Source organism: Streptomyces sp. NPDC127092, from assembly GCF_042722475.1.
Taxonomy (GTDB): domain Bacteria; phylum Actinomycetota; class Actinomycetes; order Streptomycetales; family Streptomycetaceae; genus Streptomyces.
This window is the reverse complement of sequence record NZ_JBHXFE010000002.1, coordinates 265,966-323,636: the sequence shown is the minus strand read 5'-3', so window position 1 is coordinate 323,636 and position 57,671 is coordinate 265,966. Positions and strand designations below refer to the sequence as shown.

Below are 57,671 nucleotides of genomic sequence, written 5' to 3'. Positions count from 1 at the left end.
GGCTCGTCACCCTGACCGGTCCCGGCGGCGTCGGCAAGACCCGCCTCGCCCTGGAAGCCGCCGCAGCGCGTACCGAGGAGGTCCGGATCGCCGAACTCGCGGCCGTACGCGAGGAGTCGGACGTTCCCGCCGCCGTCCTCACCGCCCTCGAAGCACGCGAGACCGCCGTCTGGAGCGGATCCGCCCTCCCGGACGCCGGTGCACGCGACCCGCTCACCTCCCTCGTGGAGCACTGCGCCCGCCGCCGGATGCTGCTCGTGCTCGACAACTGCGAGCACGTGGTGGCCGCCGCGGCCGGGCTGGCGGCGGCCCTGCTGGCCCGCTGCCCCGGCGTGACCGTGCTCGCGACGAGCCGGGAGCCGCTGGGCGTGCCGGGCGAGGTGCTGCACCCGGTGGGCCCGCTGGCCGACGCGGCGGCGGTGCGCCTGCTCGGCGAGCGCGGCGCCGCCGCGCGTCCCGGCTTCGACGTCGCCGAGGACCCGGAAGCGGCGACCGAGATCGTGCGCCGCCTCGACGGCCTGCCGCTGGCGATCGAACTCGCGGCGGCGCGGCTCCGGGTGCTGACGGCCCGCCAGATCGCCGACCGCCTCGACGACCGCTTCCGTCTCCTCACCTCCGGCGCCCGGACGGTCCTGCCGCGCCAGCAGACCCTGCGCGCGGTCGTCGACTGGTCCTGGGACCTCCTGAACGAAGGCGAGCGCGCCGTGCTCCGCCGCCTTTCGGTCTTCCGCGGCGGCTGCGACCTGGAGGCGGCGGAGGCGGTCTGCGGCGCGACGGACCATGAGGACGAAGGGCCAGGCCGCCCGGTCGCGCCGTCCGGAACGGCAGAGAGCCCCGGCCCGGCCGGCCCGGCCCCCGCCGACGTGCTCGATCTGCTCGGCTCCCTCGTCGACAAGTCGCTCGTCGTCGCCGCCCCCGGAGGCGGGCCCGGGCCGGGGACGGCGACGGGGGCGGGGGGCGGGGCCGAGGCCGGGGCCGGGACCGAGGTCCGGGCCGGGGCCGGGGACGGCGCCGGGATGCGCTACCGCCTCCTGGAGACCGTCGCGGAGTACGCCGCCCAGCGGCTCGACGAGGCCGGCGACCGTGACGCCACCGAGCGCCGCCACCTGACCCACTACCGGGAGCTCGCCCGCCTCACCGATCCCGAACTCCGCGGCCCCCGCCAGGAGTCCGCCATGCTCCGCCTGGAGACCGAGCACGACAACGTGCGGGGCGCGCTGCGGACCGCTGTACGGCTGCGGGCGGAGCAGGACGCGCTGTGCCTGGTGCACGCCATGAGCTGGTTCTGGCAGCTGCGCAACCACCAGTACGACGCCCTCACCTGGGCGCGGGAGGCGAGCGCGCTGGGGCCGGACCCGTTCGCGGAGCCCGTACGGGCCGCCGAGCCGTTCGAGGGCCGGTGCGGCGACGTGCCGCCGCCGTGGTCAGGGGAGCGGCTGTGGGAGGCGCGGCGCGGCGGCCGGCTGCTCGTGCTCGCGACGGAGGGCGGCGGCGGGGCCACCGCCCTGGAGCAGGCCTCGGCCCGGGCCCGGCTCGACGCCGTCGTCTCCGCGTACCGTCCGGGTCTCCCGCAGAACTGCCGCCACCCCGGGACCATGTGGTTCTTCGCCCAGCTCATGACGGGACGGTTCGCCGGCCTGGACGAGACGCTGGCCGCGCTGGTCGCGGCCGCGCGCGAGCACGGCGAGGGCTGGGACCTCGCCTTCGCGCTGCTGCTGCGCGCCAAGCTGCTCGGCGGCCAGGAGCGGGACGCGGAGGAGGCGCTCGCCCGCTTCGAGGCGACGCGGGACTCGTGGGGCATCGCCGAGTCGCTGGCGGCGCGCGGCGAGACCTACGAGAGGGCCGGCCGCACCGCCGAGGCCGCGGCGGACTTCGCGCGGGCCATGGACGCCGTCGCCCGCCTCGGGGCCCGCTCCCAGGTCCCGGTGTTCAAGGCCCTGCTGGCTGCGGTCCGGCTCCGTACCGCGGAGGTGGCGGAGGACCCGGTGGCGCGGGCGGCCACCGAGCGGATGCTCGTCGAGGCCGCCGAGGAGTCCGGCGCGTCGGGCGTCGAGGCCGTGAGCACCGCGCGCCTGCTGCTCGCCCAGCACTACGGAAACACCGGCAGGACCGCTCCCGCCCGCGAGCAACTGCGCCTCATGCGGGCCAACTTCAGTGAACTGACCCCGGGTCTCTTCCACGGCATGCTCGACGGCCTCGGCGGCTGGCTCGACTGCCTGGACGGCGCGTTCGAGGCAGCCAACACCCGACTGGCCGACGCGGTGAGGGAGATGGAAACCCTGGCCTTCCTGGTCGCGCCCTATCTCGTCGTCACCCAGTTCGCCACCGCCGCGTGGGCCCGCGCCGGCTCCGGCGCCGCCGAGGAGGGCGCGCGACTGCTCGGCGCGTACGACGCCCACCGCGGCGGCCCGGGCGGTGCGGGCATCCGTCCGCTCACCGCCCGCACCGAAGCGGCCGTACGCGCCCACGCCGAGGAAGCCCTCCGCGCCGTCCTCGCCCCGGAGGCCTTCACCGCCCCCTACGAGGAGGGCCGCGCCCTCACCCTGCACGAGGCGGCGGCGCTCGTACGGGACCACCCGGCCCGCGCGCCCCTCGGCCGGCCTACGCCTCCCGCGACGCGAGCCGCTCCCGGGCCTCCGCCAGGTCCTCCGGCGTCGGGGCGTCGTCCTGGGTGAGGCGGTGGCGCCAGTAGCCGGCGAAGTCGACCGACCGGCGGTCGACACCGCGCTCCTCGACCAGGTGGCGGCGCAGCTCCCGTACGGCTCCGGCCTCACCGGCCAGCCAGGCGTACGGCTCGCCGTCCGGAAGGCCCGTGGCCGCCCGTACCGCGTCCACGAGGGAGCGTCCGTCGGCCGTGTGCAGCCAGTGCACGGTCAGCGCGCCCGGGCTCGGCAGGGCCTGCTCCTCCGCCGCGTCGGCCACCTGAACGAAGGCGACGGCCCGGTGGCCCGGCGGCAGCGCCTCGACGACCGTCGCGAGCGCGGGGAGCGCGCAGGCGTCCGCGACCAGCAGGGCCCAGTCGCCCGCGCCGGGGTCGACGGGCGCGGCGAAGTACTCCGAGGGCCCGAACATGCCGAGCACGTCCCCGGGCCGGGCGCCCCGCGCCCACCGCGTCGCCGGCCCCTCCGCGCCGCCGCCCTCGCCGCCGTGCAGGTGGAAGTCGACGTCCACGGTCCCGGCGGCCCCGTCGTGCGCCCGGATCGTGTAGCTGCGCATCCAGGGCCGCCGCGCCTCCGGAATCGCGCCGTACGCCGCGTACCAGCGCATGACGTCGCCGTCCGGGTCCGGCGCGGGCAGCACGGGCTCGGACTGCCCGGGGCGCGGGAAGAACAGCTTCACCTGCGCGTCGGGGCGGGCGAGCGAGGCCCCGGTGAGCGACGGGTCGCCGAGCGTGACCCGGAGCATCCGTGGCGTGACCGGCCGGACGGCGGTGACGCGCACCCGGCGGAGGGGGAGGGCATCCGGGAGGCCTGGCGGGGGTGCCTCGGACGCCTGGGGCGTCTGGGATGTCCGGGACGGCTGGAAGGACATGAAGGGCTCCCTTTCTGAGCTGCTTCCGCGACGGCCGGGCCCCAGCCTCCCCGCCCCCGTCGACACGGCGCCGACGTGCCGCCGACACGGGCTCGCGGGGCGCCGGTGTCGCCCGGATGCGGGACCGGGAGCCGGACACGAGAATGGCGAGTGCCACCCGCAGAACACGAGGAGGCGGCATGAACGGTGACACCGACAAGACGTCCCGGGGGGCCCGGGGGGACACCCCGACGCCCGACAGGCTGCTGCACGCCGGGTCGGAGGGCGAATTCTCGGCCGAGGACGTGTGCCTCGCGTCGGGCCGCGACCTGAATCCCAAGAACCTGGCCTGGGCGGAGCGCCGCATGGCCGAGAAGGGGCGGGCCTCGCTCGACGAACTGCTCCCCTGACCGGCCGGGGAACACGGCGGGCGGCTCCCCGACCGGCGGCCGCTCGGCCGGGCGGCCGCCGGCCGGCAGGCCACGGCGCGCCCGCGCGGAACCGTCCGCCGCCCGTCCTTCTTGCGCGCCTGCCCCTACGTAGCACTGTCCCGGTGGGTGCCCTCGCGCCCCCCGCGCCTGCGCCGCCCCCCTGCGCCTGCCCGCCCCTCTACGCCTTGCCCCGCCCCTGCGCCTCCGCCGCGCACGGGCCTTCCGCATTTATGGAACACGTTCTACCGTGGCGCCCCACCGCGCGGAGCACCGAGCCACGGGAGACGTCATGCATCTCGAGTACACGCCCGCCCAGCACCGCCTGCGCGCCGAGCTGCGTGCCTACTTCGCCGAGCTGGTCCCCGAGGACGTCCACTCCCGCTACGCCGACCCGGCCGCCCAGAAGCGCTTCTACCGGGAGACGGTGCGCCGCCTCGGTGCCGACGGCTGGCTGGGCGTCGGCTGGCCGACGGAGTACGGCGGGCGCGGGCTGACGCCCATGGAGCAGTTCATCTTCTTCGACGAGGCCGCCCAGGCCGGTGTCCCGCTGCCGCTGATGGCGTTGAACACGGTCGGTCCGACGATCATGCAGTTCGGCACCGACGAGCAGAAGGCGTACTTCCTGCCGAAGATCCTCTCCGGCGAGATCGACTTCGCGATCGGCTACAGCGAGCCCGACGCCGGCACGGACCTCGCGGCCCTGAAGACCCGCGCCGTCCGCGAGGGCGACGAGACCACCGGCCACTACACCGTCAACGGCCAGAAGATCTGGACGACCAACGGCGACACGGCGGACTGGGTCTGGCTCGCCGTGCGCACCGACCCCGCCGCGCCGCCGCACAAGGGCATCACCATGCTCCTGGTGCCGACCACGGACCCCGGCTACTCCTGCACCGTCATCAACACCCTCGCGTCGCACGACACCACGGCGAGCTACTACGAGAACGTCCGCGTGCCCTGCTCGCGCCGGGTCGGTGAGGAGAACAAGGGCTGGCGGCTGATCACGAACCAGCTCAACCACGAGCGCGTCACCCTCGCCGCCCACGGCACCATGGCCATCCGCGCCCTCCACGACGTCCAGCGCTGGGCCGCGGACACGAAACTCGCCGACGGCCGCCGCGTCCTCGACCTCGCGTGGGTCCGCCGCTCGCTCGCCCGTACGCACACCCGCCTGGACGCGATGAAGCTCCTCAACTGGCAAATGGTGAACGCCGTCCAGAACGGCACCCTCACCCCCCAGGACGCCTCGGCCGTCAAGGTCTACGGCTCGGAGGCCCGCCGTGACGCCTACGCCTGGCTGATGGAGATCACCGGCTCCGCCGGCGCCCTCAAGGAGGGCTCCGCCGGCGCCGTCCTCCACGGCGAACTCGAACGCGGCTACCGCTCGGCCGTCATCTTCACCTTCGGCGGCGGCAACAACGAGATCCAGCGCGAGATCATCTCCTGGATCGGCCTGGGCATGCCACGCGTCCGCCGCTGACGCGCGTGACCGCCCCCGCCGGGAAGGTCCGTCGCCCTCGGCGAACTCCTCGCCGAAGGCCCGGTCGTGCTCACCGAGGCCGACGCACCACCGTCAGGTCCCCAGCGCCCGCGCCAGCAGCGTGCGGCGGCTGTGGGTGCCCGTCTTCGCGAACACCGACTTCAGGTGGTCCTGGACCGTGTGCTCCGACACGAACAGCGAGTCCGCCAGGGCGTGGCTGTCCGCGCCCTCCGAGAGCAGGGTGAGGACTTCGGTCTCGCGGGCGCTCAGGCCATAGGCACGGGCGAAGACGTCGAGGCGCTCGGCCGGGGTCGTCTCCTCGATGGTGACGGCGATCCGCCGCTCCCGCGCCGGTTCCTCGTCGCCGATGCGCGCAGCCCGGAGCGTCAGCCACAGGCCGTCGGCCAGCGCGACCCGGGCCCGCGGCGGATGGGCGTCCACGCCGGCCTCGCGGGCCAGGAGCTGGCCCGCCACGTTGTACGCGGCGGCCGGGACCGGTGCGTGGCCCTCTTCCGGAGGGATCAGGCGGGCCAGGTAGGCGTCCGAGTCCGGGGTCCGGCCGCGGACCCGGAGGTCCGGCGCGAGGAGCAGCACCAGCGGGCCCGGCCGTACCGCACCCGCCGGTCTCGCCGTGAACGTCGCCGCCTGGCCCGTGCGCAGCGCCGCCGTGACCGGCCCGGCGACGCGGTCCAGCAGGCCCAGCTCGGCGGGCCGGAACTCCGACCCGTACCGCCACAGGTCGAGGAAGCCCCAGCACCCGTGCCGGTCCCGGAACACCACCGACGCCAGGTCCCGTACGCCCAGCGGACGCAGCGCCTCCGCCCACATCGGACCCCGCGCCCCCGGCTCGTACCCGCTCAGCGCGGCGGCCCTGGACAGCGTCGTCCAGCGGTTGGCCGGCGTGAGGTACTTGAGCCGGACGATCCTCGGCAGATCGGACAGATCCGGGATCCGCGCCACCGGCGCGCAGCCCACCTCCGTCGCCGGATCCGTCAGCAGGAACGCGAAGGCGTCGAAGCCGATCACGTCACGCAACTCCCGCAGCACCCGCACCCGCAGCTCCCGGGTGTCGCCGCCGGACGCGGAGAGACGGGCGATCCGCTCGTACGAGCGGGCGTACACGCTGGGCGAGGACATGGAGCGGAGCGTACGGGCCGGAACCCCAGGGATCTGGGATGTCGCCGCCGCGCCGCCCCGCCCCACTCTGGGAGAACGGAACCACGAGAACCGAACAGCGGACGAGCCGCCCGCGCCACCCACCAGGAGGAGCCGTGATCACCCTCCACATCGAGCATCCCGTCACCGACTACGCCCTGTGGAAGCGCGCCTTCGACCGCTTCGCCACCGCCCGCGCCGAGGCCGGCGTCCTGCGGCACACCGTCCGCCGGCCCGTCGACGACCCCGCCTACGTGGTCGTCGACCTCGGCTTCGCCGAGCCCGGACAGGCCGAAGGCTTCCTGCGCTTCCTCACCACCACGGTCTGGGCCAAACCGGCCAATTCGCCCGCGCTCGCCGGGAGTCCGCTCACCCGGGTCCTCACCACCGAGGAGGAGGTTTGACAGACTGACGCGGTTCGATCATGAGCCTTCGCCATCTCCCGAGGAGCCGCGCCCTTGAGCGTCACCATCCCAGGACAGATAGACATCGCGGGGCCGGTGGGCAAACTGCTCCACCGGCGCCCGCTCCACAACGGCACCGTCATGCAGTCCTTCGCCGTCGACCCCGTCACCGGCGACGTCTACGTGCTCCAGATCATGGAGGGCGGCCTCCGGCTCGACGACGAGGCCGCCGCCGTCGACTACCCGACCCGCAAGGCGCACGGCGACCTGTGCCTGACCCGCCTCGACCCGGCCGGCGCGATCCGCGGCCACATGTACCTGCGCGGCTTCGGACACGGCGTCAACCTCGGCGTGGAGAACCGCGCCGGGGAGGTCTGGCTGTGGACCGAGGCCGCGTCCACGCCCAACAGCAAGAACGAGGGTTACGGCACCGCCGTCGTCAGCTTCTCCTACGCCGACGGCGACGTCGTCGACTCCGGCACCGCGCGCCACACCCCCGCCTACACCCCGGATCCCGCGGCCCGCTTCATCACGCCGACCGTCGACCACGGCGCGAACGAACTCGTCCTGCGCTACAACCTCGGCGGCGTGACGACCTTCGCGCGGTACGACCTGGCCAGGGCGACGGCGGGCGACTGGGAGGCCATCCAGCGGATCACCCCGGACATCCCCGCCGACGGCACCGACTTCCAGGGCTACGCGTCCCACGCCGGCGTGCTGTACACGCTGAAGGGCCAGAGCCTCGAAACCGTGCCGCTGCCGGGCAACACCTACATCACCGCCTTCGAGTGGGCCACCGGAGCCCGGCTCGACCACCAGCACGTCACCGCGGGACCCGGCCTGACATGGCGCGAGGCCGAGGGCATGGCCGTCTCCGTCCGCGACGGCGTCCCCCACCTCCACTTCGGCTTCGCCTGCGAGGACCCCGGTCCGCGCACCTGCACCATCCTGTCCCTGTCGGGCGCGCCCGAGACCGACGGCGTCAAGGTCCTCACCGACTGGCAGCCGCTCGCCCTGGCCGCCGGAGTGACGGCCTACCAGCACGCCCCGCAGGGACGGCTCGTCAGCCTGGCCGGCACCACCACCCTCCAGCTCGGCGGCGGCGTCGAGGGCCCCTTCACCGCCGACAGGATCATCGGCACCCTGCCCGACTCCCTCGTGCCGAGCGTCACCGCCCGCGCCACCGTGCCGGTCGGCGGCCCGCCCGGCGGCCCCGCCGTCGCCCGCGTCGAGGTCGGCACCGACCGCGCCGTCAGGCTCTACGGCGGACGCTCCACCGCGCCCCTCGCCTGGGCCCAGCTCGACAACTTCACCGCCGTCTGGCGCTAGGCCGTCTCTTCCGGATCCTGGCCGGAAGAAACGGCCTAGAGCCCACCCGGCCCTCCGGCCCTGTCCTGGCCTCAGGCCCGCGCCACCGGACAGGCCCCCGCCCCTCCCAAGGAGTCCCATGTCGTACGACCGCCGCGGCGTCCTCGGCGCCGCCCTCGCCCTGCCCGCCGCCCTCACCGTCGGCACCCTCGCCACCGCCAGCCCGGCCGCCGCCGATCCCGGCACGATCGACGCCGGGGCCTGGACCCCGCTCGTCCTGGAGTCCGGCATCACCCCGAACCCGGCCGCCGTCCCCGAGGTGCGGCTCGTCACCATCGCCGGCACCGCCTTCCTCCAGGCCCGCGGTCTGATCACCTGCAACCTCGTCACCGACACGAAGATCGGCCGACTCCCGGACGGGTTCGCCCTGCCCACGGCGCACGTGCGTGCCGCCGCGCCCCGCAACAACAGCCAGGGCATCAACGCCTGCCGCGTCGAAATCAACCCGACCGGCTCGGTGACGGTCTTCGGCGCCAACTCCGGCAACCCGATCACCTGGGTGCAGTTCGACTCGGTGCAGACGATCTGGCGCTAGGCCGCCGCCCAACCCGACGGAGAGGCCGACCGGGCCGGATGCATGGCCGGGGGCGCCCGCCCTGTTCCCGTGTCTGCGCGGCCGTCCTAGCCTGAGGCCATGGAACCCGGCCCGAGCACGCCGCCCGAACCCGACCCGGGGCTCTTCGGTCCCGGGTCCGTGACCTGGCAGCTCCACGGCGATCCCGTCATGTGGATCGGCGGGGTGCGCGCCCTGTACCTCCAGGCGCTGCACCCCGACGCCGTCCGCGGAGTCATGAGCAACAGCGACTTCCGCAGGGACGCCTGGGGCCGCCTCATGCGCACCGCGAGCTTCGTCGGCACCCTCAGCTACGACACCACCCCGGCGGCCGAGGCCGCCGGCGCGCGGGTGCGCAAGATCCACCGGCTGCTCGGCGTCGACGACCCCGAGCTCCTCCTCTGGGTGCACTGCGCCGAGATCGACTCGTACCTCCATGTCGTGCGCCGCTCCGGCATCCCGCTGACCGACGCCCTGGCCGACCGTTACGTCGACGAACAGCGCACCTCCGCCCGGCTCGTCGGCCTCGACCCCGACACGGCGCCGGGCGGCACCGCCGCCCTCGAGCGTTACTTCGCGGAGGTCCGCCCGAAGCTCGCCGCCGGGCAGGACGCCCGCACCGTGGACGACTTCCTGCGCAGGCCGCCCGTCCCGACGGTCCTGCTGCCCGCGCGCGAGGTGATCTGGCGGCGCGTGTCCGCCCTCGCGTACGACTCCTTGCCTCCGTACGCCCATGAGCTGTACGGCCGGCCCGCGCCGCCCGCCGAGACCGTCACCCGGCGGCTCACCGCCACGGCCAATCTGCTGCGCTGCGTCCCCGACCGGCTCCGCTGGCGGCTGCCCCCGCGCCACATCCTGCGGGCCATGGACCGGCTCGGCACGGAGACCCGACCCGCGCCGTACAGTCTGCGCGACAAGGCAGCCATACTGGACGGGCCGGGGAGGGAGCGGCACCACGACGGGGCAAACGGGGGCGACAGCACGCGATGGCGGACACGGACACCAGGCTGATCCAGGGCCGGTACCGGCTGCACGAGGTGATCGGCCGCGGCGGCATGGGCGAGGTGTGGCGTGCCACCGACGAGTCGCTCGGCCGGCGCGTCGCCGTCAAGTGCCTCCGGCCGCTCGGCCAGCAGCGCAGCCCCGACAACCTGGCCGTGCTCCGCGAGCGCTTCCGCCGCGAGGCCCGGGTCGCCGCCGCGCTCCAGCACCGCGGCATCACCGTCGTGCACGACTTCGGCGAGTCCGACGGCGTGCTCTTCCTCGTCATGGAGCTCCTCGAAGGGCGCAACCTCAGCCAGCTGCTCGGCGACAACCGCAAGCAGCCGCTCCCCGTGAACCAGGTCGTCGACATCGCCGAACAGGTCGCCGACGCCCTCGCCTACACCCACCGCCAGGGCGTGGTGCACCGCGACCTCAAGCCCGCGAACATCGTGCGGCTCGGCGAGGGCGGCACCGTGAAGATCTGCGACTTCGGGATAGCGCGACTCGGCGCCGACATCGGCTTCACCTCGCGACTCACCGGCACCGGCATCGCCATGGGCACCCCGCACTACATGAGCCCCGAGCAGATCGGCGGCGGCGAGGTCGACCACCGCAGCGACCTGTACTCGCTGGGCTGCGTCCTCTACGAGATCGCCACCGGTGTGCCGCCCTTCGACCTGGACGACACCTGGGCCATCCTCATCGGCCACCGCGACACGGTGCCCGCGCCGCTGCGCAGCCACCGTGCCGAACTCCCCGGCTATCTCGACGCGCTGGTCCTCGACCTGCTCGCCAAGACCCCCGACGGCCGGCCGAACGACGCGGCCGAGCTCCGCGACCGGCTCGCCGCCGGCCGCAGCAGCGGTGCCTGGACCCTGCCGCCACCGGCGCCGCCCGCGCTGCCCGCCTGGGCCGCGCGCGTGGGCCGGGGCCGCCCGGCCGCCACGACGCTCGCCGGGCGGGCCGCTCCCGCGCACGAGGCGACCGCCGCCCTCACCGAGGCGCTGACCGTCACGTGGACCTCCGCCGTGCCCGTCGGCCCGGCGGCCGGCGGCCCGCACCCGGACGGCCGGCCGTCCCCGGCCGTCGCCGGCCCGCTGGCGGAACTCGTCGCCGTCCTCGCCGGACGGCACCGCGCCGGTCTCGGTCTGGGCCGGCTCGAGCGCTGGCAGGAGGCCGCCGACCTGCTCCGTACCGTCGTACGGGACCGGGCCCACGTCCTCGGCGCCGACCACCCCGACACCCTCGCCAGCGGCTACGAGCTGAGCTTCGCCCTCGCCCGGCTCGGCCGTCCCGCCGAGGCCCTGCGCCAGTTCGGCGAGGTCGCCGAGGGCCGGGCCCGCGCGCTGGGCGCCGACCACCCCGACACCCTCGCCGCCCGCCAGGAAACCGCCTACGCCCTGGGCGGACTGGGCCGGCACGCCGAGGCCTGCGGCGTGTACGAGGCGGTGCTCGCCGCCCGGGAACGCACCATGGGCGCGGAGCACCCGGACACCCTGCGCTGCCGCCACAACCTGGCGTTCACCCTCGGCCGGATCGGCCGCGTGCCCGAGGCGTACGCGACCGCCCGCGAGGTCGCCGACGCCCGCGCCCGGGTGCTCGGCGCGCACCACCCCGACACCCTGGCGACCCGCCACGAGGTCGGCCACGCGCTCGGCGCGCTCGGACGCTGGTCCGACGCGCTCACCGAGTACCGCGAGGTCGCCGAGGCGCGCGCCGGCGTCCTCGGCCAGGACCATCCCGACACCCTCGCCGCCCGCTACGAGGCCGGGATCTGCCTCGGCCGCCTGGGCCGCGCCGAGGAGGCCGCCGCGCTCTACCGCGAGCTCGTCGCCGCCCGCACCCGGGCCGCGGGACCGGAGGACCCGGAGACCCTGCGGGCCCGCCACGGCCTGGGCGTGAACCTGGGCCGGCTCGGCCGCTGGGAGGAGGCCCTTTCCGAGGCCCGCGAGGTCTGCGCCGTACGGCTCCGCGTGCTGGGCCCCGACCACGCCGACACGCTCGCCAGCCGCCGCGAGACCGCCATCGCGCTCGGCTGGCTGGGCCGCTGGTCGGAGGCGCTCGCGGAACACCGCCACGTCACCGAGACCCGCACCCGCCTCCTCGGCCCCGACCACCCGGACACCCGCGCGGCCCGCAGCGACGAGGCCCACTGCCGGGAACGCTTGGCAGGCGGCGGCTAGGGCGCGTATCGAGGCGTGATCAGTTCGGTGTCGTCGTCGGTGTCGTCCGCGCCATCGGCGTCGTCGCCGTCATCGGTGTCGGCGGTGGCGACCGGGCCGCGGGGAAGCATCCGGTCCAGCCACTTCGGCAGCCACCAGTTGGTCCGGCCGAGGAGTGTCATGGTCGCCGGTACCAGCACCATGCGGACGACCGTGGCGTCGATGAAGATCGCGGTGGCCAGGCCGAGCCCGAACATCTTGGTGGACGGGTCATCGGCGACGGCGAAGGACAGGAAGACCGCCACCATGATGAGGGCGGCCGAGGTGATGATCCGTGCGGTGCGCGAGACGCCCTCGACGATCGCCGTGCGGTTGTCGCCGGTGCGCAGGTACTCCTCGCGTACGCGGGAGAGGAGGAACACCTCGTAGTCCATCGACAGGCCGAACAGGATGGCGAAGAGGAACATCGGGATGAACGACACGATCGGAACCGTCGCTTCCAGCCCGATGAGCGCGCCTCCCCAGCCCCACTGGAAGACCGCGACCATGATGCCGTAGGACGCGCCGATGCTCAGCAGATTCAGCAGTACCGCCTTGAGGGGGACGAGTACCGAGCGGAAGACCGGCATCAGCAGCAGGAACGACATCGCCAGCACGGCGGCGACGAACACCGGCAGGCGTCGGCTGGTGCGTTGGCCCACATCGGACAGGCTCGCGGCGGCGCCGCCCACGTGGGCCCTGGCCGGGCCGTGCCCGATCGCCGTCGGCAGCACGTCGGTGCGCAGCCGGGCGATGGTGTCGGCCGTGGCCCTGTCCTGGGGGCTGGTGGTCGGGAACACCACGAGGGTCGCGATGCCGGTGGCCCGGTCGATGTGCGTCGGCGCGACGGATGCGATGCCCGGATCCGCCGCGACCGCCCCGACGAGTCGGTCCAGCACTCCCGGATCACCGGCCGGGTCCGCGGCGATGACGAGGGGACCGTTGGTGCCCGGGCCGAACCCCTCGGCGACGAGGTCGTAGGCCCGGCGCTCGGTACGGCTGTGGGGCAGCGAGCCGTCGTCGGGCAGGCCGACGCGCAGGCCGAGCACGGGCAGCGTCGCGGTCAGCAGCAGCCCCGCCGCGCCGACCGCGTACGGCACCGGGTGCCGGCTGACGTGCCCGATCCAGCGACGCCACCCGGCGGGGGCGGCGCCCGTCGCCGGGTCCCGCCGCCGTGCGCGTCGGCCCGGCACCCTGGTTCGCAGAGCCCGGCCGATCCGGCCGGGCCGGCCCAGGCGCGGGCCCGCCGCGCCGAGGAAGGCCGGCAGCAGCGTCACCGACGCGACCACCATCGTCAGGACGACGATCGAGACGGCGAGCCCGCCCACCGTCATGAACGGCACGTTCGCGACCGCCAGGCCGAGGATCGACACGACGACGGTGCCGCCGGCGAAGACCACCGGCCGCCCCGCCGTGGCCACCGCCCGTCCGGCCGCCTCGTGCGGACGGAGCCCGCGCGCAAGGTACTCCCGGTGCCTGGCGAGCACGAACAGCGCGTAGTCGATGCCCACTCCGAGCCCGACCATGCTGCCCAGGACCGGTGCGAAGGTGGGAACCTCCGTCACCCCTGCCAGTACGGTCATGGTGGCGACCCCGATGGTCAGCCCGAAGACCGCCATGCCGATCGGCAGCGCGGCGGCGACGAGCGAACCGAACGCGAGGAACAGGATCGTGGCCGCGGCGAGGAGGCCGATCAACTCGCTCGCACCGCCGTCGGGGTCGGAGAAGACGTAGAAGAGGTGCCCGCCCATCTCGATGCGCAGCGGCAGCTCGGCGCGCAGCCGGTCGCCGAGACCGACGAGGGCGTCGAGGTCTTCGGCCGACAGCCGGCTCTGGTCGGGGTACTGCACCCGGACGACCGCGATCCGCCCGTCGGCCGAAACGAGGCCGTCGCGCACGGCCTTTCCCCCGCCCGCGTCGAGTGCCCCCGCCGGGTCGCTCGTGCCGAGCACGTGCGGCAGCCGCTTCACCTCGGTCTGCAGCCGCGTGAGAGCGGTGCGCGCGCCGTCGTCGTCGAAGAACGTCGCACCGTCGTCGAGGGGGGTGACGACCACCTGGGCGGTCATCCCCTCCTGGCCGGTGCCTGCCCGCTCGATCAGTTCCGCGGCCCGTCGGGAGTCCAGTCCCGGAGCGGTCATCGAGTCCGCGGTCCGCCCGCCGAAGGCGATCGCGGCGAGGACGGCGAGCGTGGCGGCGATCAGCCATGCCGCGATCACCCGCCAGGGATGGCGGGCGGCGCCTGTGCCCAGGCGCAACAGGGCTTTCGAAAGCATCGGGTCCTCCAACCACCTCGTCGGCCGTCCTTGTTCGGCCGCCGATGCCGAGGTTCGCCGCCACGCCGCTCCGCGGCATCGGCCCGCCGGCCGCGGATCCGTCGGCCCCAAGGCGGAGTGACGACCCGTCCTTTCGGCCGATGCGCGGCACGCCGCGGTCCCTAGGCTGAGAACCGTGCTCCGAGACGACCTGCGAACCCTGTGGACCGAACCCCGGCCGCCCGACGTGCCCGCCCGGGTGTGGCGGGACGGGGCGCTGCTCGCCGCGGGCCTTGCCGGTGTGGCGCTGGAGGCCACCCTGCGCGAGAACGTCGTGTGGCGGCCGGTGGCGGTGGTGTTCGCCGTGTGGCTGTGCCTGCTGCCCCTGTGGCGCCGGACCCGCCCGCTGGCGATGGTGACGCTGGCGTTCGGCTCGGTGATCCTGCTTCAGGTGGCCTCGCTCGTCGCCGCTCCGCGCGAGCCCGTCGGTCTGTACACCGGCGGGGTCGTGCTCGTGCTGGTGTACGCGCTGCCCCGGTGGGGATCGGGACGCGAGATCGTGCTGGGCGGCGCGGTGATCGTCGCGGCCGGCGCGCTGTGTTCCGTCACGGACGAGACCCCGGTCGTCGAGAACGTCGTGGGCTTCGCCTTCCTGCTGCTGCCCGGTGTGGTCGGGGCTGCCGTGCGGTTCCGGGTGACCGCTCGCGAGCGGCAGGTGGAGCAGGTGCGCTCCCGCGAACGCGAGCAGCTCGCCCGGGAACTGCACGACACGGTGGCCCACCACGTGTCGGCCATGGTGATCATCGCCCAGGCGGGCCGGGTGCTCGCGGGCACCGACCCGTCCGCCGCCGTCGAGGCGCTGGAGGGGGTCGAGGAGGAAGGGGCGCGCACGCTGGAGGAGATGCGCGCCATGGTCGCCGCGCTGCGCGACCGCGGGATCGGCGCGGAGCTGGCGCCCCCTGCCGGAGTCGCGGATCTGGAGCGCCTGGTGCGCACCCCGGGTGGTCGCCTCAGGGTCGACCTGGGGCTCGACGGCGAACTGGACGCGCTGCCCCCGGCCGTGGACGCGGCCGTCTACCGGATCGTGCAGGAGTCGGTGACCAACGCGCTGCGCCATGCGGTCGACGCGACCGAGCTCGTCGTCCGGGTCGCCGCGGAACGGCACGCGGTACGGGTGAGCGTGCGCGACGACGGCCGGCGCACCGGCCGGGGCCGCGACGGATACGGACTTACCGGACTTCGCGAGCGCGCGACCCTGCTCGGCGGCACACTACGAGCCGGCCCGGGTGCCGACCGGGGCTGGCACGTCGAAGCCGAACTGCCGAGAGCGAGGAGCGAGAGCCGTGTCCATTCGCGTCCTCGTCGCTGACGACCAGACGATCATCCGCACCGGGCTGCGGATCATGCTGAACGCCCAGCCCGGCATCGAGGTGGTCGGCGAGGCCGCCGACGGCCGGGAAGCGGTACGTCTGGCCCGCGAACTACGCCCCGACGTCTGCCTGTTCGACATCCGCATGCCCGTACTCGACGGGCTCGAGGCCACCCGGCTGGTCGCCGCCCCGGGCGTCGCCGACGCGCCGGCCGTGGTCGTCATCACCACGTTCGACCTCGACGAGTACGTCTACGGCGCGCTGCGTGCCGGCGCCCGCGGATTCCTGCTCAAGGACACGGGACCGGACCTTCTGGCGCAGGCCGTACGCTCGGCGTCCGACGGTGAGGCGCTCATCGCGCCCAGCGTCACCGTCCGTCTGCTCCAGGCGTTCGCGGACCTGCCCGCCGGCCGGCCCGTGGCCCAGCCGGTCTCTCCCGTCACCGCCCGCGAGGAGCAGGTGCTCCTCGCCGTCGCCCGCGGCCTGACCAACACCGAGATCGCCGACGCGCTGCACATCAGCCTCAGCACGGTGAAGACGCATCTGGCCAGCCTGATGGCCAAACTCGGCGCCCGCAACCGCGTCGAGATCGCGATGTGGGCCTACGAAACGCGCCGTATCCTCCCCGGAACCTGACCCGGGCGCCGGGCCGTGTCCCACGAGTCCCCGCGTACACCGGCCTGATCGACGCACGGCCGGGGCAGGGGAGGGACCGGCTCTCCCGCGGGCCTCGCGTGACGCCCGGTCAGAACTTGCCCCACACCCGGACGACCCGGCGGCCGCCGAGCGCCTCCGCGAAGTCCGTGAGGAAGTCCGTCCCGAACTCCGTCCAGTCCCAGAACTCGAACCCGAGGCAGGCCAGGGCGAACCGGTCGTCGTGCCACTGCCAGGCCGTCACCTCGGCGTCCCGGCCGCACGCACGGCACCCGACCCGCGCGGCCGTCGTGCCGCCGCCTGCCCAGACGCGTATGGCCGCGTCGAACCGCTGCCACGCGTCCTCCACCAGGGCGGTGCTGGTGGCGCAGCCCGGGCAGACCGCGAACTCCGGGGCGTCCTGGCCCGCGTGGAACACCTGCCGGCCCGTGTGCACGGCGAGGCCGCCGTCCGGTTCCCAGTCCGGCTCGGCCACCGCCCGCTCCCAGGCCGGGCCGGGCGGATGCCCCAGGGGCGCGCCGAGGACGCAGTCGGTGCGCTCCGCCCGTACGATGCCGGCCGCGACGAGCCAGTCGAGGCCGCGCCGGGCGAGCTGCGCCGCCTCCGCGTCCGTGGCGTCCGGTACCACCAGCGTCTGGAAGTGATTCCCCATGACACCGACGGTAGGGGAGGCCACTGACAACACCCCTGCGCACGGCGTCTGGTGGGACCGTCCGGGAGGTGTTAGCAAGAGACATGACCCCACCCGCACCCGCACCAGCACCCGGATCCGCACCCGCACCCGCATCCGGATCCGCATCGGGACCCGCAGCCGGGCCCGCGTCGGCGCCCGCTCCCGCCTCCGTCACGCGCGGCTCGTACGATGCCGTCGTCGTCGGGGGCGGGCACAACGGCCTCGTCGCCGCCGCCTATCTCGCCCGCGCCGGGCGCCGGGTCCTCGTCCTCGAACGGCTGGGGAACACCGGCGGTGCCGCCGTCTCCACGCGGCCGTTCCCCGGCGTCGACGTCCGGCTGTCCCGCTACTCCTACCTGGTGTCGCTGCTCCCCGAGAAGATCGTCCGCGAGCTCGGACTCCGCTTCGCGGTCCGGAAGCGCTCCGTCTCCTCGTACACCCCGTACGCCGACTCCGGCCTCCTCGTCGGCGGCGGCCAGGACCGCACCCGCGCGTCCTTCGCCGCGCTCACCGGCTCCGACCGCGAGTACGAGGCCTGGCAGGCCTTCTACGGGCGCACCGCCCGCGCCGCCCGCCGGATCTTCCCCACCCTCACCGAGCCGCTGCCGAGCCGCGAGGGCCTGCGCGCCCTGGTCGACGACGCCGAGACCTGGGAGATGCTCTTCGAGCAGCCCATCGGGGTCGCCGTCGAGAAGCACTTCGCCGACGACCTGGTGCGCGGCGTCGTCCTGACCGACGCCCTCATCGGCACCTTCGCCGAAGCCCACGACCCCTCGCTGCTCCAGAACCGCTGCTTCCTCTACCACGTGATCGGCGGCGGCACCGGCGACTGGGACGTGCCCGTGGGCGGCATGGGTGCCCTCACCGACGCCCTCGCGGACGCCGCACGCGCCGCAGGCGCGACCGTCCTCACCGGCCACGAGGTCACCCGGATCGAGACCGACGGCAGCCGCGCCGAGGTCGCCTACCGTACCGCCGACGGCGAAGGCGTCGTCGGCGCGGGACACGTCCTGGTCAACGCCTCGCCGCAGGCCCTCGCCGGCCTCCTCGGCGAGCCGGCTCCGGCCCCCGCCGAGGGCGCCCAGCTCAAGGTCAACATGGTCCTCACCAGGCTGCCCAGGCTCCGGGACCGCGCCGTCGACCCGCGCGAGGCCTTCTCCGGCACCTTCCACATCGCCGAGGGGTACGGGCAGCTGGCCACCGCCTACGCGGAGGCCGCCGCCGGACGGCTGCCCGCCGCACCGCCCTCGGAGATCTACTGCCACACCCTGACCGACCCGAGCATCCTCGGCCCGGAGGCCGCGGCCCGCGGCTACCAGACCCTCACCCTGTTCGGACTCCACGCGCCCGCCCGGCTGTTCGCCGCCGACCCCGACGGCGCCCGCGACGCGCTCCTGAAGGCGACGCTCGCGCAGCTCGACGCGTGCCTCGACGAGCCGGTCGCCGACTGCCTGGCCCTGGACGCCGACGGCCGGCCCTGCATCGAGGCCAAGTCCCCGCTGGACCTCGAACGCGACCTGCGGCTGCCCGGCGGCCACATCTTCCACCGGGACCTCTCCTTCCCCTACGGGGAGGAAGGAGGACCGGGAGGCCGCTGGGGCGTCGAGACCTCCCGGCCCAACGTCCTGCTGTGCGGTGCGGGCGCCGTGCGCGGCGGCGGAGTGAGCGGAGTGCCCGGTCACAACGCGGCCATGGCGGTGCTCGACCGGCTCGCGGGTTGACGCCCGCGGCGTCCCGGCCAGGGGCGTGAAGCTGATCTGCGAGTGCGGTTAAGAAAACCTCGATGGACCACGGCCCCCGACGCACGGAAGATTTCCTTCCAGGGATCTTGGGCGCGTCGACGTGCCCGGAACCGGTACATCACAGGACGCGCACGTCGGGAGCCGTGACATTGAAGGCACTGGTCAAGCACAAGGCGGAGCCGGGACTCTGGCTGACGGACGTCCCCGAGCCGGAGGCCGGTCCCGGTGACGTCCTGATCAAGGTGAAGCGGACCGGTATCTGCGGCACCGACCTGCACATCCGCTCCTGGGACGGCTGGGCGCAGAAGACCATCGCCACCCCGCTGACCCTCGGCCACGAGTTCGTCGGCGAGGTCGTCGAGACCGGCCGCGACGTCGCCGACATCCAGGTCGGCGACCTGGTCAGCGGCGAGGGCCACCTGGTCTGCGGCAAGTGCCGCAACTGTCTGGCCGGCCGCCGCCACCTGTGCCGCGCCACCGTCGGCCTCGGCGTCGGCCGCGACGGCGCCTTCGCCGAGTACGTCGTGCTGCCCGCCTCCAACGTCTGGGTGCACCGGGTGCCGGTCGACCTCGACGTCGCCGCGATCTTCGACCCCTTCGGCAACGCCGTGCACACCGCGCTGTCCTTCCCGCTGGTCGGCGAGGACGTCCTGGTCACCGGCGCGGGCCCGATCGGCATCATGGCCGCCGCCGTCGCCAAGCACGCCGGTGCCCGCAACGTCGTCGTCACCGACGTCAGCGAGGAGCGCCTGGCGCTCGCCCGCAAGATCGGCGTCTCGCTCGCGCTGAACGTCGCGGACAGCACCATCGCCGAGGGCCAGCGCACCCTCGGCCTCAAGGAGGGCTTCGACGTCGGCCTGGAGATGTCCGGCAACCCGCACGCGATGCGGGACATGGTCGCCAACATGACCAACGGCGGCAAGATCGCCATGCTCGGCCTGCCCAGCGAGGACTTCTCCGTCGACTGGGCGAAGATCGTCACCTCGATGATCACCATCAAGGGCATCTACGGCCGCGAGATGTTCGAGACCTGGTACGCCATGTCCGTGCTCCTGGAGGGCGGACTCGACCTGTCGCCGGTGATCACCGGCCGCTACGACTACCGGGACTTCGAGGCCGCCTTCGACGACGCCGCCTCCGGCAAGGGCGGCAAGGTCATCCTCGACTGGACCGCCTGACCCCCCTCCGGACCGTCCGAACCCCAGGAGCTTCCTTCATGTTCGATTCCGTACGCGACGACATCCGCGCCACCCTCGACGAGATCCGCGAGGCCGGGCTCCACAAGCCCGAGCGCGTCATCGGCACGCCCCAGTCGGCCACCGTCGCCGTCACCGCGGGGGGCCGCCCCGGCGAGGTGCTGAACTTCTGCGCCAACAACTACCTCGGCCTCGCCGACCACCCCGAGGTCGTCGCCGCCGCCCACGAGGCGCTCGACCGCTGGGGCTACGGCATGGCCTCGGTCCGCTTCATCTGCGGCACCCAGGAGGTCCACAAGGAGCTCGAGGCGCGCATCTCGCGCTTCCTCGGCCAGGAGGACACGATCCTCTACTCCTCCTGCTTCGACGCCAACGGCGGCGTGTTCGAGACCCTGCTCGGCGCCGAGGACGCGGTCATCTCCGACGCCCTCAACCACGCCTCCATCATCGACGGCATCCGCCTGTCCAAGGCCCGCCGCTTCCGCTACGCCAACCGCGACATGGCCGACCTGGAGCAGCAGCTGAAGGAGGCCACCGAGGGCGGCGCCCGGCGCAAGCTGATCGTCACCGACGGCGTCTTCTCCATGGACGGCTACGTCGCGCCGCTCGACGAGATCTGCGACCTGGCCGAGCGCTACGACGCCATGGTCATGGTCGACGACTCGCACGCCGTCGGCTTCGTCGGCCCCGGCGGCCGCGGCACCCCCGAGCTGCACGGCGTCATGGACCGCGTGGACATCATCACCGGCACCCTCGGCAAGGCCCTCGGCGGCGCTTCCGGCGGTTACGTCGCGGCCCGCGCCGAGATCGTCGCGCTGCTGCGCCAGCGCTCGCGCCCGTACCTGTTCTCCAACACCCTCGCCCCGGTGATCGCCGCCGCCTCCCTCAAGGTCCTCGACCTGCTCGAGTCGGCCGGTGACCTGCGCGAGCGGCTCAACGCCAACACCGAGCTGTTCCGCCGCCGGATGACCGAGGAGGGCTTCGACATCCTCCCCGGCGACCACGCGATCGCCCCCGTCATGATCGGGGACGCCGCCGAGGCCGGACGCATGGCCGAGCTGCTCCTGGAGCGCGGCGTGTACGTGATCGGCTTCTCGTACCCGGTCGTGCCGCAGGGCCAGGCCCGCATCCGCGTGCAGCTGTCCGCCGCCCACTCCACGGAGGACGTCAACCGGGCCGTGGACGCGTTCGTCGACGCGCGCGCCGCCCTGCGAGACTAGGGGCATGATCGAAGCGCGGCGGCTGCACATCCTCCGGGCGGTGGCCGACCACCGCACCGTCACGGCGGCTGCCGCCGCGCTCTACCTCACACCCTCCGCCGTCTCGCAGCAGCTCGCCGCCCTGGAGCAGGAGACCGGCCACCGCCTGGTGGAGCGGAGCGCGCGCGGTGCCAGGCTCACCCCGGCAGGGGAGATCCTGCTGAGCCACGCCAACGCCGTCCTCGCCCAGTTGGAACGGGCCGAGGCCGAGCTCGCCGCGTACGGCTCGGGCGAGGCCGGCACGGTGACGGTGGCGGCCTTCGCCACCGGCATCGGCCTCGTCGTGGCGCCCGCCATCGGCTCGCTCGCCCGTACCGCGCCGGGCATCCGCGTCCGCGTCCAGGACGCGGAGGGTGACGAGAGCCTGCTGATGGTCCTGGACCGGCAGGTCGACGTGGCCGTGGCCGTCGAGTACCGCGGGGCGCCCGGCGAGGACGACGCCCGCCTGACCCGGTTGCCGCTCTACGCGGAGCCGTTCGACGCGGTCCTGCCACCGGACCACGCGCTCGCCGGGCGGGAGCGGATCGCGCTCGCCGACCTCGCCAAGGACCCCTGGATCGGACAGTCCACGGGCAACCCCTGCCACGACGTGACGGTCCTCGCCTGCGAGTACGCGGGCTTCGCGCCCCGCATGGAGCACGTCTCCGACGACTTCCGGGCCGTCGTCGCCCTGGCCGGCGCCGGCGCGGGCGTGGCCCTCGTACCCCGCTCCGCCCTGCGCGGCACCGACCTCACCGGCGTGGTGGTCCGCCCGGTCGACGGCGTCGCCCCCACCCGCCGCGTCTTCGCCGCGGTACGGCGCGGCGGCGAGGACCACCCGCTGATCCAGCCGGTCCTCGCCGCACTGCGGGAGGCCGCCCAGCCGGCCGGCTGAGGCCACCGCGTGCCCGGGGCCACGGCCGGGGGCCGGGGCGGCACACGGCGGCGCTTCGCGGGACGCATGATGGAAGGGTGCCGCCGAGACGAGGAGGCGGGGTCATGTCCGTCACCGAAGGAACCGTGCCGTTCCGCGGTCACCGCACCTGGTACCGCGTCGTCGGCGCCCGGACGCCCGGCGGGCAGGTGCCGCTGCTCGTCGTCAACGGCGGCCCCGGCTGCCCGCACGACTACCTCGACGACCTCGCCGGCCTCACCAGGGAGACCGGCCGTCCGGTCGTCTTCTACGACCAGCTCGGCTGCGGCAGGTCCGACCACCCCGACGACCCGTCGCTGTGGACGCTCGACACCTTCGTCGACGAGCTCGCGGCCGTCCGCGAGGCGCTCCACCTCGATCCCGTGCATCTCCTCGGGCACTCCTGGGGCAGCCAGCTGGCCCTGGAGTACGTGCTCACCCGGCCGCCGGGTCTGCTGAGTCTGGTCCTCGCCGGTCCCGTCGCCGACGCCCCCGCCTACCAGGCCGAGACCCTGCGTCTGAAGGAGTCCCTGCCCGCCGCGGTACGCGAGGTCCTCGACCGCCACGAGGCCGCCGGCACCACCGACGACCCGGAGTACCAGGACGCCGCGCTCGCCTTCTACGCGCGCTACCTCTGCCGCCTCGACCCGTGGCCGCCGCACCTGGTGCGCTCCTTCACGAGCATCAACCGGGAGGTGTACGAGGCGCTGTGGGGCGGCGCCGAGTGGAACCTCACCGGCAGTCTGAAGGACTGGGACGTCACCGCCCGGCTCGGCGAGATCGACCTTCCCGTGCTCGTCACCTCGGGCCGCCACGACGTGGCGACGCCCGCCCTGGTCAGGGACCTGGTCGAGGCCGTTCCGGGGGCCGCCTGGGTGCTGTTCGAGGAGAGCTCCCACATGCCCTCGGCGGAGGAGCCCGAACACTATCGCCGAGTGGTCGGGGCCTTCCTCGCCGAAGTGGAGGCGGACGCGGGCAGCCGGTCACGGGCGGCGGCGTGACCGGCGCCGGGTGAGCTCGACCCGAGCCGACGAGCCGCCACCACGCCACTCACGGAGCGTGATGATAGGCTACGCACCGTGACAACGGAGCACGGGGGCGTCCCCCGAAACCGCACGAGCGCACCCAATCACGTCTACTACTTCGACATCGGGGCCGGCACCTGGCAGGGGAAGGCCACGTTCCGCATCACCTCCTGGCGTCGTCTCCTCCGCAGCGGCGTCGGGGTGACGCACAAACTTCTCGCGATCGCCATGCACCTCGTCGAGCTGCTCGTGGGCCCGGCGCGACAGCACTCGGTGATCGTGGCGAAGCCGGACGAGGGCGAGTTCGGCCAGGCCGACAACGTGCTCACGATCTCCAAGTTCGGCGTGACGCTGTACCTCCTGGACGAGCAGTACGTACTGGAGAGCAACGGCACCGGAGTCACCGTGCGCGCCAAGGAGCGGCTCGGCCCCGTGCCCGGCCTGCTCACGCGGAACTTCACCTACTCCGCGGAGATCAGTGACGGAGGCGTGGCCGCGACCTACCGCATGCCGCTGCTCGGAGCCCTCTGGATCGCGAACTACCGGGTCGCACCCGACCGCCAGACCCTCTTCGCGGAACTGCTGTGCGACTGGGGCAGGGCGACCGAGGAGACCCGCCGCGTCGGCGGGCCGGCGTAGCGGGCGACAGGACCACGCTCCCGTGACCGCCGAGCCCATGCTGCCCGCCGAGAAGGTCGCCCTGGTCGCCGGACTGCTCGCCGACCGGGTCCGGCAGTACGACGCCGCCCAGGACCGCCGGGCCGCGTTCGCCTACACCTACTTCCGCCTCACGACGACGCTCGCCACGGCCCTGGACACGGGCACGCCCGGGTTCAAGGACCCGCCGTGGGTGGCCGAGCTGTGCGAGACGCTCGCATCGGCCTACTTCGGCGCGATGGACGGCATCGACGCCTGGCTGGCGGGACGGCCCGGTGGCTCGGTGGGCGAGGTCCGGCCCGGTGATCTGCCGGACTCGATCCCCCCGCCGTGGCGGGACGTCTTCGCCGCGTCGTGCGTCCGGCGCTCCTACACGCTGGAAGACGTGCTCTTCTCGATGATGGCGCACATCTCCTACGACCTGCCGGGTGCGTTGCGCCGCATGGCGGAGGCCACGGGCGACCGCGGCCGCATCGCCGATTTCCACCGCATGAACGACGTGCTCGGGTCCTGCATCGACAAGGTCCAGGACGACCTGGCCGACCGCTACATCCACGGACTCCGGTCCCTGGACCAGCTGTTCACCCGGAGCGACGAACTGCTGACCAACTACGGGATCCGGGTCGCCCGGGGCCTGGCCTGGTTCAACTGCGACCGGCTCCTGGACCCGGACGCGGCCGAGGAGGCGGCCCGGTCGATCGGCAGGAGCACCGCCGCGCTCATCTCCGAGATCCGCACCCCCGGAGACTGGAAGTTGCGTGCCGGCCTGTGGATCCTGCGCCGGCTGATCCCCGAGCGCCGGCACTGGCCCGCGCCGAACACGCCCGTCGTGTAGTGGCCCGGTGTTCCGCGGGGGACGGTTCCTAGTCCGGCGAGGCCGTCCAGCCCACCGCCTCGATGCGGGCCCGGTCGGCTGGGCGGGCCTCGTCGAAGAGGGGCCGGCCCGCCGGGTCCAGGAGGCGGACGGCGTCCACGTACACCCCGCGGCCGACGTAGCGCCGGTCGGTGGTGTACCGCCAGCGCAGCCGTACGGGCGCGGCCGCCCCTACGGGCAGGTCGGCGCGGAGCCCGTACCACGCGCGGCCCGACCAGCCGCCGACCGCGCCGGTGGGGTGCTCCTGGCGGCTCGGCGGTCCGTCACCGCGCGCGGTGGTGGTGAACGGGACCGGTGCCCAGTGCGCGCCGCCGTCCGCCGAGGCCTCCAAAACCGCGCCGTCCGTTCCCGGCTCGGTGTCCCACCACAGGGCGCACTCGAGGCGGGCGGCCCCCGGGACCTCCGGCAGGGTGAGGGTCGCGGTCGTCGCGTTCGCCATGCCGGAGAACCACGCGGTGCGGCCCCGGGCCGGGCGGACCGGTACGGCGCGGGCCAGGGCGTCGGCGGCGGCGACCCGGGGCGCGGAGCCGGAGCGCCAGCTCCGTACCGGGTGGACGGAGTTGCCGAGCACGATCAGGAACGCGTCGGTGGTCGGGTCGAGCACCAGGCTGGTGCCGGTGAAACCGGTGTGGCCGGCCGTGCGCGGGGTGGCCATCGCGCCCATGTACCAGTGCTGGTAGAGCTCGAAGCCGAGGCCGTGCTCGTCGCCGGGGAAGGCGGTGTTGAAGTCGGTGAACATCAGCTCCACGGAGGCGGGGGAGAGGATGCGGGCGTCGCCGTAGGCCCCGCCGTTGAGCAGGGTGCGGGCCAGGACGGCGAGGTCCCAGGCGTCGGCGAAGACGCCGGCGTGACCGGCGACGCCGCCCATGGCGTACGCGTTCTCGTCGTGCACCTCGCCCCACACCATGCCGCGGTCGAGCCCGGACCAGGGCTTGCGGGCGTCCTCGGTGGCGGCGATGCCCCGGCGCCACGAGAGCGGGGGATTGAAACGCGTGCGGTGCATCCCGAGCGGAGCGGTGATCTCGGTCCGGAGCAGGTGATCCAGAGGGTGACCGGTGATCTCCTCCAGGATCAGCTGAAGCGTGATCAGGTTGAGGTCGGAGTAGAGGTAGACGGTGCCGGGCGGGTTCGCCGGCACCTCGTTCCACAGCAGTCGCAGCCGCCCCTCCCGCGTCGGCTCCTTGTAGAGCGGGATCCAGGCCCGGAACCCCGAGGTGTGGGTGAGCAGCTGACGGACCGTGACGTCCTGTTTCCCGCCGCCGCCGAACTCCGGCAGGTACGCCGTGACCTTCTCCTCCAGGACCAGCGTCCCGCGCTCGATCTGCTGCACCGCCAGGATCGAGGTGAACAGCTTGGAGACGGACGCCAGGTCGAAGACGGTGTCCTCGCGCATCGGGATCTGCTGGTCGGCCGGCAGCTCGACGCCCGTGTCGGTCTTCTCGTCGTACGCCGCGTAGCGCACGGCCGTGCCGATCGGCCGGTGCAGCGCCACGGTCCCGCCGCGCCCCGCGAGCAGCACCGCGCCCGCGTACCACGGGTGCGTGGGGGAGGGGCGCAGATACGCCTCGGCGTCCGCGACCAGCCGGTCCAGGTGTCCGGGCAGCAGCCCCGCCCGCTCGGCGGAGCCGCGGCGCAGCGTCGTCCGCCGCGCGGCGCCGAAGCCAGGCCCGGCCCCGTCCGCACCGCCGGAGCCGCCCGCACCGCCGCCGGGGCCCGGTTCGGGCGCGGCCGCGGCGCCCGGCACCGTACCGATCATCAGCGCACCTCCCAGGGCGAGGACACCGCCGCCGAACGCGCGGCGGCTCGGACCCCGGTTCCCCATCCTCGACTCGTCCGTCATGCCCACCCTCTCTCACCGCTCCTGAAAGAAAACTTCGGCCACTCCGGCAAGATCTGAAACTTTCCTACCGGAGCCGGAGCGGATCCGGGAAGCGCGCGGTACCGCAAAGAATCTGACACTGCATCAGAAAATCTCTTCCCTCGGCACACCGGCTGCGGCACCATGCCGCCCATGAAGACGGAGCTGAGTCGCACACTGGGGATCGAGCACGCCATCTTCGGCTTCACGCCCTTCCCCGCGGTGGCCGCGGCCATCACCAGAGCCGGCGGATTCGGCGTCCTCGGCGCGGTCCGCTACACCGCCCCCGACGACCTCGCCCGCGACCTCGACTGGATGCAGGACCACACCGACGGCCTGCCGTACGGCCTCGACGTCGTCATGCCCGCGAAGAAGGTCGAAGGCGTGAGCGAGGCCGACGTCGAGGCGATGATCCCCGCCGGGCACCGCGAGTTCGTCCGCGCCACCCTCGCCAAGCACGGCGTCCCCGAACTCGCCGAGGGCGAGGCCTCCGGCTGGCGGATCACCGGCTGGATGGAACAGGTCGCCCGCGGCCAGCTCGACGTCGCCTTCGACTACCCCATCAAGCTGCTCGCCAACGCCCTCGGCTCACCGCCCGCAGACGTCGTCGCCCGCGCCCACGCGCACGGCGTGCTCGTCGCCGCCCTCGCCGGCAGCGCCCGGCACGCACGCCACCACGCCGACGCGGGCATCGACATCGTCGTCGCCCAGGGCTACGAGGCCGGCGGCCACACCGGCGAGATCGCCTCCATGGTGCTCACCCCCGAGGTCGTCGACGCCGTCGCGCCGCTGCCCGTGCTCGCCGCCGGCGGCATCGGCAGCGGCGAGCAGATCGCCGCCGGGCTCGCGCTCGGCGCCCAGGGCGTGTGGCTCGGCTCCCTCTGGCTCACCACCACCGAGGCCGAGCTCCACTCCCGCGCGCTCACCGAGAAGCTGCTCGCCGCCGGCTCCGGCGACACCGTCCGCTCCCGCGCCCTCACCGGCAAACCCGCCCGGCAGCTGCGCACCGAGTGGACCGACGCCTGGGACGACCCGGCCGGCCCCGGCCCGCTGCCGATGCCGCTGCAGGGCCTCCTGGTCGCCGAAGCGGTCTCCCGGATCCAGAAGTACGAGGTCACGCCGCTGCTCGGCACCCCGGTCGGCCAGATCGTGGGCCGCATGAACACGGAGCGCAGCGTCCGGCAGGTCTTCGACGAGCTCACCCGCGGCTTCGAGAAGGCCGTCGACCGGATCAACCGCATCGCCGGAAGGAGCGAAGGATGAGCCAGGAGAGCCAGGGTCCCAACGGCTTCTGGGCGCAGGCCACCGCCGAGCCGGAGCGGACCGTGATCACCGCTCCGGACGGAGAGCAGTGGTCCGCCGGCCGCCTCCACGCGGCGGTCAACCAGCTCGTCCACGGACTGCGCGCGGCCGGCCTGGAGCGCGGAGACGCCTTCGCCGTCGTCCTTCCCAACGGGATCGAGTTCTTCACGGCCTATCTGGCCGCCAGCCAGGCCGGGTTCTACCTCGTCCCCGTCAACCACCACCTCGTCGGCCCCGAGATCGCCTGGATCGTCGCCGACTCCGGCGCGAAGGTCCTCGTCGCCCACGAGCGCTTCGCCGGGGCCGCCACCGCCGCCGCGGACGAGGCGGGCCTCCCGCCGAGCCACCGCTACGCCGTCGGCGAGATCGCCGGCTTCCGCCCGTACGCCGAACTCCTCGACGGGCAGCCCGCCACCCCGCCCGCCGACCGCACCCTCGGCTGGGTCATGAACTACACCTCGGGCACCACCGGAAGGCCCCGCGGCATCCGCCGCCCGCTGCCCGGAAGGACCCCCGAGGAGACCTACCTCGGCGGCTTCCTCGGCATCTTCGGCATCAGGCCCTTCGACGGCAACGTCCACCTGGTCTGCTCGCCGCTCTACCACACGGCCGTGCTCCAGTTCGCCGGCGCCGCCCTGCACATCGGCCACCCGCTGGTCCTCATGGACAAGTGGACGCCCGAGGAGATGCTGCGGCTCATCGACAACCACCGCTGCACCCACACCCACATGGTGCCCACCCAGTTCCACCGCCTGCTCGCCCTCCCCGAGGACGTCCGCGGCCGCTACGACGTGTCCTCCATGCGCCACGCCATCCACGGCGCCGCGCCCTGCCCCGACCACGTCAAGCGCGCCATGATCGACTGGTGGGGCCACTGCGTCGAGGAGTACTACGCGGCCAGCGAGGGCGGCGGCGCCTTCGCCACCGCCGAGGACTGGCTGAAGAAGCCCGGCACCGTCGGCCGCGCCTGGCCCATCAGCGAGCTCGCGGTCTTCGACGACGACGGCGAACGCCTGCCGCCCGGGCAACTCGGCACCGTCTACATGAAGATGAGCACCGGTGGCTTCCGCTACCACAAGGACGAGGCCAAGACCGCGGCGGGCCGCATCGGCGAGTTCTTCACGGTCGGCGACCTCGGCGTGCTCGACGAGGACGGCTACCTCTTCCTCCGCGACCGCAAGATCGACATGATCATCTCCGGCGGCGTCAACATCTACCCCGCCGAGATCGAGGCCGCGCTGCTCGCCCACCCCGCCGTCGCCGACGCCGCCGCCTTCGGCATCCCGCACGCCGACTGGGGCGAGGAGGTCAAGGCCGTCGTCGAACCGGCCGAGGGCCACGAGCCGGGACCCGCTCTCGCCGCCGCGATCCTGGCCCACTGCGAGCGCGTCCTCGCCGGCTACAAGCGTCCCAGGTCCGTCGACTTCATCGCGCACATGCCCCGCGACCCCAACGGCAAGCTCTACAAGCGGCGCTTGCGGGACCCGTACTGGGAGGGCCACGACCGGCCGCTGTGACGGAGACGGGGATCGCTTCCGGCCAACAGGGCACGCGCCCTTGTCAGCCGGGGCGAGACCTCTTGAGAATGCGCATGACAATCGAAGGATCTTCGGTTGCATCGTCATCAGAGAGGAACCCCCACATGAAGAAGCCTCTCGTCGGTGCCCTGCTCGCGCTGCTCCTCACGGGAGCGGCGGCGGCCCCGGCCATGGCGTCCGCACCCCGGGACGCCGTCGCGCAGACCCCGGCCCCCGCGGCGCACGGCACGCAGACGGCGGCGAAGTCCACGGCCGCGGCCGGCGCCGTGGACTTCGCCGGCACGGTCGCGCTCAGCAACTGCTCCGGCTCCCTGGTCCGCATGCCCGCCTCCCAGCCGGGCGACCCCGCGCTCGTCCTCTCCAACGGCCACTGCCTGGAGACCGGCTTCCCGGCGGCCGGCGAGGTCGTCGTGAACCAGCGCTCCAGCCGCTCGTTCTCGCTCCTGAACGGGGCCGGCACCAAGGTCGCCACGCTGCGCGCCGACCGGATCGCGTACGGCACGATGACCGACACGGACGTCTCGCTCTACCGGCTGACCAAGACGTACGCGCAGATCCAGAGCCAGTACGGCATCGGTGCCCTGACCCTCGACGCCGCCCACCCGACCCAGGGCACGCCCATCACGGTGGTCTCCGGCTACTGGAAGCGGACCTACAGCTGCAGCATCGACGGGTTCGTCTACCGCCTCAAGGAGGGCGACTGGACCTGGAAGGACTCGGTCCGCTACACCTCCTCCTGCAACACCATCGGCGGCACCTCGGGCTCGCCCGTGATCGACCAGACCACCGGCAAGGTCGTCGCCGTGAACAACACGGGCAACGAGGACGGCCAGAGCTGCACCGTGAACAACCCGTGCGAGGTCGACCAGAACGGCACCGTGACGGTCCGTCAGGGCATCAACTACGCCCAGCAGACCTACACCATCGTCCCCTGCGTCGGCCCCGGCAACGTCATCGACCTGAACCGCGCGGGCTGCACCCTGCCCAAGCCCTGACGGGCCCCACGCGCACGAAGGCCGCCCGGGACACCCCGGGCGGCCTTCCGGCGCCGGTCAGCGTCCGACCGCGCCGTCCGCCTGCTCCCTCAGGATGTCGGCGTGGCCCGCGTGGCGGGCCGTCTCCTCGATCATGTGGACGAGGATCCAGCGCAGCGAGCGACGGACCTTGGTGGGATGCGTCGAGCGGACGGCAAGCGTCTCCAGGTCCGGGCAGGCCGCCACGATCGCGTCGGAGCGCCGGCCGGCCTCCCGGTAGGCGGCGAGCAGCCGCTCCGGGTCGTCCGCCTCGGTCACCTCCATGCCGATGTCGGGCATCGGCTCGTCCACGCCCTCGAACGCGTACGCGAACCAGAAGAATTCCGCCGCCGTCAGGTGCTTCACCAGACCGAGCAGACTGGTGCCCGACGCCACCCCGGGCGTCCGCGCCCGCTCGAAGTCGATGCCCTCGGCCTTGGCGGCCACCGCCTCCCGAAGGTACCCGAGGAAGGCGACCAGCGTCGAACGCTCGTCCGCTCCGCCGTGCGGCGGACCGACGTCCCCCCGTGCGGGGGCCGGTACTTGAGTCTCCGTCATACCCGCACCCTACGCGGTGCGCCCGATCCCTTCATGCCGTTATGGCAGGATTCAGGGCATGAGTTCGACCACGGCAGGACTGACACGACAGTGGACCACCTGGGGGCCGCTGGTCGCGGCCGCCGGCCTCGCCGCCGGCTGGGGCCGCGATCTGCCCGGCTTCGCGGTGGGCCTCGTCGCGGTCCTCCTCTTCGCCGCCGTACTGTCCGCCGTCCACCACGCCGAGGTCGTCGCCCACCGCGTCGGCGAACCGTACGGCTCCCTCGTGCTCGCGGTCGCCGTCACCGTCATCGAGGTCGGACTCATCGTCACCCTGATGGCCGGAGGCGGCGAGAAGACCGCCACCTACGCCCGCGACACCGTCTTCGCCGCCGTCATGATCACCTGCAACGGCATCGTCGGCCTCTCCCTGCTCGTCGCGGCGCTGCGCAACCGCGTCGCCGTCTTCAACGCCGAGGGCTCCGGCGGCGCCCTCGCGACCGTCTGCACCCTCGCGACGACGACCCTGGTCCTGCCGACGTTCACCACGAGCCACCCCGGGCCCGAGTTCTCCACCGCCCAGCTGGCCTTCGCCGCCGTCGCCTCGCTCCTGCTCTACGGCGTGTTCGTCGCCGTGCAGACGGTCCGGCACCGCGACTACTTCCTGCCCGTGCCGCGGCCGGGCCAGGAGGGCCGGGAGTCGGAGGACGACCACGCCGAGCCGCCGACCGCCCGCGAGACCTGGTTCAGCCTCGGCCTGCTCGTGGTCGCCCTCGTCGCCGTCGTCGGCAACGCCAAGCTGGTCTCGCCCACCATCGAGGACGGCGTCGAGTCCGCCGGCCTCCCGAAGGCCGTGGTCGGCGTCGTCATCGCCCTGATGGTGCTGCTGCCCGAGACCCTCGCGGCCGTGCGCGCGGCCCGCCGGGACCGGATGCAGACCAGCATGAACCTGGCCTACGGTTCCGCCATCGCCAGCATCGGCCTCACGATCCCGTCGATCGCGCTCGCCTCGGTCTGGCTGGACGGACCCCTCGTCCTCGGCCTGGGCGCCCTCCACATGGTGCTGCTCGTGCTCACCGCCGTGGTGAGCGCCCTGACCGTGGTGCCCGGACGGGCCACGCTCCTTCAAGGCGGCGTCCACCTCTCGATCTTCGCCGCCTTCGTCTTCCTGTCGTTCAGTCCCTGACCACCACCACGCGCAGCCCGGGCGAGCGCAGGATGTCCCGCTCGCAGAAGCGGGCGGTCACCCAGCGCTCGCCCGCGTACAGCCGCGTCTGGTCGTCGTAGTGCGGCGAGTTCGGGTTCGAGGACTGCGAGTACGTCAGCAGGGTCCGCGCGACCGGGCAGTGACCGCCGTCCCAGCCCACCGCCTGTACGTGGCTGGTGCCGTGCGCGACCTCCGTGTAGCCGCCGCCCGCCGGATTCCACACGGGCTCCGTCTTGTTCCAGATGCCCAGCGCCTCCGTGCCGCCGCCCACCGGGATCCGCGCCCCGTTCCGCACCACGAACTGGTGCCGGCCGAGCGGCGCGTCGAGGGCGATCCCCGCCGCCCGAAGCTCCGCCACCGCGTCCTTGAGGGCCTGGGCGAACGCGGGGGAGCCGGTGTTGAGCGTGTGCGGGGTGCGCACCGGGTCGGCCGCCGAGAACGGCACCTTCCACTGGTCGGCCGGCTTCGCCGTCGCCGTGAACTTACGCCAGAACCGGTCGAAGAGCAGCGCGCCCCGGCTGTCGGTGTCCACGGTGCGGTCCCAGGCACCGATCACCCGGCAGGCCTCGGGATCGTCGGCGAGCACGGCCGCGCACGCCTCCGCCGCGTCGGCCGCCGCCAGGTCACCGGCCGGCGCCCGGTTCGCGAACTGCTGGCGCTGCAGGTCCGCCACCGTCAGCCCGCCACGGCCGGCCATCGCCGCCACGTCCTCCACGGCGCCACGCGTGCGCAGCGAACGCGGCGTGCCCACCGTGCCGAAGATCCGCTCGTAACCGGTCACGGGCCGGTCGGCGTTGGCCAGCCAGGCGCTGTCGTTGGAGTTCTCCACGTACGGGGCGTCCACCAGGACCGGCATCCGGGACGGCCCGAAGACGCCCGGCTGCACCGCGTCCGGGTCCGAGCCGAGCGCGCAGTCGCCGCGCGCGCCGTCGAGCACCGCGACACCGGACGCCGGATACGTGGCCCGGCCCAGCGGCGTGGAGCAGCGCTGCGCGAGCTCGTCGGTGACCCGCGGCAGCACCTGCGCCTGGGTGAACAGCGTGTGCCCGTCCGCGTCGGCGGCGACGGTGTTCACCCACGGCAGGCCCTGGGTGCGGCGCAGCGTCCGCGCCATGTCGGCGGTGGAACGGGACTTCGCGAAGCCGAGGGCGGTGTCCGAGGCCCGCAGGTTGGCGGCGTTGGGATCGTTGAGCGCGAAGGCCGTCGTCGCCGTCCACGGCAGCGGCAGGCTCGCTCCGAGGCCGGTGACGACCGGCCCGTACCTCGTCCACCACTGGGTACGGGTGACCGGGGCGCCGTCCTTGACGGCGACGGTGACCGTGCGCGGGGTCATCCGCTCCGGCCTGCCGTCGACCAGGTACGCGGTGGGGTCGGCCGGGTCGAGCGTCAGCTGGTGCAGGCTGAACGGGACTCCGGTGGCCACGGTGTGGCTCCAGGCGACCTTGTCGTTGAAGCCGATGTTGACGACGGCGGTGCCGAGCAGGGAGGCGCCGGAGACGTTCAGCTCGCCCGGGATGGTCTGCTGCGACTGCCAGAAGCGGCGCCCGCCCTGCCACGGGTAGTGCGGGTTGCCGAGCAGCAGGCCGCGCCCGTTCGCGGTCGCGCTCCCCTGGAAGGCGACCGCGTTGGAGCCCATCGTGGCGTTCTCGGCGGCCAGGAGCGCGCGGGCGGCCTCGGCCGTCCGGGCGGGGTCGGGGACTGCGGTCGTGGCCGCGTCGGCGCTGGTGGCGGGGCCGGGGACGGCCGTCGTGGTGGCGGGGGCCGCCGGAGGCCGGGCCGCCGTGATGCCCTCAACGCCCCGGCCCTGACCGCCGAGGACGGACACCGCCCAGCCGCGGCGCGCCACGTCGAGCTCGGTGACCGGCCGGACCCACGCGGCGCCCGCGCAGGCCGGATCGGTGATCCGGTTCTTCCGCAGCCAGGCGTTGTAGCCGGCCGCCCAGCCCCGCATCAGCTCCTTCAGCTGCCGGCTCGGCCCGGCGGGCGCGGGAGTGGCCAGCAGTGCCTCGACCGTGCCCGCGTCCTTGGCCCCGCGGAAGAACAGGTCGCTGGAGAGGTTCTTCGTCGCCGACGACAGCGAGCCGTCGGGCGCGCCGTCCGCGCCGAACCAGCGCGAGCGCTCGCCGTCGACCGTCACGAACCCGTCGGCGAGGACGCAGACCTGGTCGGCGGCCTGCGCCCAGCCGGTGCCGAACCCCAGGTCCGCGTAGTCCCTGGCGACGATGTGCGGGATGCCGTACTCGGTGTACCGGATGACGGCCGACAGGCCGCGGTCGGAGGGGCGGTGGCTCCGGTCGCCGGCGTCGGCGACGGCCGCCGCGGGCAGGGAGGCGGTGACGGTGGCGAGGGCCGCGCCGACCAGAGCGAGGTGTCTCAGCCGGGCCGGGAACAGGGTGCGGAAGTGCAACGTGCCTCCCAACGAGCATGCGTGGAATGCGGGTTGGGCCATCCAGGCAGTCAAGCGCTTGCTCTGTCAACATCCCGTTCGGTATCCGAGGTACACGGGACGACAACCACGACGGGTACTTGACCGGCCGCCCCGCCCGGCCGAGGATCCGAGCCATGGACGAACGACGACTGCTCTCCCGTACCGTCGACGGCGTGCTCCGCGAGAGCGCCCGCCGGGTCCCGGACCGGACGGCCGTGCGGTACGGCGAGCGCACCTGGACGTACGCGGAGCTGGACGCCGCCGTGTCGACCGCCGCGGCCGTCCTGCGGCAGCGATGGGGCCTCGCGGAACACGACCGCGTGGCGACCTACGCGCACAACTCGGACGCCTACCTCGTCGCGTTCCTCGCCTGCTCACGCGCCGGGCTCGTCCACGTGCCGGTCAACCACCACCTCACGGGCGACGACCTCGACTACATCCTGCGCCAGTCCGGCAGTTCGCTGGTCCTCGCCGACCCGGCCCTCGCCGGCCGGGTCCCCGAGGGCTTCCGCGTACGGCCCCTGCGCGACACCGAGGACTCGTTCCTCACGGCGCTCGCCGCGCCCGAGCCGTACGACGCGGACCGCGACGCCCGGGACCTCGTCCAGCTGCTCTACACCTCGGGCACCACGGCCCTGCCCAAGGGCGCGATGATGACCCACCGCGCCCTGGTCCACGAGTACGCGAGCGCCATCGACGCCCTCGACCTGCACGAGGACGACCGTCCGGTGCACTCGCTGCCGCTGTACCACTCGGCGCAGATGCACGTCTTCCTGCTGCCGTACCTCGCCGTGGGTGCCGAGAACACCATCGTCGACGGACCCGACCCCGCGCTCCTCTTCGACCTGACCGAATCCGGCCGGTGCGACAGCCTCTTCGCGCCCCCGACCGTCTGGATCGGGCTCGCCAACCACCCCGAGTTCGCGACCCGTGACCTGTCCGCCCTCCGCAAGGCCTACTACGGCGCCTCGATCATGCCCGTACCCGTCCTGGAGGGCCTGCGGACCCGGCTGCCCGGCCTGCGCTTCTACAACTGCTTCGGCCAGTCCGAGATCGGTCCCCTCGCCACCGTCCTGGGCCCCCAGGAGCACGAGGGCCGCATGGACTCCTGCGGCCGCCCGGTGCGCCACGTCGAGGCGAGGATCGTCGACGAGGAAGGCAAGGACGTGCCCGACGGGACCCCGGGCGAAGTCGTCTACCGCTCACCGCAGTTGTGCACCGGCTACTGGGACAAGCCGGAGGAGACGAAGGAGGCCTTCCGCGACGGCTGGTTCCGTTCCGGCGACCTCGCGGTCCGCGACGCGGAGGGCTACTTCACGGTCGTCGACCGGGTCAAGGACGTCATCAACTCCGGGGGCGTCCTGGTCGCCTCACGCCAGGTCGAGGACGCCCTCTACACGCATCCCGCGGTCGCCGAGACGGCCGTCGTCGGCCTTCCCGACGACCGCTGGATCGAGGCGGTCACCGCCTTCGTCGTCCCGCGCGCGGACGTCACCGAGGACGAACTCCTCGCCCACGCACGCGAGAAACTGGCCCACTTCAAGGCCCCGAAGCGGGTGTTCCTGGTCGACGAGCTGCCCCGCAACGCCAGCGGCAAGATCCTCAAGCGCGAACTGCGGGACCGCTTCGGTGCTGCCTGAGGTCAGTCCTTGGTCTTGTCCTCCATCAGGCAGAGGATGTTGCCCTCACTGTCCTTGAACCAGCTGCCCCGCATGTCGTCGGTCTCGACGACGCCCTCGACCGTCTTCAGACCCGGCAGGTCGTACTGCTCGAAGGTGACGCCCTTTTCGCGCAGTTCGGACATCGCCGCGTCGAGATCGTCGACCTTGAAGCTCGCCAGCGTGTGCTGGGCCTGGCCGCCGTAGGGGGTCTCGTAGAGACCGAACATCGTCCCACCCGACTCGACCCTGGTGTCCTCGGGAGACTCCTTCGTGACCGTGAGGCCGAGCGTCTCCGTGTAGAAGCGCTTGGCCCTGTCCAGGTCGTTGCACGGAATGATCGCGGCTATGGGGGAGTCCGCCAGCATCGCCACCACCTCCTCCCTCCAGGCTACGCAGGGACCGTGCTCAGCGCTCGCCCCGCGGGTCCGGCGCCTCCCGCAGGTCCACGATCCGCTTGATCTTGCCGACCGAGCGCTCCAGCGTCTCCGGGTCGACCACCTCCACCGCCACCGAGACACCGATGCCGTCCTTGACGGCCGTCGCGATCGCGCGCGCCGCCTCCGCGCGCTGCTCGGGCGTGGCGTCCGGGCGCGCCTCCGCCCGTACGGTGAGCGCGTCGAGCCGGCCCTCCCTGGTCAGACGGAGCTGGAAGTGCGGCGCCACGGCGGGCGTGCGCAGGACGATCTCCTCGATCTGGGTGGGGAAGAGGTTCACGCCGCGCAGGATCACCATGTCGTCGCTGCGGCCGGTGACCTTCTCCATGCGCCGGAAGACCCGCGCCGTGCCGGGCAGCAGCCGGGTCAGGTCGCGGGTGCGGTAGCGCACCACCGGCATGGCCTCCTTGGTCAGGGAGGTGAAGACCAGCTCGCCCTCCTCACCGTCCGGCAGCACCTCGCCGGTGACGGGGTCGACGATCTCCGGGAAGAAGTGGTCCTCCCAGATGTGCAGCCCGTCCTTGGTCTCCACGCACTCCTGCGCGACGCCCGGGCCCATGACCTCGGAGAGCCCGTAGATGTCCACGGCGTCGATCGCGAAGCGCTCCTCGATCTCCCGGCGCATCTCCTCGGTCCAGGGCTCGGCGCCGAAGATGCCGACCTTGAGGGAGGTGCCGCGCGGGTCGACGCCCTGGCGCTCGAACTCGTCGAGCAGGGTGAGCATGTACGAGGGCGTCACCATGATGATCTCGGGCTCGAAGTCCTGGATCAGCTGGACCTGACGCGCGGTCATGCCGCCGGAGGCGGGGATCACCGTGCAGCCGAGCCGCTCCGCGCCGTAGTGCGCGCCGAGACCGCCGGTGAACAGCCCGTACCCGTACGCCACATGGACCCGGTGGCCGGGCCGGCCGCCGGCGGCGCGGATGGAACGGGCCACGACGTCCGCCCAGGTGTCGAGGTCCCGCTCGGTGTAGCCGACGACGGTGGGGCGGCCGGTCGTACCGCTGGAGGCGTGGATGCGGCGGATCTCGGACCGGTCGACGGCGAACATGCCGAAGGGGTACTGCTCGCGCAGATCGGTCTTCGCGGTGAAGGGGAAGCGGGCCAGGTCGGCGAGCGAGCCGCAGTCCTCCGGCCGTACGCCGGCCTTGTCGAAGGACTGCCGGTAGAACGGCACGTTGTCGTAGGCGTGGCGCAGGGTCGCGCGCAGCCGCTCCAGCTGGAGGGCCTCCAGCTCGTCGCGTCCGAGCCGCTCGCCCGCGTCCAGCTGATCACTCATGCGCCACTCCCTCGCCCGCACACCGTCGTGCCCGAAACGGTCGCAGCACCGTCCTAAAACGGGCGACCGATCATTCGGTTGATCCTTGCGAGCCCAGTAAAACGGGCCGCACCCCGGGCTTGGCAAGAGGTCGGGACGGGTTTTCTTCGTTGATGATCACTGTTGACCGGGTCGGGGCCGCGCGATCACACAATCGGGTGCCATTGTCCCCGCAGGGGCGGGATCCGGGCCGGTGGCGGGAAGGGGGAACGGATGATGAAGCCGTCCGGCTCCCCTTCCCAACCCCGGACGAAACGGATCGACAACCACCATGCCCGTCCTGTGCCGTCCCGCCGTCGCCGTGCCCGAACACACGATCACGCGGCAGGAAACCCTCGACCTGGCCCGCACCCTCCACGCGGGCCACGCGTCACTGCCTCTCGTCCTCCGCCTGATCGGCAACACGGGCGTCGCCAAACGGCACCTGGTGCAGCCCCTCGACCGCACGCTCGCCCACCCGGGCTTCGAGGCCCGCAACGCCGTCTACGAGACCGAGGCCAAGGCACGGGTCCCCGCCGTCGTCGCCGAGGCACTCGACCACGCCGGGCTCGGACCACGCGACATCGACCTCATCGTCTACGTCTCCTGCACCGGCTTCATGATGCCCTCGCTCACCGCCTGGATGATCAACACCCTGGGCTTCCGCAGCGACACCCGGCAGATGCCCATCGCCCAGCTCGGCTGCGCCGCCGGCGGTGCGGCGATCAACCGCGCGCACGACTTCTGCGCCGCGTACCCCGGAGCCAACGCGCTGATCGTCGCCTGCGAGTTCTGCTCCCTCTGCTACCAGCCCGACGACCTCACCGTCGGCAACCTGCTCTCGAACGGGCTGTTCGGCGACGCCGTGGCCGCCGCCGTCGTCCGCGGCTCCGGCGGCACCGGCATCCGGCTGGAGCGCAACGGCTCCTACCTCGTCCCCGACAGCGAGGACTGGATCGCCTACAAGGTCCGCGAGACCGGATTCCACTTCCTGCTCGACAAGCGCGTGCCCGGCACCATGGAGCAGCTCGCACCCGCCCTCGTCCGGCTCGCCTCCCGGCACGGCCGGGACGCCGGCCGGCAGGACTTCTACCTCATCCACGCGGGCGGCCCCCGGATCCTCGACGACCTCGGCAAGCACCTGGACGTGCCCGCCGACATGTTCCGCTTCAGCCGCGCCACCCTCACCGAGTACGGCAACATCGCCAGCGCCGTCGTGCTCGACGCACTGCGCCGGCTCTTCGACGAGGGCGGCCCCGCCCCCGGCGCCACCGGCATCCTCGCCGGCTTCGGCCCCGGCATCACCGCCGAGATCTCCCTGGGCAGCTGGACCGGCCCCGAAGCCGCCGGCCCGCCGCGCCGCCAGACCGTGTCGATCGGCGCACAGGCCGGCCCCCGCGACGCGGCCCGCCCCGGCGAACGGGCAGGCGTGGGCGGCTCCGGCGGCCTCGGCAACGTGGGAGGCATGGGCGATCCCGGCGGTCTCGGCGCCCTCGACGACCTGGACTCCCTCGACCCGCTCACCCCCGTCGGGCGCACTCCCGCCCACACCCCCGACACCTCCTTCGAGACTCCCGACACACCCCTCGACACCCCTCTCCCCACGACAGCTGCGGTGGCCCCATGACGACGACCACGACCCCCCACACCGGCGACGAGCCCCGCGTCCACTTCTGGGCCGTCCCCGACCTCACCGGACTCGACTTCGACCCGCTCCTCGCCAGGCTGCTCCACGAGGACCCCGTCACCCGCGTCCGCCTCCCGCACGGCGACGGCCACGCCTGGCTCGTCACCCGCTACGAAGACGTCAAATTCGTCTCCGTCGACCCGCGGTTCAGCCGCCAGGCCGTCTACGGACGCTCCATCACCCGGCTCGCGCCCCACTTCATCCCGATGGAAGGCGCCGTCGGCTTCGCCGACCCGCCGGACCACACCCGCATGCGCCGGGTCGTCGCCCGCGCCTTCAGCGCCCGGGCCCTGCGCTCCCTGCGCGACCACGCCCAGGCCGTCATGGACCGGCTGCTCGACCGGCTCGAGAAGCACGGCCCGCCCGCCGACCTGATGGAACTGGTCAACCGGCCCTTCCCGCTCGCCATGGTCAGCGAACTCATGGGCGTCCCCGAGGGCGACCAGCCGCTCATGGCCCGCTGGTCCGACACCATCATCTCCGCCGGAGCCGGCCGCGAGGCCAGCGAGCAGGCCAAGGCCGAGATGGCCCGCTACTTCACCGAACTCATCGGCCGCAGCCACGGCACCGGCGAGGAGTTCCTCGCCGCGGTCCTCGCCGACGCCATCGACGACGACACCCTCGACGAACAGGAGGCCGTCGGCCTCGCCGTCCTCATCCAGATCGGCGGCGCCCACGCCGTCCGCAACAACAGCGCCAACATGGTCTTCGCGCTGCTCACCCACCCCGAGCACCTGGCCCGCCTGCGCGCCGAACCCGAACTCCTCCCGCAGGCCGTCGACGAACTCCTCCGCTACATCCCGCACCGCAACGCCGTCGGCCTCTCCCGGATCGCCCTGGAGGACGTCGAGGTCGGCGGCGTCACCATCCCCGCGGGCGACCCCGTCTACGTCTCGTACCTCACCGCCAACCGCGACCCCTCGGTCTTCCCCGACCCCGAGCGGCTCGACTTCGACCGCGGCTACAACCCGCACGTCGCCTTCGGCCACGGGCCGCACTACTGCCCCGGCTCCGCGCTCGCCCGCATCGAGTCCGAGATCCTCCTCGACACGCTGTGGACCCGCTTCCCCGACCTCCGTCTCGCCGTCCCCGAGGAGGAGATCCGCTGGCAGCGCGGCGCCCTCATCCGCGGCCCCGAGACCCTGCCCGTCACCTGGTGAGAGGAGCGACCCGACGATGACCCTCAGCGGCCTCATCGTGCCCCCGGGCGAGGGCCGGATCCTCGCCACCCCGGCCCAGCACGTCACCTTCAAGGTCACCGGCGAGCACACCACCACCGCGTCCACCTTCGAGGTGGTCGTCCCGCCGGGGTTCGACGTCGGCGCGCACACCCACGGCCGCGCCGAGGAGCTCTTCTACCTCCTCGAAGGCGAGCTCGAGGTGCTCGCCTTCGAGCCCGAGGTGCGCACCGCCGACAGCTGGCGCGGCTGGCGCACCGCCGACGGCCGGCGCGCCGTCCGGGCCACCCCGGGCACGCTCATGCTCGTCCCGCCCGGCTGCCCGCACGCCTTCGCCAACCTCGGCGACACCCCCGCCCGCATGCTCTTCCAGGTCTCGCCGCCCACGTACCACGAGACGTACTTCGAGGAGCTGATGGAGATCCTCGGCGCGGGCGACCCGGTGGACCACGAGGCCATCGAACGGCTCCGCATCCGCTACGACATCGAACAGATCACCCCGCTCCGGCACGACGCCGGAGTACGGCAGGAGACCACACCCACGCCATGACGTCCCCATCCGGCCACGGCCCCGTCGTCCACGACTGGGCCGTGGTTCCACTGCCCGGCACCGCCTTCGACCCGGTGCCGCACCGGCTCCTCCACGAGGAACCGGTCGCGCGCGTCCGCCTGCCCCACGGAGAGGGCCACGCCTGGCTCGTCACCCGCTACGAGGACGTCAGACAGGTGACCGCCGACCCGCGGATGAGCCGCGCGCTCACCGTCGGGCGGCCGCTGCCCAGCATGACCCCGCACACCCTCGCCCCGGCCGGTGGCGTCGGCCGCGCCGACCCGCCCGACCACACCCGGCTGCGCAGACTCATCGCGCCCGCCTTCGACCGCCGCCGCATGACCGCCTTGCGCGGCCGCATCGAGCGCACCGCCGAGGCCCTCGCCCTGCGCGTCCTCGACGCCGGCCCGCCCGCCGACCTCGCGGACGGCTTCGTCGGACCGCTCTCGGCCACCGTCGTCGCCGAACTCCTCGGCGTCCCCGCCGCGGACCTCGACCGGGTCCAGGCCTGGCGCGCCGGACTGCTCGACCACCACACCACCGCCGCTGCGGGCGAGTCCGTGAAGAAGGAGATCGCCGGCTACTTCGCCGAACTCGCCCGGCACCGCGCCAGGCACCCCGCCGACGACCTCGTCAGCGAACTCGCCGCCGCCCGCGCGGCCGGCGGGATCAGCACGCCCGAGCTGGTCTCCCTTGCGGTGATGCTCACCCTCAACGGGCTCGACGCCGTCCGCAACATCGTCTCCACCATGGTGTACGTGCTGCTCGTCCATCCCGACCAGACGGCGAAGCTCCGCATCGACCCCGGCCGGCTGCCCAGGGCCGTCGACGAACTCCTTCGCTTCATCCCGCAGCGCAACGGCGTCGGCATGCCGAGGATCGCCACCGCCGACATCGAGGTCGGCGGCGTCACCGTCCGCGAGGGCGAGACCGTGCACGTCTTCTACCCGGCCGCCAACCGCGACCCCGCCGTCTACACCGACCCCGACCGCCTCGACCTCTCCCGGGACGAGGCCCCGCACCTCGCCTTCGGCCACGGCGCCCACTACTGCGCCGGCGCCCGGCTCGCCCGCATGGAGGCCGAGGTCATGCTCGCCACCCTGCTGGCCCGGTTCCCCCGGCTCGCGCTCGCCGTGCCACCCGACGAGATCGCCTGGCGTACGGGCACGGTGAACCGCGGACCGGAGGCCCTGCCCGTCACCTGGTAAATCGGTGGCAGGGGTGCCGGTGCGGATGCTGGGGTGAGGGCCATGGACCTCACCGCACTGCGCACCCTCCTCGACCGCCAGCTCCGACTCGGCGCCCGCCCCGACGGGCCGGGCGCCCGCGTCGAACGGGACGGACTCGTCGTCCGCCAGACCGGACCCGCGCACGGCTGGAACGGGGTGCTGTGGTCAGGGCTCGGCGACCACGACGCCGACGCCGCCATCGCCGCGCAGATCGGCCACTTCCGGGCCGCCGGCCGCTCCTTCGAATGGAAGCTGTACGGTCACGACGGCCCCGCCGACCTCGCGCGGCGGCTCGTCGCCGCCGGCTTCACCGCCGACGAGCGGGAGACCGTGATGGTCGCCGAGGCGAGCGCCGTGTCCGCCCCGGTGGACCTGCCCGACGGCGTCGAACTGCGGCCCGTCACCGACGAGGCCGGAGTGCGGATGGTGGTCGAGGTGCACGACCTGGCCTTCGGCACGGACAGTTCCCCCATCGGCCGCCGCCTGCTCGACCAGCTGGCCGACGCGCCCGGCACGGCGGCCGCCGTCGTCGCCCTGGCCCACGGCGAGCCCGTCAGCGCCGCCCGCCTCGACCTGCCTCCGGGCAGTGACTTCGCGGGGCTGTACGGCGGCGGCACCGTCGCGGCCTGGCGGGGCAGGGGCCTGTACCGGGCCCTGGTCGCTTACCGCGCCCGGATCGCCGCCGAGCGCGGCTACCGCTACGTCCAGGTCGACGCCGCCGACACCAGCCGGCCGATCCTCGCGCGCCTGGGCTTCGCGGAGCTGACCACGACGACGCCGTACCTGTACGAGATCTGACGCGTACGCGTACGAGATCTAGCGCGTCCAGTGCCCGGGGCGCTCGAAGCCCTCGGGGAGGCGGGTGGCGGCGTCGCCGCGGGCCGAGTTGAGCTGGGGCTGGGTGAGGAAGAGGGCCCCGGTCAGGTTCGCGCCCGACAGGTCGGCGTCGCGCAGGTCGGCGCCGATCAGGTCGGCCAGCGAGAGGTCCGCGCCGCTCAGGTCGGCCGCGATCAGCAGCGCGCCGCGCAGGTCGGCGCCCCGCAGCTTCGCCCCGCGCAGCCGGGCCCCGATCAGGTCGGCGCCCCGCCGGCTCTTCGGCCTGCCGCCGGCCGCCGCGCGGACCAGGGCGGAGCTCTCCAGGAGGAGCGGGTTCACCTCGGCCCGCACGGGCGCCACGTCCAGCTTCTCCAGGCCGTCCGCGTCGCCCTCGGTCAGCGCGGTCACCCGGGCGAGCGCCCGGTCCAGGTCACGGTGGAGCGGGCGGGTCGCGGCGAGCGAGCGGGCCTCGGTCAGGTAGCGGAGCAGCTCGTACAGCTGGCGCACCACCGGGAACACCTCGTACATCTGCCGGGCGGTCTGCGGGGCCTCGCGCCAGGAGACACCGCCGAAGGTGACCTGGGAGACGTGCTGGCCGGCGCCGAAGCAGTCGTAGACGGTGCAGCCGGGGAACCCGGAGTCCCGCAGCCGGGTGTGGATGCCGCAGCGGAAGTCGTCCTGGAGGTTGCGGCACGGGTCGCCCGCCGACTTGTTCACGGCGAAGTCGTTGGACCGGGCGAAGGGGAGGGCCACACAGCACAGCCCGAAGCAGTTCGCGCAGTCGCCGCGGAGCTCGCCGTGCCGGGGCTCGTCGTGGTGCAGGGCGGTCTGACGGGTCTCGGACACGGGGAAACGGGTTCCTTCGCTGGTGGTGGCGGACATCCCACCGTATCGCGCTGTCGGCGAACCCGGTTGCCGGACCCTGCGCGGGGCGATCATGATCGGCGGCATGCCTCAGTTCACGACGTACGACGGAACCCGTCTCTCCTACCGGACCCACGGCACGGGGGAACCCCTCGTCGTCCTGCCCGGCGGACCCATGCGCGACGCGAAGTACCTCGGCGACCTCGGCGGACTGTCCGCCCACCGCACCCTGATCGTGCCCGACCAGCGCGGCGTCGGCGGCAGCGCGACGCCCGCCGACCCGGCGAGCTACCGCTGCGACCGGCAGGTGGCGGACGTGGAGGCGCTGCGCGCCCACCTCGGCCTGGAACGGTTCGACCTGCTCGGCCACTCCGCGGGCGGCACCCTGGCCGTCCTCTACGCCGCCGCGCATCCGGGCCGGCTGCGTTCGCTCGTCCTGGTCACCCCGGGGACGCGCGCGGTGGGCATCGAGATCTCCGACGAGGAGTGGGACGGCGGCGTCGAGGTCTTCGCGGGCGAGCCGTGGTACCCGGAGGCGCGGGCCGCCCTCGACGGCATCGGTCCCGACACCTCCCTCGAGGAGGAGTCGGCGATCGCGATGCCGTTCGCCTACGGCCGCTGGGACGCGGCCGCCCGGGCCCACGCGGCGGGTGCCGCGACCGAGATGAACTGGGCGGCGGCCCGGGCCTTCTACGCCCCCGGAGCCTTCGAGCCCGACGCCACCCGCGCCGGCCTGCGCGAGCTGACCGCCCCCGTGCTCGTCCTGGCGGGCGAGTACGACGCCGGGCCGAGTCCGGTGCGGGCCGCCGAGCTGGCCGCGTGCTTCCCGCACGCCGAGCTCGTCGTGCAGCCGCGGGCCGGGCACTACCCCTGGGTCGACGACGCCGGAGACTTCGTCCGCCCGGTCCTCGCCTTCCTCGACCCCGAGGTCCGCACGGTGACCGTCGACGGCGTACGGCTCGCCTACCGGGTGAGCGGTCCCGAGGAGGCACCGCCGGTCGTCCTGGTGCACGGGCGCGGCGCCGACGGCACCGACTGGGCCGGGATCGCGGCCGAGCTGTCGGCCGACCGCCGGGTGTACGCGGTCGACCTGCGCGGCCACGGCCTGAGCGACCGGCCCGGGCAGTACGGCTTCGGAGTCTTCCGCGACGAACTGGGCGGCTTCCTCAAGGCTCTCGGTCTGACCGGAGCCACCGTCGTCGCCCACTCGATGGGCGGCGCCGCGGCGTACCTGCTCGCCCAGCGGGAGCCGGGCCTGATCGGACGGCTGGTCCTGGAGGACGCCCCGGTCTTCTTCCCGCTGGACCCGCCGCGCGGGCCCGCCGGTCCGCCCGAGGAGCCCGTCTCCTTCGACTGGGCGATCCTCGACGCGACCAATGCGGAGCTCAACGAGCCCGACCCGGCCTGGCGCGCCGAGCTGTCCGCGATCACCGTGCCCACCCTGGTCGTCGGAGGCGGCGAGGACAGCCATCTGCCGCAGGAGCAGCTGGCCTGGATGGCGGAGCAGCTTCCGGACGCCCGGCACGTCACCATCGAGACCGGCCATCTGATCCACGAGTCGCGCCCCCGCGAATTCCTCGCCCTGCTGCGGGAGTTCGGCGTCTAGTCGGCATCCCAGGTGCGTTCGACGGGTGAGCAGGTCACGCCTGGAGCTTCCCGTCGCGCATGGTCAGCACCCGGTCGCAGACGTGCCGCACCGCCGCGTGGTCGTGGGAGATGAACAACGACGCCACGCCCAGCGACTCCTGAAGGTCCATCAGGAGATTCAGGATCCCCGCGCGCAGCGACGGATCGAGCGCCGAGGTGGGCTCGTCGAGGACCAGCAGGTCCGGGCCGGTGGCCAACGCCCGGCCGATGCCGACGCGTTGGCACTGGCCGCCGGACAGCTCGTACGGGAACCGGTCGCCGAGCCCGGCGTCCAGGCCCACGAGCCCCAGGAGCTCGTCCACCCGGGCCGGGCCGCCGGCCGACCAGCGGCCGTGCACCCGCAGCGGCTCCGCGATCTGCTCGCGCACCCGGCGGCGCGGGCTCAGCGCGCCGTACGGGTCCTGGAACACCGGCTGGAACCGGGGCCGCAGCGGACGCAGCTCGCGCTCCCGCAGCGCCGTCAGCTCGACGCCGGCGAACCGCACCGAGCCCGCGTCGGGCCGCAGGAGCCGCAGCACGGCCGAGGCGGTCGTCGACTTGCCGCAGCCCGAGGGCCCGACGAGTCCGACCGTCTCCCCGGCCGCCACGTCGAACGACACCCCGTCGACGGCCGGGTGCGCCCCGTACCGGACGACCAGGTCGCGCACTTCGAGAAGGGCGTTCATGCCGCCTCCCCGAACGGGTGGTGGCAGGCGACGAGACGGCCGTCGACCGGCCGCGTCCCGGGCTCGGAGCCGCGGCACACCGGGCCGGCGTGCGGGCAGCGGGGAGCGAAGGCACAGCCCGCGCCCGGTGCCGCCGTGCCGGGCGGCGGCCCGTCGAGCACCGGAAGGCGCGAGCGGTGCGCCATGCCGGCCGTCGGCAGGGAGGCCAGCAGACCCCGGGTGTACGGGGCGACGGGCCGCCCCAGCACGTCGTCCGCGGCGCCCTGTTCGACCAGCCGTCCCGCGTACATCACCGCCACCCGGTCCGCGTGCCGCCGTACCGCCTCCAGGTCGTGGCTCACCAGCAACAGCGCCGCCCCGGCCGCCGCGCACCGCTCCCGCAACAGCGTGAGCACCTGCTCCTGCCGCTCGGGGTCGAGGGCCGTGGCCGGCTCGTCGGCCACCACCAGGTCGGGCCCGTTGACCAGGGCCGTCGCGATCACCGCACGCTGCCGCATCCCGCCCGACAGCGCGTGCGGGAACGCCGCGGCCGCCTCCGGTGCGAGGCCGACGGCGGCGAGCGCGCGCCGGGCGACCGCCCGCGCCTCGCGCCGCCCTGCCCCCGCCACCGAGCGCACCGCGAAGGCCAGTTGGTCCTCGACCCGGTGTACGGGCGACAGCGCCGACATCGCCTCCTGCGGGACCCACGCCAGGCGGCGGCCGAGATCGGCCGGCCCGACCGGCGCGCCGCGCAGCAGCACCGTGCCGGAGACGACGGCCCCGCGCGGCGCCATCCCGAGCAGCGCCCGCGCGGTGAGGGACTTGCCCGCACCGGACTCGCCGACCAGGGCGAGCACCTCGCCGGCGCGCAGCGTGAAGGACACACCGCGGACGGCCTCGACGCCGGCGATGCCGACCCGCAGGTCGTCCGCCTGGAGCAGCGGCCGGGGGAGTTCAGTCGGTTCGGGCGGCAACGGGCCGGACCTTCCTTCGTACGGACAGCGGGAGAACGGCGGAGAGCGGGCGGGAGCCGCGGCGTACCGGGGCGCCCCGCGAGGAGAGGCAGACGGCGAGCGCCGCGAGCAGCGCCAACGCCACGGCCGGGGCGAGTGCGGCGACCGGCGCCCGCTCGACGTAGTCGGCCGACTCGTCGAGCAGCAGCCCCCACTCCGGCGACGGAGGCTGCGGGCCGAGACCCAGGAAGCCGAGCGACGCCAGCGCGAGGACCACGCCCGGGAGCCGCAGCACCGCGTGCCGGGCGACCGGCCCGGCCACCGTCGGCAGCACGTGCCGGGTCCACACCCACAGCGGCCCCGCGCCGATCGCCCGCTGCACCACCAGGAAGCGCGAGGCCCGTGTCTCCCGCACGAGCGCCGCCGCGTGCGCGGCGAGCGGCGGCCAGGACACCAGCGTCACGGCGAGCGCCGCCGCCCCGGTCCCCGGCCCGGTCGCGGCCGCGACGAGCAGACCGGTGAGCACCGGCGGCAGCGCGTTGGCGACGTCCGCGAACCCGGCCGCCACTCCGGGCAGCACTCCCAGCGCGAGCCCGACGAACAGGCTGAGGAGCGTCACCGCGGCGGCCGTTCCGACCGTCGACGCGGCCCCGTGCCCGAGCCGTGCGAGCACGTCCCTGCCGAGCGCGTCCGCGCCGAGCGGATGCGCCGCCGACGGCGCCGCCAGCCGCGCCGTGACGTCCACGGCGTACGGGTCGCGCAGCAGCCCCCAGCCCAGCACCACGACGAGGACGGCGCCCAGCACCGCCGGAACGCCCGGCGGGATCCGGACCGGGCGTGGCGCCGGCAGGCCGAGCCCGGCCTCCCGCAGCGCGGGCCCCAGCAGCCGGCGCCGGACCAGCGCGGCCGCCGCGCCCGCGAGCAGGCCCAGCCCGAGGAGGGCGAGGACGCAGCCCTGGAGCAGCGGCAGGTCCTGCGACTTCGCCGCGCCCAGCGCCGTACGCCCGATGCCGGGCACGGCGAAGACCGTCTCGACGGCGACCGCGCCGCCGGTCAGGCCGACGGCCACCATCCCGAACTGTCCGGCGAGCGCGGGCAGCACCCGCCGCAGCGCCGCGGCGGTGATCCGGCCCCGCCCGGTGCCCGCGCCGCGCCACAGCTCCGCCCACCGTTCGTCGAGGACGGCGGGGAGCGCGTCGGCGACGAGCCGGCCGAGCAGCGCGCCGGCGGGCACTCCCAGGGCGAGCGCCGGCAGCACCAGATGCGCGGGGCCCGCCCAGCCGGACGTCGGCAGCCACCCGAGCCACACGCCGACCGTGACGAGCAGGACGAGCGAGAGCAGGAACTCGGGGACCGAGGCGAGCACCGCGGCCCCCGCGCCGCCCGTGGCCCGGCCCCGCACAAGCACCGGTACGGCGAGCAGCGCGCCGACCAGCAGGGCGACGGCCAGCGCCGCGCCCATCAGGGTGAGGGACACGCCGAGGCCGGCCGTGACCGACGGAAACACGTCGGCGCCCGACACCCAGGAGACCCCCAGGTCGCCGTGGAGCAGCCGGCCGAACCAGCCACCGAGGAGCCCCGACGGGCCCGCGTCCAGGCCGAGATCGGCGCGGATCGCGGCGAGCGCCTCGGGGGTCGGCTCCTGCTCGGCGGACCGGGCCCGCAGCAGGGCGAGCGCCGGGTCCCGGCCGGACAGCCAGGGCAGCAGCCCGACCAGGGCCACGACCACGGCCAGCGCGACCGCCTGGGCGGCCCCGGCGCGCAGGGCCGGGGCCGTGACGCGGGGGCGGATCACCGTACGTGCGTGTCGACGGTGACGAGCTCGCGCTCGCGCGGGTCGTGCGCGGCGCCGACGACGTTCGCGGCGTCGCCCTGGATCACCCGCTCGTGCAGCATCGGCACGGCCGCGTCGGTGGCGAGCACGGCGGCCTCGGCGGCGACGACGGCCCGCCGGCGGGCGTCGCCGGCGGGCGTCGCGGACGCGGTGGCGAGCGCCGAGTCGACGGCCGGGTCGGCGAGCTGCGAGATGTTGAAGGAGCCGTCGCCCGCGAAGTCGCTGTACAGGTACGCGGCGGGGTCGCCGGAGTCGAGGACGGTCGCCCGCGACAGCACGAAGGCGTCGAACTTCCCCGCGAGGGCGTCCGCTTCGATGGCGGCGTACTCCCGCACGTCGAGCCGGACCGTGAACCCGGCCTTCCGCAGCTGCTGCTGGAGCAGCTGGGCGACCTCGGGCAGTTCGGCCCGGTCGGTGAAGGTGCCGAGGGTGATCGTCGCGCCCTTCGGGTCGCCCGGGGCGGTGTGCCGCACCGGCGTCCGCAGCTTCGCCGCCCACGGCAGGGCCGGTCCGAGCAGGCCGCCGGCGACGTCCGCCCGGCCCTCGTAGACGCCGTTGACCAGGGCGCGGGGGTCCACGGCCGCGCGGGCGGCGGCGCGCAGCGCCGGGTCGCGGAACGCGCCGAGCCGGGTGTTCAGGTAGAGGGTGTTGGTGCGGGGCATCGGGACCTCGGTGATCAGGTCCTGGTCGAGCAGCCGGGCCTGGGAGACCGGCACCGCCTCCACGATGTCGGCCTCCCCGCTGCGCAGCGCGGCGGCCCGGGCGGTGCCGTCGGGCACGTACCGCACGTCGATGCCGGCGGCCTTGGCGCGTCCGCCCCAGTAGCGGTCGTAGCGGTCGAGGGTCGCCGTGGTGGTGCCGTCGGCGCGGACGAGCACGAAGGGGCCGGTGCCGGCGCCGACCGGGTCGACCGTCCTGCCGCGGTACGCCCTGGCGGCGAGGACCGAGAGCTGTGGCGAGCTGAGCCGCTGCGGTACGAGCGGGTCGGCGGCCGCGGTGGTCACCTCGACCGTACGCGGGCCGGCGGCGCGCGCGGTGAGACCGACGCCGTCGAGGATCCGCGGCCGGGGCGAGGCGGTCGCGGCGGTGGTGAGGGAGCGGACCACGTCGGCGGGGGTGAGCGGGCTGCCGTCGTGGAAGGTGACGCCCTGGCGGAGGGTGAGGGTCCAGGTCCGGCCCTGCTGCCGCCAGGCGGTGGCGAGCGCGGGGACGGCGTTGCCGTCGCGGTCGAGCCGGACGAGGGTCTCGGCGGTGGACCAGCGCGAGAGCTTGAAGGCGTCGTCGGAGAGCGGGGAGAGGCCGGAGCGGGGCGGCTGCATCATCGCGACCCGTATGCGGCCGCCCTCTCCGCCGCCTCCTCCGGCGGCCCGGCCGCCGCTGCCGGCGAAGCACCCCGAGAGGACGGCGGTCGCGGTGGCGACGGAGAGGGCGGCGAGGAGGCCGCGGCGGAGGGCTGGGGTGTTTTCGGGCAGGCGAGACACGAGGGGTCCTCAGGGGGGTGACGTGCGGAGACGCCCCGACCCTAGCAGAATGAAAATCATTCCCATTAAGCGGCTCGGGTTCGCCCTCCCGGTGGACCCGGGCCGCGGCCGCCGGGTCGGTCGTCCCCGGGGCCTGGTTCAGGACCCCGTGGCCGCGGCGTCCGCCTCCGTCGCCACCGAGCGGGCCCAGCGGTAGTCCGCCTTGCCGCTGGGGGAGCGCTGGATCGTGTCCGTGAGGACGAGCTGGCGCGGCACCTTGTACCCGGCGAGCCGGGTGCGGCAGTGGGCCTGGACCGCCGCCAGGTCCAGCGGCGCGGCCCCCTCGCGCAGCTGGACGACGGCCGCGACGTGGTTGCCCCACTTCGCGTCGGGCACACCGGCGACCAGCGCGTCGTACACGTCGGGGTGGGACTTGAGCGCCTGCTCGACCTCCTCCGGATAGACCTTCTCGCCGCCGGTGTTGATGCACTGCGAGCCGCGCCCGAGGACGGTGACGATGCCCTCGGCGTCCACGGTGGCCATGTCGCCGAGCAGCACCCAGCGTTCGTCGCCCTTCCGGAAGAAGGTCTCGGCGGTCTTGACCGGGTCGTTGTAGTAACCCAGAGGGACATGGCCGCGCTGGGCGAGCCGACCGACCTCGCCGACGGCGACCGGCTCGTGGGTGGCCGGGTCGACGACCTGGGTGCGCTCGTTGACGTGCAGCCGGAAACCCCTGGCGGGGCCGGAGTCGTCCGTCGCGCGCCCGTTGGAACCGGACTCCGACGAGCCGAAGTTGTTGAGCAGCAGGACGTTCGGCGCCAGGGCCCGGAACTGGTCGCGCACCGTGTCCGACATGATCGCGCCGGACGAGGAGAGGCTGAACAGCGAGGACAGGTCGGTGCCCTTCAGCGGTCCGTGGAGGGCGTCGACCAGGGGCCGCAGCATGGCGTCGCCGACCAGCGACACGCTGGACACCCGCTCCTTCTCGATGGTGCGCAGCACCTCCTCGGGCACGTACTTGCGGTGGATCACCACCCGCTGCCCGTAGTTGAAGGCGATGAACGAGGTGAGGGTGGAGGTGCCGTGCATCAGTGGGGGCGTGGGGAAGAAGGTGAGCCCCGCGCCGCCCGCCGCGACCCGTTCGGCCAGCTCCTCGGGCCTCTTGACGGGTTCGCCGCTCGGGTCGCCGCCGAAGAGGCCGGCGAAGAACAGGTCCTCCTGGCGCCACATCACGCCCTTGGGCATGCCGGTGGTGCCGCCGGTGTAGATGACGAAGAGGTCGTCGGGCGAACGGGGCGCGAAGCCGCGCTCCGGTGATCCGGCCGCCTCGGCCTCGGCGAACGCGACGCAGCGGAGAGCGGGGGCGCCCTCGGGCGGGGTCCCCACCCGCACGAGGTGCCGCAGCTTCTCCGTCTGCGGCAGGGCGCCCGCGACGCGCTCGGTGAACTCGGCGTCGAAGACGAGCGCGGCGAGGTCGGCGTCCCGGTAGAGGTAGACCAGCTCCTCCTCCACGTAGCGGTAGTTGACGTTGACCGGTACGAGCCGGGCCTTCAGGCAGGCCAGCACCGTCTGCAGGTACTCGATCCCGTTGTACAGGTGGAGGCCGAGGTGCTCGCCGGGCCGCAGGCCCGCGTCGATCAGGTGGTGGGCGATGCGGTTCGCGGCGGCGTCGAGTCCGGCGTAGGTCAGCCGGCGCTCGGCGCCGGTGCCGGGGTGGTCGAGGTAGACCAGTGCCTCGCGGTCGGGGACCACGTCGACGACCGATTCGAACAGGTCGGCAAGGTTGTACTCCACCGTTCCTCCTGATCCTGGCCCGGACTGACCCCCGTCGGTCACTGGGCGGTCATTAGAGCGCCGACGGACGGAGGTGGGAAGGGGTCGCGCAGAAGAATCTGACTGAGTGTCAGAAAACTATTGAACTGGACCCGCCACTCCTGCAACCTGTTCCAGAAATGGAGACGGGAGACGCCCATGGGTGGCACCGAACACCTCGACGTGCGGCGCGAAGGCGCCACGCTCGTCCTCACCTTGAACCGGCCCGAGGCCAAGAACGCGCTCTCGCTGCCGATGCTCGTCGGCCTCTACGACGGCTGGCTGGAGGCCGACGCCGACGACACGATCCGCTCCGTCGTCCTCACCGGCGCCGGCGGCTCCTTCTGCGCCGGCATGGACCTCAAGGCGCTCGCCGGGAAGGGCATGGAGGGCGAGGCCTACCGGGACCGCATGACCGCCGACCCCGACCTCCACTGGAAGGCCATGCTGCGGCACCACCGCCCGCGCAAACCGGTCATCGCCGCCGTCGAGGGCCACTGCGTCGCCGGCGGCACCGAGATCCTCCAGGGCACCGACATCCGGGTCGCCGGAGCCTCCGCCACCTTCGGCCTCTTCGAGGTCCGCCGCGGCCTCTTCCCGATCGGCGGCTCCACGGTCCGGCTGCCCCGGCAGATCCCGCGCACCCACGCCCTCGAAATGCTTCTCACCGGCCGCCCGTACACCGCCGAGGAGGCCGCGCGCATCGGCCTCGTCGGCCGCGTCGTCCCGGACGGGACCGCTCTGGAGGCGGCCCTGGAGACCGCCGAGCGGATCAACGCCTGCGGTCCGCTCGCCGTCGAGGCCGTCAAGGCGTCGGTCTACGAGACCGCCGAGATGACGGAGCAGGAGGGACTGGCGGCGGAACTGAAGCGGGGCTGGCCGATCTTCGCCACGGCGGACGCGAAGGAGGGCGCGAAGGCCTTCGCGGAAAAGCGCACGCCGGTCTACCGCCGGGAGTGACCTTTCCCCCGGCCCCGCCCCGCCCCGCCCCGGACCCCGGACCCCGCGCCTCGGGCGCCGGCGGGCCCGGAGTTCCCCCACCCACCAAGGAGCCGCCCCATGACCGCCGCCCCCGAAACCCTCCGCGCACCCCTCGTCGTCGAGTTCCCCTTCACCCGCTCCCTCGGCCCCGTCCAGTCCGCCTTCCTCACCGGCCTGCGCGAGCGCGTGCTGCTCGGGGTGCGCACCGAGGCCGGCCGGGTGCTCGTGCCGCCCGTCGAGTACGACCCCGAGACCGCCGCCGAACTGCGCCAACTCGTCGAGCTCGCACCCACCGGCACCGTCACCACCTGGGCGTGGAACCCCGAGCCCCGGCGGGGACAGCCGCTCGACACGCCCTTCGCCTGGGTCCTGGTCCGGCCCGACGGCGCCGACACCGCGCTGCTGCACGCCCTTGACGCACCCGGACCCGAGGCCGTCCGCACCGGGATGCGCGTCCGGATCCGCTGGGCCGCCGAACGGCACGGCGCCATCACCGACATCGCGTGCTTCGAGCCGTACGACGACGGCGACGGCGACGACGGCGATGCCGGCGGCCCTGCCGACCACGCCGCCCGGCCGCACGACGGCGTCTTCGACGAGCCCGTCACCGGCATCGTCGCGCACGCCCGCCTCGACTACACCTACACACCCGGCCGCGCCCAGACCGCCTGGCTGCACGACCTGGCCGAGCGCCGCACCGTCGGCGAACGCTGCCCGTCCTGCGCCAAGGTCTACGTGCCGCCCCGCGGCGCCTGCCCCACGTGCGGCGTCGCGACGACCGACCGTGTCGAGGTCGGCCCCCGCGGCACGGTCACCACCTTCTGCATCGTCAACATCAAGGCGAAGAACCTCGACATCGAAGTCCCCTACGTCTACGCCCACATCGCCCTCGACGGCGCCGGCCTCGCCCTCCACGGCCGCATCGGAGGCATCCCGTACGACCAGGTCCGCATGGGCCTGCGCGTCGAACCCGTGTGGACCGAAGGCGGCCGCTACCCCGACCACTACCGGCCCAGCGGCGAGCCGGACGCCGACTACGACACGTACAAGGAGCTCCTGTGACCGCAGCACGCCGGGACGTCGCCATCGTCGCCTTCGCCCAGACCGACCACACCCGGCGCACCGACGAACTCTCCGAGGTCGAGATGCTCATGCCGGTCCTCCACGAGGTGCTGCGGCAGACCGGCCTCAAGACCTCCGACATCGGCTTCACCTGCTCGGGCTCCTCCGACTACCTCGCCGGCCGTCCGTTCTCCTTCACCATGGCGCTCGACGGCGTCGGCGCCTGGCCGCCCATCTCCGAGTCCCACGTCGAGACGGACGGTGCCTGGGCGCTGTACGAGGCGTGGGTGAAGCTGCTCACCGGCGAGGCCGACACGGCCCTCGTCTACGCGTACGGCAAGTCCTCGCCCGGCTCCGTGCGCGACGTGCTGACCCGCCAGCTCGACCCGTACTACGTGGCCCCGTTGTGGCCCGACTCCGTCGCCCTCGCCGCGCTCCAGGCCCGGGCGCTGATCGACGCCGGCGACACCGACGAGTCCGCGCTCGCCGCGATCGCCGCCCGCAGCCGCCAGGACGCCGCCGCGAACCCGCACGCCCAGCTGCCCGGCGCCCGACCGCAGGGCGACCACCTCGTCGCGCCGCTGCGCACCGGGGACTGCCCGCCCGTCGGTGACGGCGCCGCCGCCGTGATCCTCGCCGCGGGCGACCGGGCCCGCGAACTGTGCGCCAGGCCCGCCTGGATCACCGGCATGGACCACCGCATCGAGGCCCACTCCCTCGGCGTGCGCGACCTCACCGACTCGCCGTCCACGCGCCTCGCCGCGGAACGCGCCGGAGCCTTCGACCCGACCGCCGACCGCCCCGTCGACACCGCCGAACTGCACGCCCCCTTCACCTCGCAGGAGGTCGTGCTCCGCAAGGCGCTCCGGCTGGGCGACGAGGTCCGCGTCAACCCGTCCGGCGGCGCGCTCGCCGCCAACCCCATGATGGCCGCGGGCCTGATCCGGCTCGGCGAGGCCGCCGCCCGCATCCACCGCGGCGCCTCCGACCGCGCCCTCGCCCACGCCACCTCGGGGCCCTGCCTCCAGCAGAACCTGGTCGCCGTCCTGGAAGGAGACCCCCGATGAGCGCAGTCAGCACGGCCGGGACGGCGAAGGAGTGCGTCGCCGTCGTCGGCATCGGCCAGACCAAGCACGTCGCCGCCCGCCGGGACGTCTCGATCGCCGGACTCGTCCGCGAGGCCGCCCGACGGGCCCTCGACGACGCCGAGTTGACCTGGGCGGACATCGACGCCGTCGTCATCGGCAAGGCCCCCGACTTCTTCGAGGGCGTGATGATGCCGGAGCTGTACCTCGCCGACGCGCTCGGCGCGGTCGGCAAGCCGATGCTCCGGGTCCACACCGCCGGCTCGGTCGGCGGCTCCACCGCCCTGGTCGCCGCGAACCTGGTGGCCGCCCGGGTCCACCGCACCGTGCTCACGCTCGCCTTCGAGAAGCAGTCCGAGTCCAACGCCATGTGGGGCCTGTCGCTGCCCGTGCCCTTCCAGCAGCCGCTGCTCGCCGGCGCCGGCGGCTTCTTCGCCCCGCACGTACGCGCCTACATGCGCCGCACCGGCGCACCCGACACGATCGGCTCCCTCGTCGCGTACAAGGACCGCCGCAACGCGCTGAAGAACCCGTACGCGCACCTCCACGAGCACGACATCACGCTGGAGAAGGTGCAGTCCTCGCCGATGCTGTGGGACCCGATCCGCTACTCCGAGACCTGCCCGTCCTCCGACGGCGCGTGCGCGATGGTCCTCACCGACCGTACGGGCGCGGCCCGTTCGCCCCGGCCGCCCGCGTGGCTGCTCGGCGGCGCGATGCGCAGCGAGCCGACGCTCTTCGCCGGCAAGGACTTCGTCTCGCCGCGGGCGGGCCGGGACTGCGCCGCCGACGTCTACCGGCAGGCCGGCATCACCGACCCGCGCCGCGAGATCGACGCGGTCGAAATGTACGTGCCGTTCTCCTGGTACGAGCCGATGTGGCTGGAGAACCTGGGGTTCGCGGAGGAGGGCGAGGGCTGGAAGCTCACCGAGGCCGGCGTCACCGAGATCGGCGGCGACCTGCCCGTGAACCCCTCCGGCGGCGTCCTGTCCACCAACCCGATCGGCGCCTCCGGCATGATCCGCTTCGCGGAGGCGGCGCTCCAGGTGCGCGGGCAGGCCGGCGAGCACCAGGTCGAGGGGGCGCGCACGGCGCTGGGGCACGCGTACGGCGGGGGCGCGCAGTTCTTCTCCATGTGGCTCGTCGGCGACCGGCCGCCGACCGTCTGAGGGGTGTCGGAGGTCCGGGCCGGTCGCTACGCTGAGGCCCGGATCAGCCGCAGAGCGTGACGCGGGGAACGCGAGAGGAGCACGGACGTGGCGGACAGCACGACGACCAGCACGATCACCGGCACCGTCGGCCAGCACGGCCTCGGCGGGCAGGACATGCCGGACCTCGACCTGGCGGGAGCCGACTGGCGCTCCGGCAGCCAGGGTGTGGGAGACGTCCAGATCGCGTTCGTCGAGGGCTTCATCGCCATGCGCAACGGCCGCCGCCCGGAAGGCCCGTCGATCGTGTTCACCCCGGCGGAGTGGCGGGCGTTCGTGGTGAACGCGCGCGAGGGCGAGTTCGACCTGACCTGAGGCGCGAACGCGCCCTCACGGAGCAGGTGACGGGCTCTTCCGGCCTGGCATTCACACAACCGCCACAATCGGCCTCCCTGGCGGCGCACACCGGCGTACGCTGGGGTTTTCGTGGGGCCTTCGCCCCGGAGCACCCCCCTGTGCGCCGGGCGTGCGCCCCCGGGGTGGGGGTTGACCATGGCAGTGCACGACGGCGGACGCGTGGGGCGGGGCTTCGGGCTCTTCGAACGCGACGCCGAACTCGCGGCAGCCGAGGAGGCGTTGAACCTCCTCGTCGGCATCAACGCCGGCATCAGCGTCGGAACCGGCGTCGGAACCGGCGTCGGAACCGGCGTCGGCGCCGGGCTCGGTGACGCTGCCGGAGACGGTGACGGCATCGGCGCCGTGCGCC

Annotated in this window: 46 protein-coding genes and 4 pseudogenes (1 of these 50 running past the window's edge); 34 read left to right on the top strand and 16 right to left on the bottom strand. The window is 73.9% G+C overall.

What is annotated here, in order from left to right:
* Positions 1–2,675, top strand: partial view of a BTAD domain-containing putative transcriptional regulator gene (locus ACFWJO_RS03045; protein ID WP_386863081.1) — the 3' portion only. 916 nt of this gene lie to the left of the window's left edge; the window shows 2,675 of its 3,591 coding nt (coding positions 917–3,591); the start codon falls outside the window, past its left edge; its stop codon occupies positions 2,673–2,675.
* Here the strand turns inward: ACFWJO_RS03045 and ACFWJO_RS03040 are convergent.
* Positions 2,602–3,441, bottom strand: coding sequence for a siderophore-interacting protein (locus ACFWJO_RS03040; protein WP_386863080.1), 840 nt, complete (start codon positions 3,439–3,441; stop codon positions 2,602–2,604). The genes ACFWJO_RS03045 and ACFWJO_RS03040 overlap by 74 nt on opposite strands.
* A gap of 269 nt (positions 3,442–3,710) precedes the next feature.
* On the opposite strand from ACFWJO_RS03040, the gene ACFWJO_RS03035 reads away from it, so the two are divergent.
* Positions 3,711–3,920, top strand: a complete 210-nt coding sequence (locus ACFWJO_RS03035) for a hypothetical protein (protein WP_386863079.1) — start codon at positions 3,711–3,713, stop codon at positions 3,918–3,920.
* Positions 3,921–4,230: 310 nt separating this feature from the next.
* Complete coding sequence (locus tag ACFWJO_RS03030; protein WP_386863078.1) at positions 4,231–5,421, top strand: acyl-CoA dehydrogenase family protein; 1,191 nt, start codon at positions 4,231–4,233, stop codon at positions 5,419–5,421.
* Between the two features lie 93 nt (positions 5,422–5,514).
* On the opposite strand, the gene ACFWJO_RS03025 is transcribed toward ACFWJO_RS03030, so the two are convergent.
* Positions 5,515–6,558, bottom strand: coding sequence for a LuxR C-terminal-related transcriptional regulator (locus ACFWJO_RS03025; RefSeq protein WP_386863077.1), 1,044 nt, complete (start codon positions 6,556–6,558; stop codon positions 5,515–5,517).
* Positions 6,559–6,692: 134 nt separating this feature from the next.
* Here ACFWJO_RS03025 and ACFWJO_RS03020 point away from each other — a divergent pair, with 134 nt between their 5' ends.
* The 5 genes from ACFWJO_RS03020 (at position 6,693) to ACFWJO_RS03000 (ending at position 12,068) form a co-directional block, all read left to right on the top strand.
* Positions 6,693–6,980, top strand: a complete 288-nt coding sequence (locus ACFWJO_RS03020; RefSeq protein WP_386863076.1) for a hypothetical protein — start codon at positions 6,693–6,695, stop codon at positions 6,978–6,980.
* 54 nt (positions 6,981–7,034) lie between these two features.
* Positions 7,035–8,309 (top strand): hypothetical protein, encoded by a 1,275-nt coding sequence (locus ACFWJO_RS03015; RefSeq protein WP_386863075.1) that lies wholly within the window; start codon positions 7,035–7,037, stop codon positions 8,307–8,309.
* Between the two features lie 118 nt (positions 8,310–8,427).
* Positions 8,428–8,883, top strand: coding sequence for a hypothetical protein (locus ACFWJO_RS03010; protein ID WP_386863074.1), 456 nt, complete (start codon positions 8,428–8,430; stop codon positions 8,881–8,883).
* A gap of 99 nt (positions 8,884–8,982) precedes the next feature.
* The gene (locus ACFWJO_RS03005) at positions 8,983–9,912 is read left to right on the top strand and encodes an oxygenase MpaB family protein (protein ID WP_386863073.1); all 930 of its coding nucleotides are present in this window, start codon (positions 8,983–8,985) and stop codon (positions 9,910–9,912) included.
* Complete coding sequence (locus tag ACFWJO_RS03000) at positions 9,888–12,068, top strand: tetratricopeptide repeat protein (RefSeq protein ID WP_386863072.1); 2,181 nt, start codon at positions 9,888–9,890, stop codon at positions 12,066–12,068. The genes ACFWJO_RS03005 and ACFWJO_RS03000 overlap by 25 nt, the downstream gene beginning before the upstream one ends.
* On the opposite strand, the gene ACFWJO_RS02995 is transcribed toward ACFWJO_RS03000, so the two are convergent.
* The gene (locus ACFWJO_RS02995; RefSeq protein WP_386863071.1) at positions 12,065–14,359 is read right to left on the bottom strand and encodes an MMPL family transporter; all 2,295 of its coding nucleotides are present in this window, start codon (positions 14,357–14,359) and stop codon (positions 12,065–12,067) included. The genes ACFWJO_RS03000 and ACFWJO_RS02995 overlap by 4 nt on opposite strands.
* Before the next feature lie 175 nt (positions 14,360–14,534).
* On the opposite strand from ACFWJO_RS02995, the gene ACFWJO_RS02990 reads away from it, so the two are divergent.
* Both ACFWJO_RS02990 and ACFWJO_RS02985 read left to right on the top strand, forming a co-directional pair.
* Entirely contained in the window at positions 14,535–15,707 is a 1,173-nt protein-coding gene (locus ACFWJO_RS02990; protein WP_386863070.1) for a sensor histidine kinase, read from the top strand.
* Positions 15,682–16,344 (top strand): response regulator, encoded by a 663-nt coding sequence (locus ACFWJO_RS02985; RefSeq protein WP_386863069.1) that lies wholly within the window; start codon positions 15,682–15,684, stop codon positions 16,342–16,344. Before ACFWJO_RS02990 ends, ACFWJO_RS02985 begins: the two co-directional genes overlap by 26 nt.
* Before the next feature lie 109 nt (positions 16,345–16,453).
* Here ACFWJO_RS02985 and ACFWJO_RS02980 read toward each other — a convergent pair whose 3' ends face one another.
* Complete coding sequence (locus tag ACFWJO_RS02980; RefSeq protein ID WP_386863068.1) at positions 16,454–17,014, bottom strand: hypothetical protein; 561 nt, start codon at positions 17,012–17,014, stop codon at positions 16,454–16,456.
* Between the two features lie 83 nt (positions 17,015–17,097).
* On the opposite strand from ACFWJO_RS02980, the gene ACFWJO_RS02975 reads away from it, so the two are divergent.
* The 7 genes from ACFWJO_RS02975 (at position 17,098) to ACFWJO_RS02945 (ending at position 24,641) form a co-directional block, all read left to right on the top strand.
* A complete protein-coding gene (locus ACFWJO_RS02975; protein WP_386863067.1) occupies positions 17,098–18,756 on the top strand; it encodes a phytoene desaturase family protein in 1,659 nt (552 codons plus the stop codon).
* A 170-nt stretch (positions 18,757–18,926) separates the two neighbouring features.
* Positions 18,927–19,955 (top strand): L-threonine 3-dehydrogenase, encoded by a 1,029-nt coding sequence (tdh, locus tag ACFWJO_RS02970; RefSeq protein WP_386863102.1) that lies wholly within the window; start codon positions 18,927–18,929, stop codon positions 19,953–19,955.
* A 38-nt stretch (positions 19,956–19,993) separates the two neighbouring features.
* Positions 19,994–21,193 (top strand): glycine C-acetyltransferase, encoded by a 1,200-nt coding sequence (locus tag ACFWJO_RS02965; RefSeq protein ID WP_384418243.1) that lies wholly within the window; start codon positions 19,994–19,996, stop codon positions 21,191–21,193.
* 4 nt (positions 21,194–21,197) lie between these two features.
* Complete coding sequence (locus tag ACFWJO_RS02960; RefSeq protein ID WP_386863066.1) at positions 21,198–22,106, top strand: LysR family transcriptional regulator; 909 nt, start codon at positions 21,198–21,200, stop codon at positions 22,104–22,106.
* Between the two features lie 104 nt (positions 22,107–22,210).
* A complete protein-coding gene (locus tag ACFWJO_RS02955; protein ID WP_386863065.1) occupies positions 22,211–23,125 on the top strand; it encodes a proline iminopeptidase-family hydrolase in 915 nt (304 codons plus the stop codon).
* A gap of 78 nt (positions 23,126–23,203) precedes the next feature.
* Complete coding sequence (locus ACFWJO_RS02950) at positions 23,204–23,788, top strand: hypothetical protein (protein WP_386863064.1); 585 nt, start codon at positions 23,204–23,206, stop codon at positions 23,786–23,788.
* Between the two features lie 22 nt (positions 23,789–23,810).
* Complete coding sequence (locus ACFWJO_RS02945) at positions 23,811–24,641, top strand: DUF5995 family protein (protein ID WP_386863063.1); 831 nt, start codon at positions 23,811–23,813, stop codon at positions 24,639–24,641.
* Positions 24,642–24,669: 28 nt separating this feature from the next.
* Here the strand turns inward: ACFWJO_RS02945 and ACFWJO_RS02940 are convergent, their stop codons facing one another.
* Positions 24,670–26,520 (bottom strand): serine hydrolase, encoded by a 1,851-nt coding sequence (locus ACFWJO_RS02940; RefSeq protein ID WP_386863062.1) that lies wholly within the window; start codon positions 26,518–26,520, stop codon positions 24,670–24,672.
* 171 nt (positions 26,521–26,691) lie between these two features.
* On the opposite strand from ACFWJO_RS02940, the gene ACFWJO_RS02935 reads away from it, so the two are divergent.
* The 3 genes from ACFWJO_RS02935 (at position 26,692) to ACFWJO_RS02925 (ending at position 30,373) form a co-directional block, all read left to right on the top strand.
* The gene (locus ACFWJO_RS02935) at positions 26,692–27,801 is read left to right on the top strand and encodes an NAD(P)H-dependent flavin oxidoreductase (protein WP_386863061.1); all 1,110 of its coding nucleotides are present in this window, start codon (positions 26,692–26,694) and stop codon (positions 27,799–27,801) included.
* Positions 27,798–29,357 carry an acyl-CoA synthetase gene (locus tag ACFWJO_RS02930; RefSeq protein ID WP_386863060.1) on the top strand — a complete coding sequence of 520 codons (1,560 nt, stop codon included), beginning with the start codon at positions 27,798–27,800 and terminating at the stop codon, positions 29,355–29,357. Before ACFWJO_RS02935 ends, ACFWJO_RS02930 begins: the two co-directional genes overlap by 4 nt.
* Before the next feature lie 125 nt (positions 29,358–29,482).
* On the top strand, positions 29,483–30,373 hold the full coding sequence (locus ACFWJO_RS02925) for a serine protease (protein ID WP_386863059.1): 891 nt from the start codon (positions 29,483–29,485) through the stop codon (positions 30,371–30,373).
* A 57-nt stretch (positions 30,374–30,430) separates the two neighbouring features.
* Here ACFWJO_RS02925 and ACFWJO_RS02920 read toward each other — a convergent pair whose 3' ends face one another.
* Positions 30,431–30,949, bottom strand: a complete 519-nt coding sequence (locus ACFWJO_RS02920; RefSeq protein WP_386863058.1) for a DinB family protein — start codon at positions 30,947–30,949, stop codon at positions 30,431–30,433.
* 58 nt (positions 30,950–31,007) lie between these two features.
* On the opposite strand from ACFWJO_RS02920, the gene ACFWJO_RS02915 reads away from it, so the two are divergent.
* Positions 31,008–32,114 carry a calcium:proton antiporter gene (locus ACFWJO_RS02915; RefSeq protein WP_386863057.1) on the top strand — a complete coding sequence of 369 codons (1,107 nt, stop codon included), beginning with the start codon at positions 31,008–31,010 and terminating at the stop codon, positions 32,112–32,114.
* Here the strand turns inward: ACFWJO_RS02915 and ACFWJO_RS02910 are convergent.
* Positions 32,104–34,542 carry a penicillin acylase family protein gene (locus ACFWJO_RS02910; RefSeq protein WP_386863056.1) on the bottom strand — a complete coding sequence of 813 codons (2,439 nt, stop codon included), beginning with the start codon at positions 34,540–34,542 and terminating at the stop codon, positions 32,104–32,106. The two genes, ACFWJO_RS02915 and ACFWJO_RS02910, sit on opposite strands and share 11 nt — an antisense overlap.
* A gap of 155 nt (positions 34,543–34,697) precedes the next feature.
* Here ACFWJO_RS02910 and ACFWJO_RS02905 point away from each other — a divergent pair, with 155 nt between their 5' ends.
* Entirely contained in the window at positions 34,698–36,203 is a 1,506-nt protein-coding gene (locus ACFWJO_RS02905; RefSeq protein ID WP_386863055.1) for an acyl-CoA synthetase, read from the top strand.
* Positions 36,204–36,205: 2 nt separating this feature from the next.
* On the opposite strand, the gene ACFWJO_RS02900 is transcribed toward ACFWJO_RS02905, so the two are convergent.
* A complete protein-coding gene (locus ACFWJO_RS02900; protein ID WP_386863054.1) occupies positions 36,206–36,589 on the bottom strand; it encodes a VOC family protein in 384 nt (127 codons plus the stop codon).
* Between the two features lie 40 nt (positions 36,590–36,629).
* Positions 36,630–37,937 (bottom strand): phenylacetate--CoA ligase PaaK, encoded by a 1,308-nt coding sequence (gene paaK / locus ACFWJO_RS02895; RefSeq protein WP_386863053.1) that lies wholly within the window; start codon positions 37,935–37,937, stop codon positions 36,630–36,632.
* A 310-nt stretch (positions 37,938–38,247) separates the two neighbouring features.
* Here paaK and ACFWJO_RS02890 point away from each other — a divergent pair.
* The 5 genes and pseudogenes from ACFWJO_RS02890 to ACFWJO_RS02870 form a co-directional block, all read left to right on the top strand.
* Positions 38,248–39,313, top strand: a pseudogene (locus ACFWJO_RS02890) (type III polyketide synthase); the annotation flags it as partial.
* A 265-nt stretch (positions 39,314–39,578) separates the two neighbouring features.
* On the top strand, positions 39,579–40,802 hold the full coding sequence (locus ACFWJO_RS02885) for a cytochrome P450 (protein WP_386863052.1): 1,224 nt from the start codon (positions 39,579–39,581) through the stop codon (positions 40,800–40,802).
* A 16-nt stretch (positions 40,803–40,818) separates the two neighbouring features.
* Entirely contained in the window at positions 40,819–41,370 is a 552-nt protein-coding gene (locus ACFWJO_RS02880) for a cupin domain-containing protein (protein WP_386863051.1), read from the top strand.
* Positions 41,367–42,578 (top strand): cytochrome P450, encoded by a 1,212-nt coding sequence (locus ACFWJO_RS02875; protein WP_386863050.1) that lies wholly within the window; start codon positions 41,367–41,369, stop codon positions 42,576–42,578. The genes ACFWJO_RS02880 and ACFWJO_RS02875 overlap by 4 nt, the downstream gene beginning before the upstream one ends.
* Before the next feature lie 42 nt (positions 42,579–42,620).
* A complete protein-coding gene (locus tag ACFWJO_RS02870; protein WP_386863049.1) occupies positions 42,621–43,397 on the top strand; it encodes a GNAT family N-acetyltransferase in 777 nt (258 codons plus the stop codon).
* 18 nt (positions 43,398–43,415) lie between these two features.
* Here the strand turns inward: ACFWJO_RS02870 and ACFWJO_RS02865 are convergent.
* Together ACFWJO_RS02865 and ACFWJO_RS02860 are read right to left on the bottom strand one after the other, a co-directional pair.
* Positions 43,416–43,577: pseudogene (locus ACFWJO_RS02865) on the bottom strand (pentapeptide repeat-containing protein); the annotation flags it as partial.
* A 3-nt stretch (positions 43,578–43,580) separates the two neighbouring features.
* Positions 43,581–43,697, bottom strand: a pseudogene (locus ACFWJO_RS02860) (pentapeptide repeat-containing protein); the annotation flags it as partial.
* Positions 43,698–44,364: 667 nt separating this feature from the next.
* Here ACFWJO_RS02860 and ACFWJO_RS02855 point away from each other — a divergent pair.
* Entirely contained in the window at positions 44,365–45,885 is a 1,521-nt protein-coding gene (locus ACFWJO_RS02855) for an alpha/beta fold hydrolase (RefSeq protein ID WP_386863048.1), read from the top strand.
* Between the two features lie 34 nt (positions 45,886–45,919).
* Here ACFWJO_RS02855 and ACFWJO_RS02850 read toward each other — a convergent pair whose 3' ends face one another.
* From ACFWJO_RS02850 to ACFWJO_RS02830, 5 genes are all read right to left on the bottom strand, one after another.
* Entirely contained in the window at positions 45,920–46,591 is a 672-nt protein-coding gene (locus ACFWJO_RS02850; protein ID WP_386863047.1) for an ATP-binding cassette domain-containing protein, read from the bottom strand.
* The gene (locus tag ACFWJO_RS02845; protein WP_386863046.1) at positions 46,588–47,544 is read right to left on the bottom strand and encodes an ABC transporter ATP-binding protein; all 957 of its coding nucleotides are present in this window, start codon (positions 47,542–47,544) and stop codon (positions 46,588–46,590) included. The genes ACFWJO_RS02850 and ACFWJO_RS02845 overlap by 4 nt, the downstream gene beginning before the upstream one ends.
* Positions 47,525–49,288: an ABC transporter permease subunit gene (locus ACFWJO_RS02840; protein WP_386863101.1), complete on the bottom strand. Its 1,764-nt coding sequence runs from the start codon at positions 49,286–49,288 to the stop codon at positions 47,525–47,527. The genes ACFWJO_RS02845 and ACFWJO_RS02840 overlap by 20 nt, the downstream gene beginning before the upstream one ends.
* Before the next feature lie 26 nt (positions 49,289–49,314).
* The gene (locus ACFWJO_RS02835; protein WP_386863100.1) at positions 49,315–50,829 is read right to left on the bottom strand and encodes an ABC transporter substrate-binding protein; all 1,515 of its coding nucleotides are present in this window, start codon (positions 50,827–50,829) and stop codon (positions 49,315–49,317) included.
* Positions 50,830–50,976: 147 nt separating this feature from the next.
* Positions 50,977–52,611 (bottom strand): acyl-CoA synthetase, encoded by a 1,635-nt coding sequence (locus ACFWJO_RS02830; protein WP_386863045.1) that lies wholly within the window; start codon positions 52,609–52,611, stop codon positions 50,977–50,979.
* A 177-nt stretch (positions 52,612–52,788) separates the two neighbouring features.
* Between ACFWJO_RS02830 and ACFWJO_RS02825 the strand changes: the two genes are divergently transcribed.
* From ACFWJO_RS02825 to ACFWJO_RS02800, 6 genes and pseudogenes are all read left to right on the top strand, one after another.
* A complete protein-coding gene (locus ACFWJO_RS02825; RefSeq protein WP_386863044.1) occupies positions 52,789–53,589 on the top strand; it encodes a crotonase/enoyl-CoA hydratase family protein in 801 nt (266 codons plus the stop codon).
* A gap of 99 nt (positions 53,590–53,688) precedes the next feature.
* On the top strand, positions 53,689–54,672 hold the full coding sequence (locus tag ACFWJO_RS02820; protein ID WP_386863043.1) for a Zn-ribbon domain-containing OB-fold protein: 984 nt from the start codon (positions 53,689–53,691) through the stop codon (positions 54,670–54,672).
* A complete protein-coding gene (locus tag ACFWJO_RS02815; protein WP_386863042.1) occupies positions 54,669–55,739 on the top strand; it encodes a thiolase domain-containing protein in 1,071 nt (356 codons plus the stop codon). Before ACFWJO_RS02820 ends, ACFWJO_RS02815 begins: the two co-directional genes overlap by 4 nt.
* Complete coding sequence (locus tag ACFWJO_RS02810) at positions 55,736–56,926, top strand: thiolase domain-containing protein (protein WP_386863041.1); 1,191 nt, start codon at positions 55,736–55,738, stop codon at positions 56,924–56,926. Before ACFWJO_RS02815 ends, ACFWJO_RS02810 begins: the two co-directional genes overlap by 4 nt.
* 87 nt (positions 56,927–57,013) lie before the next feature.
* Positions 57,014–57,280 carry a DUF397 domain-containing protein gene (locus ACFWJO_RS02805; protein ID WP_386863040.1) on the top strand — a complete coding sequence of 89 codons (267 nt, stop codon included), beginning with the start codon at positions 57,014–57,016 and terminating at the stop codon, positions 57,278–57,280.
* Positions 57,281–57,457: 177 nt separating this feature from the next.
* Positions 57,458–57,671: pseudogene (locus ACFWJO_RS02800) on the top strand (hypothetical protein); the annotation flags it as partial.

Bases quoted from the DNA above. Each gene is read 5' to 3' on its own strand.
- ACFWJO_RS02930 (WP_386863060.1), top strand. From the start codon at position 27,798: ATGAGCCAGGAGAGCCAGGGTCCCAACGGCTTCTGGGCGCAGGCCACC.
- ACFWJO_RS03005 (WP_386863073.1), top strand. From the start codon at position 8,983: ATGGAACCCGGCCCGAGCACGCCGCCCGAACCCGACCCGGGGCTCTTC.
- ACFWJO_RS02850 (WP_386863047.1), bottom strand. From the start codon at position 46,591: ATGAACGCCCTTCTCGAAGTGCGCGACCTGGTCGTCCGGTACGGGGCG.
- ACFWJO_RS02900 (WP_386863054.1), bottom strand. From the start codon at position 36,589: ATGCTGGCGGACTCCCCCATAGCCGCGATCATTCCGTGCAACGACCTG.
- paaK (WP_386863053.1), bottom strand. From the start codon at position 37,937: ATGAGTGATCAGCTGGACGCGGGCGAGCGGCTCGGACGCGACGAGCTG.
- ACFWJO_RS02820 (WP_386863043.1), top strand. From the start codon at position 53,689: ATGACCGCCGCCCCCGAAACCCTCCGCGCACCCCTCGTCGTCGAGTTC.
- ACFWJO_RS02940 (WP_386863062.1), bottom strand. From the start codon at position 26,520: ATGACGGACGAGTCGAGGATGGGGAACCGGGGTCCGAGCCGCCGCGCG.
- ACFWJO_RS02925 (WP_386863059.1), top strand. From the start codon at position 29,483: ATGAAGAAGCCTCTCGTCGGTGCCCTGCTCGCGCTGCTCCTCACGGGA.
- ACFWJO_RS02810 (WP_386863041.1), top strand. From the start codon at position 55,736: ATGAGCGCAGTCAGCACGGCCGGGACGGCGAAGGAGTGCGTCGCCGTC.
- ACFWJO_RS02905 (WP_386863055.1), top strand. From the start codon at position 34,698: ATGGACGAACGACGACTGCTCTCCCGTACCGTCGACGGCGTGCTCCGC.
- ACFWJO_RS02920 (WP_386863058.1), bottom strand. From the start codon at position 30,949: ATGACGGAGACTCAAGTACCGGCCCCCGCACGGGGGGACGTCGGTCCG.
- ACFWJO_RS02885 (WP_386863052.1), top strand. From the start codon at position 39,579: ATGACGACGACCACGACCCCCCACACCGGCGACGAGCCCCGCGTCCAC.
- ACFWJO_RS02875 (WP_386863050.1), top strand. From the start codon at position 41,367: ATGACGTCCCCATCCGGCCACGGCCCCGTCGTCCACGACTGGGCCGTG.
- ACFWJO_RS03010 (WP_386863074.1), top strand. From the start codon at position 8,428: ATGTCGTACGACCGCCGCGGCGTCCTCGGCGCCGCCCTCGCCCTGCCC.
- ACFWJO_RS02960 (WP_386863066.1), top strand. From the start codon at position 21,198: ATGATCGAAGCGCGGCGGCTGCACATCCTCCGGGCGGTGGCCGACCAC.
- ACFWJO_RS02980 (WP_386863068.1), bottom strand. From the start codon at position 17,014: ATGGGGAATCACTTCCAGACGCTGGTGGTACCGGACGCCACGGACGCG.
- ACFWJO_RS02915 (WP_386863057.1), top strand. From the start codon at position 31,008: ATGAGTTCGACCACGGCAGGACTGACACGACAGTGGACCACCTGGGGG.
- ACFWJO_RS03000 (WP_386863072.1), top strand. From the start codon at position 9,888: ATGGCGGACACGGACACCAGGCTGATCCAGGGCCGGTACCGGCTGCAC.
- ACFWJO_RS02855 (WP_386863048.1), top strand. From the start codon at position 44,365: ATGCCTCAGTTCACGACGTACGACGGAACCCGTCTCTCCTACCGGACC.
- ACFWJO_RS02965 (WP_384418243.1), top strand. From the start codon at position 19,994: ATGTTCGATTCCGTACGCGACGACATCCGCGCCACCCTCGACGAGATC.
- ACFWJO_RS02825 (WP_386863044.1), top strand. From the start codon at position 52,789: ATGGGTGGCACCGAACACCTCGACGTGCGGCGCGAAGGCGCCACGCTC.
- ACFWJO_RS03035 (WP_386863079.1), top strand. From the start codon at position 3,711: ATGAACGGTGACACCGACAAGACGTCCCGGGGGGCCCGGGGGGACACC.
- ACFWJO_RS03030 (WP_386863078.1), top strand. From the start codon at position 4,231: ATGCATCTCGAGTACACGCCCGCCCAGCACCGCCTGCGCGCCGAGCTG.
- ACFWJO_RS02880 (WP_386863051.1), top strand. From the start codon at position 40,819: ATGACCCTCAGCGGCCTCATCGTGCCCCCGGGCGAGGGCCGGATCCTC.
- ACFWJO_RS02935 (WP_386863061.1), top strand. From the start codon at position 26,692: ATGAAGACGGAGCTGAGTCGCACACTGGGGATCGAGCACGCCATCTTC.
- ACFWJO_RS02870 (WP_386863049.1), top strand. From the start codon at position 42,621: ATGGACCTCACCGCACTGCGCACCCTCCTCGACCGCCAGCTCCGACTC.
- ACFWJO_RS03025 (WP_386863077.1), bottom strand. From the start codon at position 6,558: ATGTCCTCGCCCAGCGTGTACGCCCGCTCGTACGAGCGGATCGCCCGT.
- ACFWJO_RS02995 (WP_386863071.1), bottom strand. From the start codon at position 14,359: ATGCTTTCGAAAGCCCTGTTGCGCCTGGGCACAGGCGCCGCCCGCCAT.
- ACFWJO_RS02955 (WP_386863065.1), top strand. From the start codon at position 22,211: ATGTCCGTCACCGAAGGAACCGTGCCGTTCCGCGGTCACCGCACCTGG.
- ACFWJO_RS02975 (WP_386863067.1), top strand. From the start codon at position 17,098: ATGACCCCACCCGCACCCGCACCAGCACCCGGATCCGCACCCGCACCC.